We start from the raw sequence: 42,405 nt of genomic DNA on the forward strand, positions 1-42,405 counted from the left end.
GATGAAGAAACGTTGCGACGCGAGGTTGAGGCCAATGTGCGTGAACGCAACGCCAAAGCCATCCCCATCAAGTGGAAGTTCTCCACTCAGGATGCCCGACGTAAGCTTGCTCGTCTTTATCCTCGCGTTTCAACGTGACTGGCTACTAGATTTTTTCGGCCTGACGATCCAGACAGGCTGCACCAGTGTGTTTCCGCGCCGGCGCAATGCCGGAACGTGTCTTGTCCGCCCATGGCTCCCCGGCCTGGGCGGTTTTTTTATGCTTACACGCCCAGCGGCGGGAAGGCCGGCACGCCACCCAGCACATAGGCCGGCCGGGGTGTTCTGGCATCCGGGGCCGGGGCGGCCAGGGTCAGGCGGGCGTGTTCACCCTCGATATGCAGCTCGCGCACATGCCAGCCACTGTCGCCGCCGCCCAGATTGAACAAGCGCAACACCTGGGCACGGGCTGGCGCGCCTGTTGGCAACTCGGCGCGCAGGCGTGCGGTGTCCACCCGATCCAACGTCAGCGTCAGTGTGGGTTGCTGGCTGATCACCCAGTGATCCAGCCGGGAAAACGCCATGCCCTGGCCAAACAGGTAATTGAGGTCAAAATCCGGGTTGACCAGCTTCAGGCTGCTGACTGGCTGCCAGGTGAGGTCCAGCACTTCACGCAGAATTTCACGCGCATACCAGCCCTGACGCGCCTGGGCATCCAGCGCCAGCGGGCGCGGGCGCAGGGCGCATACGCCAGACCAGTCCAGTGTCAGGCTGACCCGGCTGTCGGCTCGCACATAGCGCGAGAGGTCCAGTTCGTGCTGTTCGCCCGCGTGCAGGGTGAGCACATCGGCCACACGCAGACAGAAAGGCATGCCGCTGCCCAGACCAACGGTGACCACCTCGCCAGTAAAATCACTCAGCCGCAGCGGCAGGCTGACTTGCTGGTGGGTGTCGCACAGCTGGGTCCACAGGGTGGCCGGTGGGGTATCCAGCTGATACGCCGGCTGGTGGCCGCCAGCCGCCAGGGCGGCGCCGCCGTTGTCGGCGTTGGCCTGCTGGGTGTGGCTCAGCGCCGCGTCCAGTCGCGCCTGCGCCAGACCACGCCAGCGGCGCAGCGCATAGCTTTCGCCCGCCCGGGCGCGATAGCCGGCCAGTGCGTCGATCAAGGCCGCGTGGCTGTCCGGCAGGGCTTCTGGCGCGCCAAACCGGCGGCAGAGCTGGTCGAACACGGCTTGCAAGGCATCGTCTGCTGGCCAGATGATGGCCGGGCGCAGGCTGGCGCTGGCGGCCAGCACGGCAGATAGCGTATCGCTGGCCTGGCTTTCTTCGCGACGCAGAATGGCGCGGTCTTGTTCGCTCCACACAAAGGCGATGCCGCGCAGAATATGCTGGTACAGCGCAGAAAACCGCTCGCTGGACAAGGTCAGCTGGCTATTGCCGGCCATCGTCAGCAGGCTGTCCAGCGTGCTGAGCCCGCCCTTGCGCCAGCCCCTCGCCTCGGTCAGCGGCATCGGCAGGCCGGCGGGCGCGCTGACCAGACGGAAAGTGCCATGCAGGGTGTCGTGCAGCAGATGGCTGACCCGGCGCTCCAGCTCATGAATGGCGGCTTGCTGGCCTGGGGACAGCGTGCTGGCTGCCAGCAGATGGCTGGTTTCGATCATGATGGCTTGTGTCTGGCAGTGCGGCAGCGCCGGCACGGCCACTTCCGGGCGACTGTGTGACCACTGGGCGTGGGCATGGGCAATGGCTTCGGCGGCACAGGCGGTGACCACGGTTTCGGCATAATCCCAGGCGGGGGCGGTGGTGGCTGGGTGGCGGAGGTAGACGCGAAAAATCGGCATGGGCCAGGTCCTTCAAACAGGCATCCGCGGCAAAACTCGGTGCAAAGTGGACGTTATCAGCCGGGCTTGGACGAAAACGCCCGGCTTTTACAGGGGGAATGGACGAAAACGTCCATTTTTTGCCAGTTTTGACGCCAGCGTCAGTGTATATTGCGCAAAGCATGCCAGCCTGATTCAGCTGGGCAATTTTACCTTGGTGTAAGTCAGCCGGCCGGGGCGCAGGCCCATGCGGGTCAGCGCCAGTAAAAAGCCAAAACCGGCCTGATTGGGGTCGATGACCGGCACATACACGCCCAGGATGTCTTCCAGCAGTTCGCTGACGCGCCGCGCTACCTGAATCAGCCCGGTGTGGCCCAGCACGATGGCTTCGGCGCCATCCTCTTTGACCGCGCGCAGAGCCTGTTCCAGCGCCTTGTTGACCACCAGTTCGGTGTGGTTCAGGTCGTCCGGGCTGCAATTGAGCTGGCGCACCGAGGCCAGCGCGCCATCCACGCCATAGGCGCGGGCATGGCTGCGCTGCATGGCCACTGTGCTTTGCGACAGGGTGAGGATGGAAAACCGCCCGCTCAGGCCCAAGGCGGTGAACACCGCCGGCACAAAACCGCCAGCTACGGGTATATCGACCACCTCGCGGGCGGCCTCGACGCCACACATGTCAAAGTCTGCCACCCACAGGCCATCGTAGCCTTCCTCGGCCAGCTCGCGCGCCAGCCGCACCACGGCCATGCCGTTTTCTTGCCAGTCGGTGCGGTTTTCCACGCACGGGCTGCCTTCGCGGATATGCCGGATATCGACCAGTACATCAGGCGGCGTCACGGGCCGCAGCGCCTCCAGCAGCGGAGGGGTATCGGTGCGTGAATGGGCGGGGGCGATGACGCAAATGCGGATCGGGGGCATGCTCATGAATCGGGGCTCCGGTAAAAAGGCAGCAAGAGTCCGGACGGGTGTTGTCCCGGGCGCAGACAAGGTACGCCGGGCCAGCTGGCCGGTAACGGTTTTGGCTATTGCAACTCGCGTGCCATTTGCATACAGGCTTGTTTTGCAACAGATTGGCCTGTCCGGCAAGTCATGCCTGTGGACGAAAGCGCCCATTTATCCGCCGGCATGCTGGACGATTTCGTCCGCCGCGATACCAGGATGGCCATGGCCGAGATATGGTTTCTGCCTTTGCTTGATCTGGGAATCAGTATTCGGCCAGCAAAGCCTGTTGCAGGGCCTGCACCCGCGCCAGCACGGGCGCTCCGCCGTCGGCCTCTACGCCGCGCAGCGCCCGCGCCAGGGCCTCTTGTGCCAGCGTGAACTGACCACGCTCACGCAGCAGCAGCGCCAGTTGGTGGGCGGCGGCCAGCCGCGCCGGGGTGGAGCCCAGCGCCATGGCGGTGGAAATCACCCCGCGCAGTTCTTGTTCGGCCACATCCGGCTCGCCCAGCGCCCACAGCGCACGGGCACGCACCACCAGAAGCTCGCCCAGATAGGCTCGCTCCTGGTGCTCCAGCGCCAGATCAATCGCCTGGCCAATCAGGTTCAGGCACTGGCGCGCCTGCCCGGCGCGCAGCAGGATATCGCCGCGTTGCCAGGCCTGGAACGAGTGGAACAGCACGCCACCGTCACGCTGGATATGCTGTTCATAGCCCAGACGGATGTCGGTCTCGCCGCCTTCGCTGTCGCCTTGGGCGGCGCGGGCACAGCCGGCCAGGATGCGGCCGATGCCCTGATAAAAATCCAGTTCCTGGCTATGTGCCAGCGTGTGTAGCGCCTCGCCCAGTTCGGCCAACTGGTTTGTGGCTTCAAACAGGGCGGCCAGCCAGCCCGCACCCTGCAAGGCCATCACCCGGTTGAACGCGGTGTGATGCTGGGCGCTGGCGCGCTGGTGCAAAATATCCATGGCGGTGCGCGCCTGGGCAAAGCGTCCGCATTGAAACGCGGCCAATCCTTCCAGAGTCAGCGCCAGGGTGCTGAGGTCAAAGCCCTGCATATCGGCGCCGCCGGGGCGTGCCCCGCCCAGGAGATCTCCGCGGGCGAGGCACGCCAAGGTTTCTTCGCCGTCTCCCAGCCAGAACAGGGTGTTGGCCATGGCGACATGGGCTTCCATGCGTGCCATCGGCAGGTGCTGGGCGCGTTGCAGCATGTCCTGGGCGGTGGCGCGCGCCTGGCCCAGGCTCAGCGTCATCAGTTGGCTGGCCCACAGGCCAAATTGCAAAGTGGACAGGGCTTGCGGGTCAGCATGATCGCGTCCGGCCTCAAACGCGGCCTGATAGCAGGCTTGTGCTTGCGGACACAGCCAGCCATTGACGCTGCGCAGGCTGATGCCCAGCAGACGCAGTGCTTCAAAGCGGTTAAGAGGATCTTGTGCCAGCTCGCTGGCACGGCGCAGCAGCGGAATGGCGCTGCGAAATTCGCCGGTTTCCACGGCCTGACGGCCACGTGCCAGTTGGGCGTCCAGCTCCAGCGCCTGTGCTTCGCGTGCCTTCAGCCGGCGTTCCACCGTCTTGCGGCTGACGCCTAGCAGCTGGGCTGCGGCGGATTTGTTGCCATTACAGCGCGCCAGGGCGCGGTCGGTCAGCCAGTCCTGCACCAGCTCCAGTTTGTCGCCGCCTGGCAATTTCAGCACGGCGTCAGCCAGCTCGTCGCCCAGGTCGGTGTGTTCGGGTTGGCCGGGCAGAAAATGCGCCAGCGTGGCCAGGTCGATGCGGCTGTCTTCGGCCAGCACGCTGAGCTGGTCGATCAGATTGCGCAGCTGGCGCACATTGCCTGGCCAGTCCTGGCGATACAGCCGTTGCATGGCTTCGGGGGTAAAACTCAGCGCCCGGCTTTGCTGGCCGGCAAAGTGACGCACCAGCGCGGGGATGTCTTCCTTGCGCTGGTCCAGGCCAGGCAGCTCCACCACAAACACCGCCAGCCGGTAATACAGATCTTCACGAAACTGGCCGTCGCGCACCATCTGTGCCAAGTCCCGGTGGGTGGCGGCCACGATGCGACCATGAAACGGCAGCGCATCCGTGCTGCCTACCGGGCGGAACTCACGGGTTTCCAGCACGCGCAGCAGCTTGGGTTGCAGCGCCAGCGGCAGTTCGCCGATTTCATCCAGAAACAGCGTGCCCGGCCCCACCTGCTGGAAAAAACCGGCGCGATAATTGGACGCACCAGTAAATGCCCCACGGGCATGGCCAAACAGCTCGGATTCCACCAGGTTTTCCGGAATCGCCGCGCAGTTGACGTCCACAAACGGAGCTTCTGGCTGGATGCCCAGCCGGTGTACTCGGCGCGCCACCACCTCTTTGCCGGCGCCGGTTGGGCCACGAATCAGCAAGGGGCGGTCAGTCGGGGCCATGCGCTCGATCAGCTGACGCACACGCTGGCAGGCCAGTGATTCACCAATCAGGTCCGCCCCTGCGCCCAGGCGGGCGCTGCCGGATGGGCGGCTCATGCGGGCAGACATGGCAACAACACGGAAAAGGCAAGGGGGCGCATCGACAACAGCATGGCCAGGGTCTCCTGAAGCAAGCACATCGCCACCGCCAGGTGGGCGACAGCAGGCCGGGGCGCGGCGCGCCCCGGCGGCCGAGAATCATACGTCAGCCGTGCCTGATCTGGAATGACAGGTGATAACAGCCCGGCACTGCCGGGCGGCAGCCGGTTTTGGACTTGGCTGGCGTGGTCTGGCGGCGCAGGCCGGGCAAGCGCAACTCACAGATACGCCCGCCAGAAGAAATACCCGCTCATCACCAGGCCAAAACCCACCACGCCGGCGCGCAGCCAGTGTTGCGGCAGGTGGTTCATCACCCGCCCGCCGGCGTAGCCGCCCAGTACATAACCCAGCGCCAGCGGCGGGATGTGTTCCCACACCGCCAGGCCAGCGGCCAGCAGCACGATCACCGAGGCGGTGTTGAGCACCAGCGACAGAAAGATTTTCAGGGCGTTCTGGGTGAATAGTGAGGGAATCCCACACAGGCTGAACAGCGTCATCATCATCACGCCCATGCCGCCGCCAAAAAAACCGCCATACACGCTGACCAGCCAGCTGCCCACCGCCAGCCAGCGGCGGTTGACGGCGTGGTGGTCGCGGCCCAGCCAGGCCAGCAGCGCGCGGCCCTGCCAGAACAACAGCGTGGCCAGCAACAACAGCCAGGGCACCAGATAACTGAACACTTGCGCCGACATCACCTTGAGCAGCGCCGCGCCAGTGACGCCGCCGGCCACGCCAGTGATCAGCAGCAGGCGCAGCCCGCCGGCGTGGGCCAGCTCGCGGCGCATGGCGAATGCCGCCGAGGCGTAGCCCGGCCAGGAGGCGATATTGGCGGTGGCGTTGGCCGCCACTGGCGGCACGCCCAGCGCCACCAGCGCCGGAAAGGTAAACAACAGGCCGCCGCCGGCTAAGGCGTTGACCACGCCGGCCAGCAGGGCGGCGGCAAACAGGGCCAGGGCAAGCAGCATGGCGGGCTCCGCAGTCAGGCCGGGCGGACCGATTCCGCCGTGGCTGGCGCAGAATTATACCGTGTAGTGGCCCAGGGTATCGCGTTGCTGGCTGGTCAGTTTTTCCAGCGAGTCGGCGGCTTGCGCGGCGTTGCCGGCGGCGCCGCTGGCGGTTTGCGCCATGCGGGCGATGCGCTCGACCTGTTCGGCGATGCTGGAGCTGGCCTGGCTTTGTTCGCGGATGGCCGCCGAGATTTCGTTGACCATGGTCACCGTGTTGGCCGAAGCCTCGCCGATTTCGCGGATGGCGTGGTCGGCATGGTCGGCGCGGTCCACGCCGGTGGTGGCCAGTTGCTCGGCCGACTGGATAAATTCAGATGCCTGACGCGAGCATTGGCTCATGCTGTCGACAATCACGCTGATTTCCTGGGTGGAACTGGTGGTGCGCTCGGCCAGCTTGCGCACTTCGTCGGCCACCACAGCAAAGCCGCGGCCTTGTTCGCCAGCGCGGGCGGCTTCGATGGCGGCGTTCAGCGCCAGCAGATTGGTCTGGTCGGCCACGTCGCGGATCATCTGCACCACATCGCCCACCTTGGCGCTGTGAGTGGTCAGCTCGTGAATGCTGGTCGAGACGGTGTTGACCGCCTGCGAGATGTCGCGGATATCCTGAATGGTTTCGCCAATCACCCGCGAGCCGTCGCGCGCCAGCTGGCCGGAGCGGTTGGCCAGGCTCAGTGTTTCATTGGCGCGGTCGGCCACATGGTTGATGCTGACGGTGAGTTCTTCCACGGCAGCAGCCACTTGCGAGGAGGCGTCGCTTTGCATGCTGGCCGAGTCGGACAATTGCTCGGCGCTGTCGGCAATCTGGCTGGCAGCCTGCGAGACTTCGCTGGCGCCGTGCTTGAGCGTGCGCAGATTGGTTTGCAGGCGCTCCAGCAGGCTATTGAACGCCGTGCCGGTCTGGCCCATTTCGTCCATGCGCAAGATGGCGGCGCGGCGGGTGAAGTTGAGGCTCTCGGCCACTTCGCTGGAGGTGTCGCGGATGCCGCGCACGCCTTGGCCGACGGCGCGTTGCAGCGAAACGGCGAGCCATAGGTTGAGCGCCAGCGCCGCCGCCATCACCCCGGCCGCCAGCCATTGCGCACGCGCGGTGGCGGCATCGCCTTGTTGGCCCAGCTGCTGGGCCAGTTGCTGGTTGTATTTCATCAATTTATCCAGCGCCGCGTCGGCCAAGGCGCCATGTCCGCCGTGCAGCACTTGTTCGGCGGCGGCGTCGCGCTGGCCGCTTTTGAGCTGGGCCAGCGCCTGATTGGCCATGTCCAGATAGGCATTGGCGGTGCGTCGGGCTTCGCCGTGCAACTGACGATCGGTGTCGTCAGAAATCATGCTTTTTTCGTATTCATCCAGCGCGGCTTTCATTTCCGCGGCGGCTTTGTGCTCTTCAGCTTCCAGCGTCGTCAACTTGGCTGTGTGGGTTTCCAGCATGGCCTTGTGCAGCACGATGCGCTGTTCGTCCAGTGCGCGCTGGCTGCGATTGATCACGCTCAGGCTGGGCATGGTGTTGTCCAGCAAGTAGTTGAAACGGTCGTGTGAACTGTTGAGTTGCAGCAAGCCGCCGCCGCCAATCACCAACAGCGAGATCAGCACCACAATTTGAGAAAACACCAAACGTTGCATGATGGACATGCGCCACACTCCTTAAAAGAGGTTATTGGCGCGTGGGGGGCGCCGTTGCAGAGTTGTCAGATCTCAGGATGGCAAACATTCAGAACGTGTCAGCGGCATGGGTGGCGATGAGGTCCGGGGGGCTCTCGGGATGGGCTGACGACGCCCGAAAATGGCTGCATCCGGGTAGAATATCGGATTGTGCCCGACTTTGATTTGACATAATCCATGGCTGACGAAAAAAAACCCGAAGACAAGAAAGATCCCTGGCTGAATTATCTGGCGCTGACCACGGTAATCTTTGCCGTATGCGCCACGCTGTCCACCTTCAAGGGCGGCGGTTATTCCACCCGCAGCGTGATCAGTCAGGCGCAGGCCTCGGATCAGTGGGCCTACTATCAGGCCAAGAGCATCAAGGCCAATCTGTACCAAATCCAGCGCGAACGCCTGCAACTCGAGTTCGACACCCTGCCGGCCGACGCCCCAGCAAGTAAACGCGCCGCCTATCAGGCCAAGCTGGACGACTACAGCGCCAAGATCAAGAAATACGACGCCGAAAAAGAAGACATCCAGCGCACCGCCCACGAGCTGGAAGCCAAGCGTGACGACGCCCAGCGTCATGGTCAGCCAATGGGGCTGGCGGTGATTTTTTTGCAAATCGCCATCTTGCTGTCGTCGGTGGCCGGCCTGTTCAAGCGCCGTGAGCTGTGGCTGTGCGCGCTGCCGCTGGGGCTGCTTGGCCTGGTGTTGTTCGCCAACGGCTTTTTGCTGTTCCTGCCGCCCTTGCTGTAGCCGCAGCGGCGGTTTACAGTGTTCGTTTGCCTGCTGGCGGCGTCAGTGCACGCCCCATAGCCAGTAGGCGGCCACAAACAGCGCCGAGCTGATGAGCAGCGCCTGCGCCAGCGTGGTGATCCACTCGCGCAGGCCGTGGCGCTGTTGGCGCGAAAACAGCAAGCGCACCAGCAACACCAAGACGGTGGCCAGCAAAAAGAATTTGAACAATCGTCCGAACATGATCCACCCAGTCAACACAGCGGTGTCGATTATGGGCATGCCGACTGCGCCGGGCAACTTGGTGCGGCGCGCACGCCACGCCATCGGCATGCCATGCTCAAAAATATTCCATTTGCTTGAGCCATCGCCCCGGACGTGCTATTTAACTGACTTGTCTCCCGTGAGCCTAACCAGACCTGATACGCCAGATGACCCCAGACCCGCATTCCGTCGGCCTTGTCACGCCGCAGACCGCCCTCTTCGACACGCCGCTGACCCTGGCCAGCGGCGCCACGCTTGAGCACTATCAACTGGTGTTTGAAACCTATGGCGAGCTGAACGCCGACGCCAGCAACGCCATCCTGATCTGCCACGCGTTGTCTGGCCACCATCATGTCGCCGGCCGCCATCACCCGGACGATAAAGCCGCCGGCTGGTGGGACAATATGATCGGCCCCGGCAAGCCCATCGACACCTCGCGCTTTTTTGTGGTGGGCCTGAACAATCTGGGCGGCTGCCACGGCAGCACCGGGCCATCCAGCATCAACCCGGCCACCGGCCAGCCCTGGGGGGCGAGTTTTCCGGTGGTCACCGTGCCGGACTGGGTGCACGCGCAGGCGCGGTTGGCCGACCGGCTGGGCATCGAGCGCTGGGCGGCGGTGATTGGCGGCAGCCTGGGCGGCATGCAGGCGCTGCAATGGACGCTCACCTACCCTGATCGGGTGGCGCACGCGCTGGTGATTGCCTCGGCGCCCAAGCTCACCGCGCAGAACATCGCCTTTAACGACGTCGCCCGCCAGGCCATCCTCACCGACCCGGATTTTCATGGCGGCGATTATTACGCGCATGGCACCGTGCCGCGCCGTGGCCTGCGCCTGGCGCGCATGCTGGGCCACATCACCTATCTGAGCGACGACGGCATGGGCGCCAAATTTGGCCGCATGCTGAAAAGCGGCGAATACCGCTATGGCTACGATGTGGAATTCGAAATCGAATCCTATCTGCGCTATCAGGGCGACAAGTTCTCTGATTATTTTGACGCCAACACCTATTTGCTGATGACCAAGGCGCTGGATTACTTCGACCCGGCTCAGGCGTTTGCCGGCAATCTGGCCGCGGCGCTGGGCCAGGCCAAGGCGCAGTTTCTGGTGGCCTCGTTCACCACCGACTGGCGCTTCTCGCCCGCGCGCTCGAAAGAAATCGTCAAGGCGCTGATCGACGCCAAGCGCCGGGTGTCTTACGCCGAAATCGAATCCACCCACGGCCACGACGCCTTTTTGATGACCGACGCCCCGTATGTGCGCCTGATGCGCGCCTACCTGAACAATGTAGCCAAGGAGGTGGGCGCATGAGCCTGCGCAGCGACCTGCAAAAAATCGCCAACGACATTCCCCCCGGCGCCCATGTGCTGGATCTGGGCTGCGGCGACGGCGAGCTTCTGGCCTATCTGGCCGCACGCGGCGTGTCGGGTTACGGCGTGGAAATCGACGTGGACAATGTGATTGCCTGCGTCGAGCGCGGCGTGGACGTGATCCAGGGCGACCTGGAAGCCGGCCTGGCCGGCTTTGCCGACCAGTCGTTTGACGTGGTGGTGTTGTCGCAGACCATTCAGGCGATGAAACAGACCGAGCAAATCCTGCTGGACATGCTGCGCGTCGGCCGCGAGGCGATTGTCACCTTCCCCAACTTCGGCTACTGGCAAAACCGCCTGCAAATCCTGCTGCACGGCCGCATGCCGGTGTCGGAAACCATCCCCTACGCCTGGTACGACACCCCCAACCTGCACCTGTGCATGCTGGGCGACTTTGAAGCACTGTGCGCCAAAAACGGCATCCGCGTGGTCGAGCGGGTGGTGATGGACGGCGAGCAGGAAATCACCTTCCTGCCCAATCTGCTGGGCAGCCTGGCGCTGTATCGGGTGAGTCGCTGAACACGAAGCGCCCTAGAGTGGTTGCACAACCTTGCTGTGCTTCTCGTAGGGTTTCTTGCGCGGCTGAGCTGCTTTAGGCTTGGCGCGGCGTCAAATGCTGCGCTGAGTCAGCCGCCCAGCCCCACGCCAAACACATGGCCTATGGCAAAGGTCACGCTTGCTGCCGCCAAACCAATCAACAATTGCCGGGCGCCTGATAGCAGTGGATGTTTGCCTGTAAAAATGGCAATGGCGGCGCCCAAAGCAAACAGCCCCAGCGCCGAACAGACGGCGCTGGCGGTCACGATTGCGGAAGACGGCGCCAAAAACATAGGTAACGCCGGAATCATCGCCCCCAGCAAAAACACCAGAAACGACGCAGTGGCCGCCCCCATGGCTGAGCCACCCAAATCATCCGGGTTGATGCCCAGCTCCTCCCGCGCCAGAGTGTCCAGCGCCGAGGCCGGATCGTGAATCACGCGCTGGGCAATCTGCTGGGCTTCATCTTGGGTAAAGCCTTTGGCTTGATAAATCAGGCTTAATTCTTCTTGTTCTTCTGCTGGTGAGGCGGCCAATTCTTCCGCCTCGCTGGCGATTTGCTTTTCTTGGAGTTCGCGCGCACTTTGCACCGAAATCCATTCCCCCATCGCCATTGAGCAGGCGCCCGCCAAAGAGCCGGCTACCGCCGTGGCCAGTAAAGTGTGTGGATTGACGGCGGCCCCGGCTACCCCCATCAGCAAACAAAATGTCGATACCAGTCCATCGTTGGCGCCCAGCACCATGGCGCGCAGATTATTCGCGGCGCCAGCGCCATGACGGCCCTCCAGCCGCGAGTACGCTGGGCCATCCCAACCACGGTGAGAGGGTGAAGCCAGCATGGACAATATGCGCGCATGGGAACGTTCTTGCCGCGCCATGTCAACGCCTGCCTCTTGTTGGTGGTCATATATCGTTCGGTTGCGCGCCTCATCGCTGGCCACCAACGGCAACACCGCCTGTGCGCCAAACCGGCGCGTGGCCCACAGCAAAATGCGCGTGCGCCACCCCAGCCGGATGGGGGGCTGGCCGCCGGCCGTCACAATGCGGCGACGCCAGAACTCGGCATGGGTTTCTTCTACGCGGGCCAGTCGCACATACAGCTCGGCCATCTCGGCATGGGGCTCATGCGCGGCCATTTCTCGATATAAGGCAGCGCCCTCGCGCTCGCTTTGATAATTGGCGATAAAGCGCGCTAGTGTGGTGTTGTCTGTGGTCATGAGGGGCTCTCGGCAGGTGGCTTTGCTATTACACCAAAAAAAACCCGACCGGGGGAACGGTCGGGTAAAACTCCGCTGGCGGAGAGAGAGTCGTTGACGGACGTCGATCAGTGATTGGAGGCCGCAGCGGCGCCGATGCCGGTTTGCGAGCGCACGTACTGGTCGTCGAAGGCGTCGATTTCGTTTTTGGCGCGGGCGCTCTTGTCGGTCACCGAGAACAGCCAGGTGAAGAAGAAGGCCAGCGGCATGGAGAACAGCGCCGGTTGTTCGTACGGGAAGATCGGCGCCGGGTTGTTCAGCACCACCACCCACACCGCCTTGGACAGCACCACGAAGGTCACTGCCGACACCAGGCCGACAATGCCGCCGATCAGCGCGCCGCGCGTGGTCAGGCCTTTCCAGTACATCGACAGGATCAGGATCGGGAAGTTGGTCGAGGCGGCGATGCCGAAGGTCAGGCCCACCAGGAAAGCCACGTTCTGCTTTTCGAAGGCGATGCCCAGCACCACGGCGACCACGCCCAGGCCCAGCGAGGCCCAGCGCGACACGCGCATTTCTTCGGCTTCGGTGGCTTTGCCGCCGCGCATCACCCGAGCGTAGATGTCGTGGGCGATGGCGGAGGCGCCAGCCAGCGCCAGGCCAGACACCACGGCCAGGATGGTGGCGAAGGCCACGGCCGACATAAAGCCCAGATACAGATTGCCGCCCACGGCGTTGGCCAGGTGCATCACCGGCATATTGCCGCCGCCGATCAGCTTGCCGCCCACCTTGCCGCCTTCAAAGAACTGCGGGTCGCCGCCGACGATGGAAATCGCCGCCAGGCCCAGAGTGCACACCACCAGGAAGAACAGGCCGATAAAGCCGCTGGCGACAAACACCGACTTACGCGCTTCCACGGCGTTGGGCACGGTAAAGAAGCGCATCAGGATGTGCGGCAGGCCAGCGGTGCCAAACACCAGGCCCAGCGACATCGACACGGCAGACACCGGATCAGCCAGCAGCGAGCCGGGGCCGACAATCTTCATGCCGTCCTTGTGGGTGGCCACGGCTTTGGCGGCCATGGTTTCCAGGCTGAAGCCAAATTGGCTCATGGTCATGATCAGCAGCACAATGCCGCCGGCCAGCAGCAGGCAGGCCTTGATGATCTGCACCCAGGTGGTGGCGATCATGCCGCCGAAGGTGACGTACACCACCATCAGCACGCCCACCACGATCACGGCGGTGGCATAGTCCAGGCCAAACAGCAGCTTGATCAGCTGGCCGGCGCCGACCATTTGCACGATCAGGTAGAAGCACACCACGGTGAGCGAACCCATGGCGGCAAAGGTGCGGATCTTGCCTTGGTCCAGACGGTAGCTGGCGATGTCGGCAAAGGTGAAGCGGCCCAGATTGCGCAGGCGCTCGGCCATCATGAACAAAATCACCGGCCAGCCGACAAAGAAGCCCACGGCAAAGATAAAGCCGTCCAGGCCTTTGGCGAACACCATGCTGGACAGGCCCAGCAGGGTGGCGGCGGACATGTAGTCACCGGCAATGGCCAGGCCATTCTGGAAACCGGAAATCCCGCCGCCGGCGGTGTAGAAGTCCGAGGTGGACTTGGTGCGGCGCGCCGCCCAGTAGGTAATGCCCAGGGTGCCCAGCACGAACACAAAGAACATGCCGATGGCGGTGAGGTTAAGCGGTTGCTTCTGCGCTTCTTCCACCGCGCCAGGACCGGCCCAGGCCAGGCTGGCGGCAGCGGCAAACAACAGGGGAGTCAGACGGGCGAACATCAGCTCACCTCCTTGACCAGCTCGTGGCTGATGCGGTCAAAATCCTTGTTGGCCTTGCTGACGTAATAGCCAGTCAGCAGCCACGAACCAATGATCAGCGCGGCGCCGATCGGCACGCCGATGGTCAGCATGCCGCCTTGGTGCAGCGGAATGCGCAAAACGTCGGGGGCGAAGGCCACCAGCATCACGAAGGCGTAGTAGCTGCCCAGCACGATGAACGACAGCAACGCGCCCAGGCGGCCGCGTCGGGTGACCAGTTCGGTGAATTTGGGGTTTTGGCGAACCCGTTGATAAATGTCGCTTTGGCGAGACATTGTTCCTCCTCTTTGTTTCCGGGGTTTTCTGGCTTTGTAGCGTGATCGGGCGGCTCTTTATGGTCGCCTCATGTATTGCCGGACGTGTGGCGGCGTCCGGCTCCGTGCCCCCTGGCCTCGTCACCGGCTGGCGATCGGGTTGGGGTGGGCACTGGGTTTCCCTGCGATAGCTCACGCCATTCGCATCCCCGCCGGCGTGGTGCGCCAGCGGGATTCACCGCTTGTGGCGGTAAATTCGTCCCCGCGCGCCAGGGTGAGTGGCGCGTGGGCAAGTGTTATGTTTTGGGGTAAATCACATATTCGGGTAGTTCGGCCCACCCCCACCTTCCGGCGTGGTCCAGACAATGTTTTGCGTCGGGTCCTTGATGTCGCAGGTTTTGCAGTGCAGGCAGTTCTGCGAGTTGATCTGCAAACGCGGCGCAGCCTCGCCCTCGCGCACAATCTCGTACACCCCGGCCGGGCAATAACGCTGCTCGGGCGCGTCGAACTGGGCCAGGTTCACCCGGATCGGCACCGATTCGTCTTTCAGCCGCAAATGACAGGGCTGGTCTTCGGCGTGGTTGGTGTTGGAGATGAACACGCTGGAGAGCTTGTCAAAGCTCACCTTGCCATCCGGCTTCGGATACTGGATCTTGGGCATCTCGGCCGCTGGCTTGAGGTAGGCGTGGTCCGGCTTGCCGTGCGAGAAGGTCCACGGCAGCTTGACGCCCAGGCAGTGCAGCCACATGTCCAGGCCGCCGTACAAGGTGCCGCCCACCATGCCAAAGCGGGTCAGCGCCGGCTTGACGTTGCGCACCTTGAACAAATCGTCGTACACCCAGGATTGCTCCAGCGCGCGCGGATAGTCGTCCAGCACATCGCTGTGGCGCTCGGCGCCCAGCGCGGCAAAGGCGGCGTCGGCGGCCAGCATGCCGGTTTTCATGGCGTTGTGGCTGCCCTTGATGCGCGGCACATTGACAAAACCCGCCGAGCAGCCAATCAGCGCGCCGCCGGGGAACACCAGCTTGGGGATGGACTGCAAGCCACCTTCGTTGATGGCGCGCGCGCCATAGGCAATGCGCTTGCCGCCTTCAAAGAAGGTGCGGATAGCCGGGTGGGTCTTGAAGCGCTGGAATTCGTCATACGGGCTCAGGTGCGGGTTGTCGTAATTCAGATGCACGACAAAACCGACCATCACCTGATTGTTTTCCAGGTGATACAAAAACGAACCGCCGCCAGTGTGGCTGCCCAGCGGCCAGCCCTGCGAGTGCATCACCAGGCCAGGCTGATGCTTGGCCGGGTCGATTTCCCACAGTTCTTTCATGCCGATGCCGTACTTTTGCGGGTCGATGCCCTCGCGCAGCTGGAAGCGTTCGTCCAGCTCGCGGCTCAGGCTGCCGCGCACGCCTTCGGCAATCAGCGTGTAGTGCGCGTGCAGCTCCATGCCCGGCGCGTAGTCGGCCTTGGGCTCGCCATCGCGGCCCACGCCCATATCGCCCGTGGCCACGCCCTTCACCGAACCGTCTTCGTGATACAGCACTTCGGCAGCGGCAAAGCCGGGGTAGATTTCCACACCCAGCGCCTCGGCCTGCGTCGCCAGCCAGCGGCACAGATTGCCCAGGCTGATGATGTAGTTGCCGTGGTTGTTGAGCAGCGGCGGCATCAGTTTTTCCGGAAACTGCGTCGCTTCGGTTTCGGTAAGGAACAAAAAGCGGTCTTCACTCACCGGGGTGTTGAGCGGCGCGCCTTGTTCTTTCCAGTCCGGGATCAGCTCATTGAGCGCAATCGGGTCGATCACCGCGCCAGACAGAATATGCGCGCCGACTTCCGAGCCTTTTTCCAGCAGGCAGACGCTGACTTCGCGCCCCTGCTGTTCGGCCAGTTGCTTGAGGCGAATCGCCGCCGACAGCCCGGCCGGGCCGCCGCCAACGATCACCACGTCGTATTGCATGGAATCGCGTTCGCTCATTGCGCACCTCCCACGCGGGCAAGCCGGGCTGACATCAGAAACCCTCCTCGTCCAGCGCCAGCGCCGAGGCGGCGCCCTGGGTGATTTGCGCGGCGTACAGCGCGGCTTCCGGCAGCACCTGGTCGGCGTAGTAGCGGGCGGTGGCCAGCTTGGCGTTCAGGAACACCGTGTCGCTGTCGCCATCGGCCAGCAACTGGGTAGCCACTTGCGCGGCGCGCGCCATCATCCAGCCCCCGGCCACCACGCCAGTCAGCTTGAGGAAGGCCACCGCGCCGGCAGCGGCTTGCGCCGGCTGGCTGGCGTAGTGCGCCAGCAGCCAGTCGCGGGCTTCGGCCAGCGCGCCAGCGCCGCGCGCCAGCGCCGCGCCAATGGCGCTCAGCTGGGCGTTGCCGCTGGCCAGCAGTTGTTCGCGGGTGGCGTCGATGTCGGCCAGCAGCACTGCGAGCGAGCTGCCGCCTTCGCGCGCCACTTTGCGGCCGATCAGGTCATTGGCCTGAATGGCCGTGGTGCCTTCGTAAATGGTGGTGATGCGGGCGTCGCGGAAATGCTGGGCGGCGCCGGTTTCTTCGATAAAGCCCATGCCGCCGTGCACCTGAATGCCGGTGGAGGTGACATTGATCGAGGTTTCCGTGCACCAGCCCTTCACCACCGGGGTGAGCAGCTCAACGCGGGCCTGATGCTCGCGGCGCACGGCTTCGTCCGGGTGATGGTGGGCGTAGTCCATGTGCGCGGCGGTCTGGTAGGCCAGCGCGCGCATGGCTTCGATGCGCGACTTCATGTCCATCAGCATGCGGCGCACGTCCGGGTGGTACAGAATCGGCCGGGTCTGGCCGCTGCTGTCGCCCATCGGCTTGCCCTGCACGCGATCCTTGGCGTAGGCCAGCGCCTGCTGGAAAGCGCGCTCGGAAATCGCCACGCCTTCCATGCCCACGTTCAGGCGGGCGTGGTTCATCATGGTGAACATATACGCCAGGCCCTTGTGCGGCTCGCCCACCAGATAGCCGATGGCGCCGTCGTTCTCGCCAAACACCATCACCGCGGTGGGGCTGGCGTGAATGCCCAGCTTGTGTTCGATCGAGGCGCACACCAGATCATTGCGCGCGCCCAGCGAGCCGTCGGCGTTGACCAGGTATTTCGGCACGATAAACAGCGAAATGCCCTTCACCCCTTCCGGCGCGTCCGGCAGACGGGCCAGCACCAGATGGACGATGTTCTCGGCCATGTCGTGCTCACCCCAGGTGATGAAAATCTTGGTGCCGCTGATGCGGTAGCTGCCGTCGCCAGCCGGCACGGCGCGGCTGCGCACGGCGGCCAGATCAGAGCCGGCGTTGGGTTCGGTCAGGTTCATGGTGCCGGTCCACTCGCCGGACACCATCTTGGGCAGATACACCGCCTTGAGTTCGTCGCTGGCGTGTTCGGCAATGGCGTTCACCGCGCCCAGCGTCAGCATCGGGCACAGGGCAAAGGCCATATTGGCCGACTTCCACATTTCTTGCACGGCGGACGACACCAGCGAGGGCAAGCCCTGGCCGCCAAACTCTGGCTGCGCCGGCATGGCGTTCCAGCCGGTTTCACAGAAGCTGGCGTAGGCGTCGGCAAAGCCGTCGGCCGGGGTGACCACGCCGTTGTCCCAGCGACAGCCCTGAAGGTCGCCGCTGGCGTTGATCGGCGCCAGCACGCCAGCGGCAAACTTGGCCGCTTCGTCCAGAATGGCCGCGGCCATGTCCGGGGTGGCGTCTTCCAGGCCCGGCAATTGCGAGACGGCTTCCAGGCCGGCCAGGTGGTTGAGGACAAACAGCATGTCGCGCTGCGGCGCGGTGTAACTCGTCATCATGGGTGTGTGCTCTCGGAAGCCGCCCCGGTGGACGGGGCGGCGTGTCAGGCAAGATAGGCGTTAGGGTGCAGACGGCTTAGCCGATGGCCGAGGCCGACTTCATCTGCTGGCGCAGCAGGTATTTCTGCAACTTGCCGGTGGAGGTTTTCGGCAGCGGGCCAAAGATCACTTTCTTGGGCACCTTGAAGCGGGCCAGATGCTCGCGGCAGTATTCAATCACCGCTTCTTCGGTGGTCTCGGCGCCATCTTTCAGCTCCAGGAAGGCGCACGGCACTTCGCCCCATTTCGGGTCGGGCATGGCGATCACCGCCGCCGCCGACACCGCCGGGTGGCGATACAGCACGTCTTCGACTTCCAGCGAGGAGATGTTTTCGCCGCCGGAGATGATCACGTCCTTGGAGCGGTCTTTGATCTTGATGTAGCCATCCGGCTGCATCACCGCCAGGTCGCCGGTGTGGAACCAGCCGCCGGCAAACGCCTCGGCGCTGGCCACGTCGTTCTTCAGGTAACCCTTCATCACCAGATTGCCACGGAACATCACCTCGCCCATGGTTTCGCCATCGGCCGGCACCGCTTCCAGGGTGATCGGGTCGCGCACCGACACCGCTTCTTGCATGTGGTAGCGCACGCCCTGGCGGCCGTTCATCTCGGCGCGCTGTTCAATCGGCAGGCTGTCCCATTCCGGGTGCTTGGCGCACACCGAGGCCGGGCCATAGGTTTCGGTCAGGCCGTAAACGTGGGTGATGTTAAAGCCGATGCGCTCCATGCCTTCGATAATGGCAGCGGGCGGCGCAGCGCCGGCAATCAGGGCGTTCACCGGGTGATCGATGCCGGTGCGCGCGGCTTCCGGCGCATTGATCAGCATGCCGTGCACAATCGGCGCACCGCAGAAATGGGTGACTTTCAGCGTGCGGATCAATTCAAAGATGCGGTTCACGTCCACGCGGCGCAGGCAGACATTGATGCCGGCGTTGGCAGCCATGGTCCACGGGAAGCACCAGCCATTGCAGTGGAACATCGGCAGCGTCCACAGGTACACCGCATGCGGCTGCATGCCCCAGGACACGATATTGCTCACCGCGTTCAGGTAGGCGCCGCGATGGTGGTACACCACGCCCTTGGGGTTGCCGGTGGTGCCGGAGGTGTAGTTCAGCGCGATGGCGTCCCACTCATTGCCCGGCAGATTCCAGACAAAATCAGCGTCGCCGCCGGCAATAAAATCTTCGTATTCTTGCTGACCCAGGCGATAGTCCGGGCCGGCATAGGTGGCGTCAGCCACGTCCACCACGCGCGGACGCTCTTCCGGCGCCATCATTTCCAGCGCATTGCCGACGATATCGGCGTATTCCGGGTCGGTCAGCAGCACCTTGGCTTCGCCGTGGCGCAGCATGAAGGCCACCGATTCGGAGTCAATGCGGGTGTTCAGGGTGTTCAGCACCGCGCCAGACATCGGGATGCCAAAGTGCGCTTCGTACATCGCCGGCACATTGGGCAGCATGGTGGCCACCGTGTCGCCCGGCTTGACGCCAGCCTTCACCAGCGCCGAGGCCAGACGGCGGCAACGCTCGTAGGTTTGCGCCCAGGTGAACTGGCGGTCGTTGTACACCACCGACAGGCGGGTGGGGTACACATAGGCGGCGCGTTCGAGATAGGTCAGCGGGGACAGCGGGACATAGTTGGCCGGATTTTGGTCCAGACCTTGACGATAGGCTTCTTGAGACACGACTTCTCCTCTCCTTGGGTCGGCCAACAAAACCGGGGCGGAATTGCGCAGCCAGGCCGTACGCATGTGCTGCGTTTTGTTGACGGCTCTTATTCTATGACACCGGGTACACCCCGGCCGACGGGGAGTGCGGCCGGGGAGGAAACAGGTGTACCGTCACAGGGGACGCTTGTGACACTGGGAGATTCGCAGGAGAAGGTGTCGGAACTATTGTGCAAATGTAACGAATGTTTGCAGCGGGTAAGTGACTGGTGTTGCTGAATTTTTGGTTAGGAAAGTGGTGGTTGACGATGATGACGCGAGGGGTATCGCAGTGTTTACGTTCAGTGGCATCTGTTAGTCTGAGATGGATCTTGGCCAAAAAAATAATAGCATCTTCAGCTCACTGGCTAAGAGCCAAAAACATCGCGCTGAAGATATGTAAAATTCAAGCAAATACATAAAGCATTGGGCTGAGTGATTTTTCTCAAATCTCCATTTTTATGCTTGGAGTGGGCTTGGTTTTGTTTCGGGGAATTAATTTAAATTGGGTGGGTTTTGTGTAAATTATTTCTGTGAAAATTTTGTGTGGTGGCCTTGGTGGCTATGTCATGTAATGGTTTTTTTAAATATAGAGGATTGTGATATGCCGATTCCAGATTTTCAGTCGCTGATGTTGCCTGTCTTAAACTTTGCTCGTGATCATCAGCAACTTACATTGCGAGAGGTGAGAGAGTTCCTTGCTCACAAATTTTCTCTGACTAATGAAGAGATTGAAGAGGTTCTTCCTAGTGGAAGGCAGCGCCGATTTGATAATCGTGTGGCATGGGCTAAGGTTTATCTCGAGCGTGCAGGTCTTTTATTTTCACCAAAAAGGGGTTGCTTTTGCATCACTCAAGAAGGGCTGGATTTTCTTTCTCGAAATCCCCAGTCGATTTCTATTTCTGTTCTTCATCAATTTGAGAAATTCAGAGCCTTTCGAGAAACGCCAAAAGAGTCTCCTAAAACAGTCAAGTCTGAGAAGTCATTGGCCGCTGTACCGGTCTCTTCACTGCAAGATGAGGTAGAAACACCTGAGGAGTCTCTGGAGCAGGCTTTTCAAAGCATTCAAGGTGAGCTGGCCTCTTCATTGCTTGAGCAAGTCAAGTCGTGTTCTCCTCATTTTTTTGAAGTGCTTGTCGTTGATCTTTTACTAAAGATGGGTTATGGCCGTAGTCGGTCGGAAGCGGGAAGGGCTATTGGTAGGTCTGGTGATGAAGGAATTGATGGGGTAATTAGTGAGGACCGCTTGGGTTTGGAGTCTATTTATATTCAGGCTAAACGTTGGGCTGGGACAGTTGGTCGCCCTGAAATTCAAAAATTTGTAGGAGCACTGCATGGTCAACGGGCAAGAAAGGGCGTTTTTATTACTACGGGCACATTTTCTGCAGATGAAAAGAACTATGTTCTATCAATTGACCCAAAAATTGTTCTTATTGACGGGGTTCAGCTGGTTGATTATATGATTGAGCATGATTTAGGTGTTGTGCTGAAGGCAGTCTACGAGGTCAAGAAAATTGATTTAGAATATTTTAATGAGGAGTAATTAAGGCTGGCAATCTATTTTGATTGCTATGTCTTCTGTGCGCGAGAGGTTGGAGGGGAATGTATGATTATTACTGGCTTTTATGGCCCAGGTTTCAATTAGGACTTGCTGTGTTTTTCCATCCCGCCTCTTAGATTTTTGGTGAGTTTGATGGTAATTAAAGCACCATGTTTCGTATGAAAAAGCCTCTCCTTGTCGCTGCCCTGACCCTCTGGCTATCCGTCGCCACCCTGACCGGCACGCGCCTGTGGTTTGTCTATCCGGATTTCACCCCGCCGTTTCCGCCAGCGTTCGGCGTCTGGCTGGTGACGGTGCTGCATTGGCCAAAGGGCGATGTCGAGCTGGCGCTGGCCTTGTGCTGTTCATTCGTGGCCACACTGAGCCTCACCCTGCTGGCCTGGGCGCTGTGGCGGATGTGGTGTCGGCGTTAGCCATGCCGCCCCCAATCCGCGCTATCATCCCCGCGTAGTCACCAGCCACATGCCTGAGTCTGGCCGATTTTCATCTGCTGATGTCTCTTTTTTCCTTGACAAGCCAGGCTTCGCTTGATCCTGATGGGCGAGTTATACACACCAGCGTCAGGCGGCAAAAGTGGGGTTCAACGTGACTGTCACGAGCAGCTGTATTTATATAAATTATTGTTTTATAAGCAAGAATTTCTCTGATGATTTTTTGGTCAATCCAACAGAAGCCTTGCCCGTCGGGCATCCGTCCGGTTTGTCCGCCGATTGTCCACATCGTTATCCACAGCTTGTGTGAATAGTTCCGCCAAGCCCTTGCCGCACAAGGCTTCTTTGCCTGCGTCGGCGACCGATGTCAGCGCGACGCCACGGGTGATCGTGCAGGTGGCGTTTGATGTGCCGCTGGACCGGGTGTTCGACTATCTGGCCCCGCGCCCGCTGCCGGCGGGCGTGCGCGTGCTGGCGCAGTTTGGCCCGCGCAAACTGGTGGGGGTGGTGGTTGGGCAGGCAGCGGCGTCGCCGCATCAGTTGCGCCCCTTGCTGGCGGTGCTGGACGAGCTGCCGCCGCTGCCGGACGACTGGCTGGCGCTCACCCGCTTTGCCGCCCGCTACTACCATTATCCGCTGGGGCAAACCCTGTTCACCGCGCTGCCCACCGCGCTGCGCAACCCGCCGCGCCGCACGCTGGCCTTGCCGCCCGTGTATGCGCTGAGCGAAGCCGGCGCCGCCTGGCAGCCGCCAGCGCGGGCGGCGCGCCAATTGGCGCTGTGGGCGCGGCTGCGGCAAGGGCCGCTGGCGCTGGATGACGAGGCGCGCGCGCTGCATCCGCAGGCCGGCAAGCTGCTGCGCGAATGGCTGGCCGCCGGCTGGCTGGCGCAGGTGACGCCAGCGCAGGCGGCCATGACGGTGAGCCCCGGCCCGGCGCTGACCGACGAGCAGCGCGAGGTGGTGGACGGGCTGAGCTGGGCGGGGTTTTCCGCCACCTTGCTGGACGGCATCACCGGCAGCGGCAAAACCGAAGTGTATTTGCAGTGGATTGCCCAGGCGCTGGCCGCCGGCCGCCAGGCGCTGGTGCTGGTGCCGGAAATCAACCTCACCCCGCAGCTGGAGGCGCGCTTTCGCGCGCGTTTTCCGCACACGCCGACGGTTTGCCTGCACAGCAATCTGGCCGACGGCGCGCGCGCGCAAGCCTGGCTGGCCGCCTGGGAAGGCCGCGCCCGGCTGGTGATTGGCACCCGGCTGGCGGTGTTCACCCCGCTGCCTGAGCTGGGGCTGATTGTGGTGGACGAAGAGCACGATGGCTCGTTCAAGCAGCAAGACGGCCTGCGCTACCACGCCCGCGATCTGGCGGTGTGGCGCGCGCAACAGGCCGGCGCGCCGGTGGTGCTGGGCTCGGCCACGCCCTCGCTGGAAAGCGTGGCGGCGGTGCAGGCCGGCCGCTATCGCCACGCCCGGCTGACCCGCCGCGCCAGCGCCGCCGCGCTGCCGCAGATTCATTTGCTGGATATTCGCCGCCAGTTGCTGGACGAAGGCTTGAGCGCCGCCGCCTGGCAAGCGCTGGCCGACGGCCTGGCCGCAGGCGAAACCAGCCTGGTGTTCATCAACCGGCGCGGCTGGGCGCCGGTGCTGGCCTGTGTGGACTGCGGCTGGCTATCGTCCTGCCCGCATTGCGCGGCGCGGCTGGTGCTGCACTGGCACGATCGCCGCCTGCAATGTCACCACTGCGGCCACCACGAAGCCATCCCGCACGCCTGCCCCAGCTGCGGCAACCCCGATCTGAAACCGCTGGGGCAAGGCACCCAGCGCATCGAAGCCGCTTTGCGCCGGCAGTTTCCGCAGGCGCGCATTGCCCGCATCGACCGCGACACCGTCAGCCGGCGCGACGCCTGGGCCGAGATCGACCGCCAGGTGCGCGCGGGCGAGCTGGATATCCTGGTCGGTACACAAATGCTGGCCAAGGGCCATGATTTTCCCAGTCTGTCGCGGGTGGTGGCGCTGAACGCCGACGGCGGGCTGTATAGCGCGGATTTTCGGGCGGAAGAACGCCTGTTTGCCCTGCTCACGCAGGTGGCCGGCCGCGCCGGCCGTGGCGCGCTGCCCGGCCAGGTGTGGGTGCAGACACAGTTTCCTGATCACCCGCTGTATCTGGCCCTGCGCGAACACGATGTGGCCGGCTTTGCCCAGCGTCTGCTGGAAGAACGCGCCAGCGCCGGCTATCCGCCTGCGGTATTTCAGGCGCTGTTGCGCGCCGACGCGCCCGAGCTGGACACCGCCATGGCATTTTTGCGCGAGGTGCGCCAATATGCCGCGTGTCATGGCGATGTGCTCAGCCTGGGCCCGGCGCCAGCCAGCATGGCGCGGCTGGCCGGGCGCGAGCGCGCGCAACTGCTGTTGCAGGCCGAGCGCCGCGCGCCGCTGCACGCCGCGCTGTCGGCGCTGTGCAGCGGCCTGGACGACTGGGCGCGGCCGTTTGGCTCGGCGCTGCGCTGGTCGCTGGATGTGGATCCACAAGAGCTATGAGGCGCACCGCCTGATTTTTACCCACTTGGAGTGGCTCACGAAACCCGCCTGGCGTCGTTGCCCGACCTTGCCGTACTGCGTGTACTGTTTGCGCTCACACGCCTGGCCAGGTCCGCTGCGCGGGGTTTTGTGAGCGACGCTTAAACCTGCCCTGACTTATGATGCTCCGTCCCCTGCTTGCTGCCTGTTGCCTGCTCTTGCCCAGCCTGGCCCACGCCCTCAACCTGGGTGCCATCCGCCCTGACGAAGTCGCCATCTGGATGGCCCCGCAAGATGGCGGGCCGGCGATTGTCCAGCATCGCGCTGATGTGCCGATGAACCCGGCCTCCACCATGAAGCTGCTGACTACGCTGTCGGCGCTGGAGCTGCTGGCCCCCGACTACCGCTGGCGCACCGAACTGCTGGCCGACGCCCGCCCGCGCGGCGACACCCTGGACGGCCCCTTGTACTGGAAAGGCGGCGGCGACCCGCACTTTGACCGCAACGACCTGGCGGCGCTGGCGCGCGATCTGCGCGGGCGCGGCATCCGCCATCTGGCCGGCGACGTGGTGCTGGATAAACAGCGCTTTGCCCGCACCGGCAGCGCCGACGACTTTGCCAGCGACAGCGACAAAGCCTTTGCCGTGCCGCCGGATGCGCTGTTGGCGCACCTGAAAGTGGTGTGGACCACGCTGTTTGTGCAGCCGGATGGCGTGCGAGTGGCGCTGGATCCGCCGCTGGACGGGCTGAAAGTGGACAACCGGCTGACCGTCAGCCAGCAGGCCAATTGCGAAGGCGGCGTCAAACGCTACGCCAGCCTGAGCGCACAAGGCGACACCCTGCGGCTGGAAGGCGCGCTGCCGGCCGGCTGCGACGGCGGCAAGCTGTTTGCCCCGGTGTGGGAGCACGACGCCTATCAGGCGGCGATGTTTGCCGCGCTGTGGCGCGAGGCCGGCGGCAGCCTGGCCGGCCAGGTGCGCCGGGGCCTCACCCCGGCCAATGCGGTGACGCTGGCCAGCGTCAGCTCGCCCACCCTGGCCGAAGTGGTGCGCGACATCAACAAATACAGCAATAACACCATGGCCCGGCAGCTGTTTCTCACCCTGGGCGCCGAGTTTGCCCAAGAAGGCGATGTGCTGCGCGACGGCGAAGCCGCCGTGCGCCGCTGGGCCACCCAGCGCAAGCTGGCCCTGCCCGGCTTGCAGCTGGAAAACGGCTCGGGCCTGTCGCGGCGCGAGCGCATCAGCGCCGCTGGCCTGGGCGCGCTGCTGCAAGCCGGCGCCAACTCACCCTATGCGCCAGAATTCATGGCCTCGCTGCCGATTGCCGCCCGCGACGGCACCCTGCGCCGGCGCTTTGTTGGCCAGCCGGTGGAAGCCCGATTCAAAACCGGCTCGTTGAACGATGTGCGCGCGCTGGCCGGCTATGTCAAAGCCGTCGATGGCCGCCGCTATGCCTTGGTGGTGCTGATCAACAGCCCGCGCGCCAGCGAGCTGACCCCGGCCATGGATGCGCTGGTGGCCGGGCTGATCCGCCACCCCGGCCGGCTGGAGGCCGAGCCATGAGCCGGCTGGTCGCCCTGTTAATCCTCAGCCTGGCGCTGGCTGCGCCAGCGGGGGCAAGCACGCCCGTGCCCAGCGCGCCCACCCAGCGGCTGAACTGGCAAATCCAGCCCGGCCGCAGCCTGGCGCTGATTGCGCTGGACAGCAGCGAAGCCAGCCTGATCGAGCGCTTTGGCGCATTTAATGTGCAGCCCGCCCAGATCAAGCTCGACGCTGGCGAGCCCTACCCGGCCAGCGTGCTGTTTCCGCGCGACGCCAATAAACGCATCGCCCTGGTCTGGCGCGACAGCGTCAAGCGCAGCGGCGTGGCGGTGGCGGTGGTGCGCGGCGAGCGCTCGTTCTGGACGCTGCCCGGCGGCCTGGGCCTGGGCAGCACGGTGGCCGAGCTGGAAAAACGCAACGGCCGCCCGCTGCTGCTCACCGGCCTGGGGCCGGCACGCACCGGTCAGGTGCTGGGCTGGAACAACGGCGCACTGGCCAGCAGCCTGGCGCGGGTGAGCCTGCTGCTGGGCGACTACGATTACGCCCTGCTCAGCGCCCCGGCCCGCCAGCAAGTATTGGTTGGGCCGTATCTGTCCTCATTGCGCGCCGTGCAGCTGCTGAACCCGGCAGTGGTGGAGTTTCGTGTGCAGTTTGGCGATCCGGGCGCGCTGTAGCGCAGCTTCGCCCACTCCGTGTTGCGCGCCTGGCCAGGCGCGCAACCGTAGACAGAACGAAACGCCAGAGGATTTGGTGAGCGGCTCTTGGCCTCAATAGCGGCTGACATTGGCGTACAAAGCCAGCCAGCTTTTCACCTTGTTGTGCAGCGCTTTGCCGCTGTCGGCAGCGCCGGGCTGAGTGGGCGTGGCGGGGGCGGAATCCGCCGGGGTGGGGGCAAAATCAATCAGTGTCAGCCGCACATTGTCAGCGGCCAGTTCTTGAATCGACACCATTTTCCAGCGGGCGGAGCCCTGGCCTTCGCTGACCGCTGCCAGCACGCTGTTGGCCGGGCTGCGCAAATGCCGATAGTCCGGCGCGGCGGGTACGGCCAATGGCGATTCTTGTTTGAGCCGCGCCAGGTCGCGCTGCACGCTCTCCAGCGTGCCCCAACCGCGCCAGGCGCGCTCGGTTTCGGTCATTTCTTCCAGCTGAGTGGCTTGCGCCTGCGTCTGCGTCAGCTGTTGCCAGAACGCCGAATGGCTTTTGTCGCGGCGAGTCAGCGACTCCTGCTGCGCCTTGACCGCCTTGGTGAAGTCTTCTTCACGGGCCTGAATTTCTTGATGGGCGGCGCTGCGCTCGGCGCTGGTGAATGTGCCGGAATCATCAAAGGCAATGCGCGACAGGCTTTTGCGCCCCAGTTCGGCAAATGGGTTTTGGCTGGATTGTTCGGCGTAAGCAGAGGGTTGCCCCACCTTGCTCAGCACAAAATTCACCGCTTGGTGGGCCAGCGCCAGCCGGGCCGGATCGGCACTTTCTGGCAGTTCCGCCAGCATTGGCGCCGCCTTGCCCTGTGCGTGTATTTGCTCGCCAAAACGGGCCAGAAAATCGTTAAAACCGGCGGCGCTGCTGGCGTTGACTTCATCAGGCTTGTTTTGCAGCAAAGCCTGAATGGCACGCGCTTCTACCGACAGCGTGACGGTGGCGCTGTCTCTGGAAGCCACCGTGGGGGCGCCCAATGCACTGGCCGGCGTGCTGGTGGCCTGGCTGATTTTGTCATACAGCCGTTGGCTGCTGCTGGCATAGGGGGAGATCAACATCGGGGAGTCCTGTGCAGAGAATATGTCGTCTGGCCAAGCGTTGGCCAAATTAGGCCTATTATCGCTGTTGCTGAACGCGCTCACAATCCGTGGAAATACCGCCCGGCGTGGTCATGCCAGGCGCTCACGGCCAGCCGCTTTGCCACCAGTGCGGCCGCGCAGTACGAAACCCTTCTGGCTGGATATCCGCCGCCGCGCCCAGGGTGAGGCGCAGTGCGCCGTCGCGGTCGGTGCGCCAGCGGCGGGCGCCGGCGTCGGCCAGCCGCGTCCACACCGCCGGGTGAGGGTGGTGATAGCGGTTGCGGTAGCCGGCGCTGATTACCGCGTCGCGCGGGCGCACCGCCTGTAAAAACGCCTGGCCGGACGAGGTGCGGCTGCCGTGGTGGCCCACCACCAGCACATCGGCGGCCAGGGCGTCGGGCTGCCAGTGCGCCAGCATGGCGTCTTCGTCGGCCAATTCGGCGTCGCCAGTCAGCAGCAGGGCTTGCCCCTGCGCCCACACCCGCAGCACGCAGCTGGCGTGGTTGTCGCTTGCGCCGCCGTGTATCGGGTAGAGCACATCAAAGCGCACGCCGTCCCATTGCCAGTGCTGACCAGCGCGGCAGGGCTGCGGGGCGGCGGGCGGGCGTTCTTTGCTCAGCCGCTCCGGCTCGCCGGCCAGCAGCCAGCCAGGGGCAAAGCGCCCCCACAGCGAGGCGGCGCCGCCAGCGTGGTCCATATCGCTGTGCGACACCACCAGGCCATCCAGCCGCGCCACGCCTTCGCCGGCCAAAAACGGCGCAATCACCCGCGCACCCATATCGCTGGCGCCGACTCGCGCGCCAGTGTCGTACACCAGGGTGCGCTGTGCGGTGCGCACCACCACCGCCAGGCCCTGGCCGACGTCCAGCACGGTGATCTGCGCCTGGCCAGTCGGCGGCGCACGTTCGGGCGGGCAAAACAATGGCAGGCACAGCGCCAACCCCAGCGCGCGCCCGGCCACCCCGGCCGGCAGGCTGAGCACCGCCACGCCTAAGCTCGCCAGCACAATGGCCAGCGTGGTGGGCGCGGCCTGCGCCCACATCGGCGCGTCGGCCAGGTGCTCCAGCGGCCACATCGCCCAGTCCAGCGCCTGCGCCACCCAGGCCACGCCCAGATCAGTGGGCAGCGCGCTGGCCAGCAGCGCTGCCGGGGTGAGCACGCTGCCAATCAGCGGAATGGCGTAGAGATTGCTCAGCGGCGACAGCCAGGGCAGTTCGCCAAAGCTGGCCAATAGCGGCACGGCCATGGCCAGGCTGGCCGCCCACTGCGCGCGGCCCCATTGTCGCCACCACGGCAACGCGCCCACCCGCCCGGCGCCCACCCAGATCATCAGCCCCACGGCGAAAAACGACAGCCAGAAGCCCAGCGACAAGGCGGCAAAAGGGTCCAGCGTCAACACCGCGCACAGCGCCAGCGCCCAGGCGCGGCCAACCCCCAGCGGATAGCGGCCGCACAAGGCCAAGGCCAGCGCCCACAGCATGTATACGCTGCGCTGGGTGGGCAGCGACCAGCCGGCCAGCAGACCATAGGCGCTGGCGGCCAATAGCCCGGCCACCGCGCCGGCCAGCCGGGGCGGCGCGCGCCAGCGGGTTTGCCGCCGCCACAGCCAGATGGTGACGCTGGCCACCAGCCCGGCCAGCAAGGTCAGATGCACGCCGGAGACGCTGACCAGATGGGTCAGCCCGGTCTGGGCGAACAAGCGCCAGTGTTCGGGCGGGATATAGCCCTGCTCGCCGGTAATCAGCGCGGTGAGCACGCCGCTGTAAGTGTGCTCGCCCGCCGCGCGCGTCACCCGCGCCACCGCTGCTGCCCGCCAGCGGTCCAGCCAGGCTTGCGGGTGCTGGCTGTCGGCCAAGCGCTGCGCGCCGGGGCGCACACTGCCCGAGGCCAGCCGGCCTTGCTCCATCAGCCAGGCTTCGGCGGCAAAAGTGTGCGGATTGCTGGTGGCGCGCCAGCGGCGCAGGGTGAGCTGGGCGCGCCAGCGGCTGCCGGCCGGCCAGTCGCCGCGTTGATAGTCGGACACGCCCACCCGCGCCGGCCAGTTGGCCAGCGGCGGCGACAGTTCCACGTGTTCCAGCACGGCGTCCAGCCGGGTGGCCATGGCGTCCTGGCGCGGCAGGCCCACCACGCGCAGGGTGACCATCACCGGCCGGCCCTCCCACTGCGCCGGCCAGGCGCTGGCCAGGCGTTGCTCGATGCGCCAGGCCGACCAGGCAAACCCCACAATCAGCGCCAGCAGCCACACGCCATGCCGCCGCCACGGCCCGCAGCCCAGCAACACCGCGCACGCCAGCGCCGCCATCCACGAGGGCGGAGCCAAGCAGCATTGCGCCAGCGTCACGCCAGCGGCAAACAACAATAAATAGGGCATGAGGCAGTGTAGAAACACTGGCCAGCCATGACAATGCGCTGAACTACCTAACAGCCGCTCACAAAACCCGCTTGGCGTGGTTGCCCGACTACCCGTACTGTCTGCGGTCGGGTGCCTGGCCAGGCGCGCTGCGCTGGGTTTTGTGAGCAACTCTCACGGCGACTGAGAAAGCCCGCCTGGCGTGATTGCCCAACCTTGCCGCACTACCCACGCACGCCGCGCCAGAACCGCTGCGCGGGGTTTTGGCCGCAGTTCTCAAATCCCCGCCGCGCCGCCGTGCTGGCTTGTCCGCCTGCGCCCCATGCCGTATCGTCGCGCTTTTGCTTGTCGCCGAGAGTGTTCATGCCGCCTGCCACCGGCCTGTTTTGCGCCGCCCCCGACCGCCTGCCCGACGCCCAGGCGCTGGCCGCGCGTTTTGCCCTGCCCTTATTGTCCGCCCGCCCCACCGCCGGCTACTGGCTGGAGCTGGACGAGGTGCGCTTGAGCCTGCTGAACCCGGACAAACACGGGCCGGTGTACGCCGAATTTGTCGAGGGCGCGGCGGCGCATCGCCGGCAGTTTGGCGGCGGGCGCGGCCAGCCGGTCGCCAAAGCCATCGGCATGAAGGGGCAGGCCAGCCGGGACGTGGTGGACGCCACCGCCGGCCTGGGCCGCGACGCCTTTGTGCTGGCCAGCCTGGGCTGCGCCGTGCGCCTGGTCGAGCGCTCGCCAGTGGCCGCCGCGCTGCTGGCCGACGCGCTGGCGCGCGCGCATGCCCACCCGGACACCGCCGACATTGCCGCGCGCATGACGGTGATTCACGCCGACGCCAGCGACTGGCTGGCCAGCCTGGCGCCCGAAGCGCGCCCGCAGGTGGTGTTTGTGGACCCGATGTTCCCCGACACCGGCAATAAGGCCGCCGCCAAAAAAGACATGCAGGCGTTTCAGGAGGTGATTGGCGGCGATGACGACAGCCCGCGCCTGCTGGCCGCCGCGCTGGCCGCCGCGCGCGAGCGGGTGGTGGTCAAACGCCCGCGTCTGGGCGCCGATGTGGCCGGCCCGCCGCCCACCAGCCGGCAGGTGGGCAAGAGCACGCGCTTTGATGTGTATAGCGTCAAGGCCATGCCTGCTGGCCCGCGCTAACGCGCGCATGTCTTGGATGACGTTCTACTTGCCGCTACACTGACTGCTTTTGCCACGCGGGCCATGCCAATGCCCGCCCCGACAGGATATTGCAATGAAACCCGTCACTTTGTATGGCACCGGCGTGTGCCCGTACTGCGACATGGCCGAGCGCCTGCTGGCGCGCAAGGGCGTCACCCCCGATAAAATCCGTGTGGACCTTGAGCCAGAACAGCGCGAGCACATGATGCGCATCACCGGCCGGCGCACCGTGCCGCAGATTTTCATCGGCGAGCTGCACGTGGGCGGCTACGACGACCTCTCGGCGCTGGACCGCGCCGGCAAGCTGGACGCCCTGCTGGCCGACTGAGCCCGCGCACGCTGTCAGCGTTGGCGCGGCGCGCGGCTTCGTGCGATGATGCCTGACTTTACCGACCCTTCTTTTGAATTGAGAGCGCGATGAGCGAACAAGACCTGCAACCGGTGTTTTCCATCGAAAAAATCTACGTCAAGGACCTGTCGCTGGAAATCCCGCACGCTCCGCAAATCTTCCTGGAGCGTGAGCAGCCGGAAATCGACATGCAGCTGGCCACCGAAGGCAAGCAGCTGGAAGACGGCGTGTTTGAAGCCGTGATCACCGTTACTGTCACCGCCAAGCTGGGCGAAAAAGTGATGTTCCTGGTCGAAGCCGCCCAGGCAGGCATCTTCCAGATCCGTGGCGTGCCGGAAGACGAAATCAGCGGTGTGCTGGCCGTGGCCTGCCCGAACATCCTGTTCCCGTACGTGCGCGAAACCGTGTCCGACGTGGTCAACCGCGCCGGCTTCCCGCCGGTGTTGCTGTCGCCGATCAATTTCGAGGCGCTGTATGCCCAGCAAATGGCCGAGCAATCCGGCAATGCGCACTAAGCTCGTCTTCGTCCTGGGCCTGCTGCTGGCCGCCGCCAGCGCGCAGGCGCTGGAATTCCGCTCGGTGAAGTCGCACGGCGCCATCATGCACGAGGCGCCGTGGGCCAGCTCGAAAAAGCTCTACGTGCTCAGCCAGGGCTATCCGGTGGAAGTCATCGGCAGCCAGCCGGACTGGGTGCGCGTGCGCGACGCCGCTGGCGGCGTGGCCTGGATGTCCACCGCCAGCCTGAGCAATCAGCGCACCGTGGTGGCCACCGCCAACCGCACCGAGCTGCGCCGCAGCCCGGACGCCAAGGCGACCCTGGCCTTCTCGGTGGATAAAGACGTGGTGCTGCAGATGGTCGAGCCGCCGAAAAACGGCTGGGTCAAGCTGCGCCACGCCGATGGCAGCAGTGGCTATGGCCAGATTTCGGCGTTCTGGGGGCTGTAAGCAGTCATGAAGCTGTCCATTTTCGGCGCTGGCGCCTGGGGCACCGCCCTGGCGGTGGCCTTGGCGCGTGAGCACGAGGTCACCCTGTGGGCGCGCGACGCCGCTCTGATCGAGGCGCTGGCCGCCAGCCGGCGCAATACCCGCTACCTGCCCGAAGCCGAACTGCCGGCCAATCTGGCGCTGACCGCCGATTTTGCCGCCGCCGCGCACGCGGGCGAGCTGGCGCTGGTGGTGACGCCGATTGCCGGCCTGCGCGCCACGCTGCGCCGCTTGCACGAGGTGTGCGGCCAGGCCTTGCCGCCCGTGCTGTGGGCGTGCAAGGGCTTTGAGGCCGGCAGCGGCCTGCTGCCGCACGAAGTGGCCGCGCAAGAATTGCCGGCCGATGCGGTGTGCGGCGCGCTGTCGGGCCCCAGCTTTGCCCAGGAAGTGGCCGCCGGCCTGCCCTCGGCCATTGCCCTGGCGCTGAATCACGGCGGCGAGGCGCGCCGGCTGGCGCGCGCGCTGCACACCCGCTGCCTGCGCATTTACGCCAATCAGGATTTGGTGGGCGTGGAAGTCGGCGGCGCGGTGAAAAACGTCATGGCCATCGCCGCTGGCGTAGCCGACGGCCTGCACTGCGGCCACAATGCCCGCGCCGCGCTGCTGACCCGTGGCCTGGCGGAAATCAGCCGGCTGGCGCAGGCGCTGGGCGGCCAGGCCGCCACGCTGATGGGTTTGTCCGGCCTGGGCGATTTAATCCTCACCTGCACCGGCAATCTGTCGCGCAACCGCCGCGTTGGCATGCTGCTGGCCGAAGGCCGTTCGCTGGACGACGTGCTGGCCTCGCTGGGCCATGTCGCCGAAGGCGTGCCCACCGCGCGGGAAACCCTGGCCCGCGCCCGCGCGCTGGGGGTGGACATGCCGATTACCGCTGGCGTGTGCGCCATGCTGTTCGAGCAAGCCAGCCCGCAACAGGTGCTGGACGCGCTGCTGGAGCGTGCGCCCAAAGCTGAAGATGGCAGCGAGTTGGGGTAAAGCTGCTTCCCCGCTGATGGCGTCTGCCCATAAAAAAACTCCCGCTGACGCAGAAGCGCAGCGGGAGTTTTTTTATGGGCAGCGCCCGATAGCCTGGATTCAGGCCGCCGACACGGCGCACTCCAGCGAATCCGTACACAGCGCCGACACCCCCAGCGCCCACAGTGGCGCGGCCTGCGCCGGGTCGTTCACCGTCCAGCTCAAGAGCCACAGCCCGGCCGCGCGCACCGCCGCCGCCCGCTCGGCGTTCAGCTCGTGGTGGGGAAGATCCAGCGCGCACACGCCCAGCGCCTGCGCCTGGGCAATCAGGCCATCGTCCCACTGGCGCACGCTCCAGGCGCGCGGCAGGGTGGGCGCGGCCTCGCCAGCGGCGGCCAGCGCCACGGTAGAAAACGAGGTCAGCAAGGGCGGCGGCGTCTGGCCGGCAAATAACTTGGCGCAATCCGCCGCCACCCGCGCGCCGGTTTCCGCCTCGCGGCCCGGGCCGGGTTTGATCTCGACATTGGCGCACAAGCCATGGTCGTTGAGCAATTGCGCGGCGTCGGCCAGGCTGGGCAGCGGCTCTTCGGCAAAACGCGGCGAAAACCACGCGCCGGCATCCAGCCGGGACAACGCCTTCCACGGCAGCGCATCGGCCGGGCCATGGCCGTTGGTGGTGCGCTCCAGCGTGTCGTCGTGCAGCAAAAACGGCACGCCATCCGCCGACAGGCGCACGTCGAACTCCACCATCTTGGCGCCAGCAAACGCCGCCAGCAGCATGCCGGCCAGGGTGTTCTCCGGCGCGGCGTCACCGCCGCCACGGTGAACAATCCAGCGCGGCCAGGGGAAAGCAGCAGGGTTCATCGACATTTCACTCCACATTGAAAAATACAGCGCCTCACAACACCTTGCCCGGATTCATCAGCCCCAGCGGGTCCAGCGCCTGTTTGACTGCGCGCATGGCGGCCAGGTTAGCTGGCGGCAGGTAGCGGCGCAGCCAGTCGCGCTTGAGCTGGCCGATGCCGTGCTCAGCTGACAGCGTGCCGCCGTGGGCGTACACCAGGTCGTACACCAGGGCGTTGACGGCGGGTTCGTCGTCAAACAGATCGACATTGCCCGGCCGGGTGTACGACACGTTGTAATGCAGATTGCCGTCGCCCACATGGCCAAAGCACACCACCCGGCAAGCGGGGAAGGCCTGTTGCAGGGCGGCGTCGGCGCGCTCAATAAAACCGGCCAGTTGCGACAGCGGCACGGCAATGTCGTGCTTGATGCTGGGGCCATCGCGTTTTTGCGCTTCGGAAATCTGCTCGCGCAAAGTCCACAACTGGGCGCGTTCGCGGGCGTGGCGGGCCAGCACGGCGTCGGCCTGCGGGCGCAGCGCGCATAACGCTTCGGCCAGCGCCTGGTTCAGCACCGCTTCGCTGCCGCCGTCGTTCAGCTCCAGCAGCACGCACCACGGCGGCATGAACGGCGGACGGGCGTCGGGCAGGTGGCGGGCCAGCAGTTGCAGGCACAGCCCGGAGATCAGCTCAAAGGCGGTCAGCCGGTCGCCAAAGCGCGCTTGCAGCGCGTGCAGCAGCGCCAGCGCGTCGGCTGGGTTGCTCACTTCCACCAGGGCGGTGGCGGTGGCTTCCGGGGCGGGGAATAGCTTGAGGGTGGCGGCGGTGATGATGCCCAGCGTGCCTTCGGCGCCAATCAGCAGCTGTTTGAGGTCGTAGCCGGTGTTGTTCTTGCGCAGGCCAGACAGGCTATCCAGCACGCTGCCATCGGGCAGCACCGCCTCCAGGCCCAGGGTCAGCTCGCGCATCGGCCCATAGCGCAGCACCGCCACGCCGCCGGCATTGGTGGCCAGATTGCCGCCGATCTGGCAACTGCCCTCCGAGGCCAGCGACAGCGGAAACAGTCGGCCCACCCCGGCGGCGGCGTCCTGCACCTGCGCCAGCGTGCAGCCGGCTTCGGCGGTCAGGGTGTTGTTGTCGGCGTCCACCGCGCGCAGCGCCTGCATGCGGTGCAGCTGGATAATCAGCGCGCGGCCGCTGTCGTCCGGGGTGGCGGCGCCGCAGTGCGAAGTATTGCCGCCCTGCGGCACGATTGGCGCGCCAGCGGCCACGCAGGCGCGCACCAGCGCCGCCACTTCGGCGGTGCTGCCGGGGCGGGCGATGGCCTGGGCGCGGCCACGGTAGCGTCCGCGCCAATCCAGACAGGCAGCGGCCAGGGTGTCGGGGTCGGTGATCAGATGGCGGGGACCGACAATCCCCGCCACGGTGTCTAGCCAAGTGGTCATGGCCGGATTATCGCCCAGAACGCGCGGCCAGGCCCATCCTCAGCATCGCCAAGGCTCGCCGCCCATAGCCTCGACCAGTGTCGCCACCCGGAGGTGGCTTTGGCACACTTTTTTGCGCTTCTTACAGCCGGAACTGCAACACCGCGCCGTGCATATCGCTGGCCAGCGCGTGCAGCTGGTCGGCGGCCTGGCGGGCGCGGGCGATGGCTTGGTGAGTGTCCTGGTTTTGGCTGGCGACATGCTCGATTTCGTCGCGCACATACTGGCTGGCTTGCGATTGCTCTTGCACGGCGTGGGCGATGTGCTCGAACGATTCCACCGTATCCAGTGATTTTTCGGCGATCTCGCCCACCACCTGCCGCGCCTGGCCGGCCAGCTCGATGCCGGTTTGCACCTGGCTGATTTGCGATTCCATCAGCGTGGTGGCTTCGCGGGTGTGGCGGGTGATGTCCTGAATCATGCGCTGGATTTCCAGCGTCGAGCCCGAGGTGCGCTCGGCCAGTTTGCGCACTTCGTCGGCCACCACGGCAAAGCCCCGGCCGGATTCGCCGGCGCGGGCGGCCTCGATGGCGGCGTTCAGCGCCAAGAGATTGGTCTGCTCGGCGATCTCGTCGATGATGCTGACCATCGAGCCGATTTGCGCCGACATGGCATCCAGCTCGCCCACCGCGCGCGACGATTGGCTGGCGATGCCGGACACCTTGCCCACTTCTTCGTGCAGGGCGTCGATCACTTGCAGGCTGGCGCTGGCTTGCTGGCCAAAGGCGCTGGACAGATCAATCATGCCGCTGGCGCGCTCGGAAATCTGGCCAATGCTGCCGGAGAGTTTGTCCATCGACTGCGCCATGGATTGGCTGGACTGGCTCTGGCTGGCGGCCGAGGCGCCAATATCGTGGGTGGCGCCAGACAGCGAGGCGCTGGCCGTTTGCAAATCGGTGGCCTTGCTCTGGATCAGCGCCACCATCTGGCGCAAGGACTGGCGCATGGCTTCAACGTGGGCCAGCAGGCTGCCGGTGGGCGCGCGCTGATCGGCGTCGCTCAGGTCGCCGGCGGCAATGCCGCGCACCCGCGCCGCCACCTGCGCCGGCTCGCCACCCAGCAAGGACAGCAAATATCGGTACACCCCCCACAAGGCCGCCACCAGCGCCAGCAGGTTCAGCGCCGCCATGGCCTGGGCAAAACGGCGGGCGCGGGTTTCTTCGGTTTGAGCGGTTTCGATGGCGTGTTGGGTGCGCTGGTCCATCAGCAGATAAAAATCATCCACCGGCTTCATGATTTTGGCTTTTTCCCGATGGTAGGCGGCGTCGTGCATCAGCTTGCGCGCCAGCTCGAAATCCGGCGGCGCTTCACGGCTAAAGCCGCCCTGGCCATCGGCAAAACGGCCTTTCACCGCGTTCATCGCCACCGTTTCGGTGTTCACCAGCCCATCGGAATTGGCCTTGGCTTCGTTCAGCTTGGCGAATTCCGCCTCGCTGAAACCGGCTTGCTTCATCAGCTCCAGCAGCGGCGCCTTGACGCCATCCGGGCGCGGCTTGTCCTGGCCGGCGGCGACAAAATCCCAGTAAATGCGGTGATACGCCTCGGGCATGGGTTTTTCGCCATTGCGGATGGCGAGGATGTCCCAGTATTGCTGCTCGTAGCGCGCCTCGCCGGTCACCACATAGGTGCGCGCCAGCCGGGTGAGGTCGTCCGAGCTTTGCCGCAGCATGTCGGCCAGCAGATAGGATTGATAGCGCTGGCGCTCGGCCTGCGCCACGTGGTCGCTGGCTTGGCCCAGCCAGTAAATGGCCAGCGCCAGCAGCGCCGCCAATAATGCAGACGCCAGCGCCATGGCCCAGAACAGGGCCTTGATGGTCAGTTGCTTCATGAGTCCCGCCTCATTGCTGAAGATGTCGATGCATCGTCGGCGCAGGGCGGGCCACCACCCGGCCGGACGACAAGAAAATGTCGCCCACGGCCGGATCTGAGTCCGTTGATGCGGTGAGCGCACAGTGTGCGCCGATAAAAAATCATCGGCACAAGCTGTGCGCTGTGCAATTCTCATGCCACATAACAGAGGAAAGCGCGGGTTTGCCGTTGTTTGGCATACGCTGCGCGGTGCTGCTGTCCAGACGCGCGGGCCACAGGCTGTGCGGCGGGCATGTCAAAGGTCACGCCGCCATGCCAGCAAGGTGTGGCGCACGGCGTTTAGCTGGCTTTCAGCTCGGCCATGGCCTTTTGCACCGCCGTCACCTCCTGCCGCGTCAGCACCACCGGCAACCGCGCCGGGCGCTTGGCCCTGACCACCTGATCCAGCCACGGCAGATTGATCTCCAGCACCTCGCGATAGAGAAACAACAGGGCTGACAAGGCTTGATTCTGCGTCGCCGCAGCCACCTTGCCCTCGACCGCCAGATGCGTCAAAAACGCCTCTACCTCCGCTGCTCCCATCTCAACGGGGTGACGCTTGTCATGGAACAGAATAAATCTACGCACCCACTGGACATACTGCTGCTAGGTTCGTATGCTGTAGTGCTTGAGTTGAGGCGTAGCCGCTCACGAATCTGATCAAGCAGTTTGGGTAGTTTTGCCGGAGTTGTTTGCATAATACAAATCCGTTCATCACTATATTCAATGAGTGGCACCAAAGAGATGTTTGTTATACACCTTTTTGAAAATGAGTATGCGCCGCGTGCGGTGTATGCTGGACGTTGGGCCTTTCTCACAGGAGTCGATTCATGTCAAAGCCTAGAATTAGTGTCAATAAACTTGGTGAGTATCTAACTGCAACGCCTTCCAGGCGAAAAAGAATCATCGAAGATCAGCAGCAGCCAAAGACATTTATCGCAGCCAGGTACTCTGATGCTAGAGAAGAAATAGTTGAATACCTCTCAACTGGCATGAATGACGACTCAAAAATTCTATCCGCTGCGACAGAACTTAGAATCCCAAATGGTGGAAGTGAATTCGTAGAACAGGATCGGCAAGCTTCCGCCTCGGCAATTGAGGATTTCTTGGAGGCCTCAGGGGATTTGGATTTGAAAGGCCTCGTTGTTGAATCGGGGGAATCTACATCATCCAATACTATGGAAGTCGCTGGGGTTGATATAAGTATGAGGCCGGACGCCGTTCTTAAAGATCCAGAATCTGGGCAAGTCGTCGGTTGCGTAAAACTCCATTTCCCTAAGACAACTCCATTAACGCCTCAGGCGGCCGAATATGTGGCTACGGCCATGAGGGTATATTTGGAAAGTGCCGAAGAAAACTCAGCAATCGATCATTCAAAATGTTATGTGATTGATGTTCCAACTCAGCGGGTTGTTAGTGCGCCGAAGGCCTTCAAACGAAAAATGAACGACATCGAAGCGGCTTGTGAGGAAATTGATGCGCGATGGAAAAATAAGGGCTAACTCGGCGGTGCAGGAGACGCTGCGCGATAAAGCCGCGCAGCGTCCCTGACCTTGAACGTTAGGCATCGGCATCCATTTGGTCGTCGCTGTACAGCAGCACCAATATTCCAATAAGGAAAGAAGGCAATGGCATCTGAGAAGAAGGGCTATGCAAAGCCGCCAGTCAATCCGCACAACGAACCATTCGTGGATGAGCTCAACAGCATGCTCGGGTCGCTGCATGAGCACGACGACAGAAGCATGATCCTAACCATGGCTGCCTTCGCCGAGGACACACTTGAGTTGCTTTTGCTTGCCTATTTGCGTGAAGCGCGGCAAGCGAAAGACCTGGTTAATGGCTTTAACGCTCCGCTAGGTACCTTCTCTGCGAGGATCAAGGCAGCGTTCGTCCTAGGTCTGATACACAAAGACGGATATCAGACGCTTGAGATATTGAGGAAAATTCGAAACGAATTCGCCCATAACTGGGCCGGCGTCTCTCTCGACCGAGAGGACATCAATAGCCTAGTGGCTCAGCTTTCACGCTCCCGCATCGAAGAGCTTGTGATCGATCAGTCCGAGACAGTCCGATCTTCTGGTCGCGAACGATTGCTTCTAAAGATCTCAGATATTCTGATAGATATCCGAATGCTAGCCAAATCCTTGCGCAAGGATGGAATAAAGGCCCCGATGATCATGGGGAACACCAAACCGGTTCGTGTCCAGTTTATAGAAGTTGAGGAGTTCGGAGAAGCGTTGAACTCGAAGACTTGAGACTAGAAGCCAAGCATTCAATTCCCCCTTCTGAGCCACCCCATTGCACACATCTTTTTTTATTTTAAATCAATGCTTTGCGCAATGTTTCCAGAGGGGTGGTTCAAGTTTAAGCACTGTGCCCTGCCTCCAGAAGTGAGCCGAGCATGGCAAAAAGAGCCAAAAAACGGTGAAAAATGGCTATTTTTTTACCATCTTGAAGGCCGTTTTGCTTCCCAGACGTGAGTGCGGAAGAGATGTGTGTAATGGGATGCTTCTGAGTACGCGCACTGATGCCTAACCCCTCATCCCACCGGACCTGTCGCGGCAAGCCGCGTCAGGCCGGTGAATTCAAACGTTATGCTTTAACCAGATCCTTGCAATGAGCGCTAGTGAGTACAACAGAATTCGACGAATATTGTTTTGCACGATTCATGATCCTGCAAAAGGCTTTAATTGCGCCTTTGAGTATCTTGATGGCTACAAACGAACTCTTGGTGTCCACGGATATACAGGTCTCAAGGCCGAATTGAACTTTTACCAGAAGCATGGGCGAGAGTTTGGGCTGACGGTAGCTGGAGATATGGGTGAGCATGCGGACTTTGCCGGGAGTTACGGCTCTCAATTGGCAAGGTTTGATGTAACTACAAACATCAACTTCAAACAGTTTCAAGACTACGAGCCTTACATGGGTTCAGGCCCAAGATACAAAATTGCCCTGCTAGATCAAGGCAATTTTGAAGTAATCGATGTCCTTGATCTTGCCTTCCCAAGATGTAGCTGTGGTGGGTACTTAATTCCCTCTGTAATCCTCCTTGGTCAAAACTACAACCGCCATGGCGAGTCCACTTGGACTAACGACCAACTCTTGGTTGACGTATGTACAGGGTGTCACGAGTACTTCGAAAGAAATAGATTTACTCACCATGGATTATTAAGCCCTCAGGAGTATTTCGACGGTTTCGACAGCCAAGAAGAATATGACTTGGCAATTCAAGCAACTGAACAGCACCTCGTGGACGCATATAAGTACTTCCGCCGAGAGCACTCTGACTATCTTATGGCTGTAGGCCAGCACGACTACATCGTTACAGAACCAGATGGTGGAGGTTATTGGGCAATCAACCTGAGTTTCGTAAACCAAGCCGTTGCACAAGATATGCCTGATGAAATTGAGTGTTCTCATGAAATTTAGGCATAACCCATCATTCCACCGGACCTTGCGCATAAAGCCGCGCAGGCCGGTGAATTCAGACGTTTAGGCGCTTTCACAGGAGCTTCTCAATGGGTCTCTACGTACACGCCCTCAGCCGCCTTCCGCTGGGCCTCGAACGTGACTACTACGTATATGTTCTCGACTACGGTTGGGACGAACCGCTTGGCCAAGCGCTACATACGAACTTCCGAAGAATGGCCGACCTTGCCGCAAAGAACAAAGCCGTAGTCATCGCAGGAACCGACTCACGTGCGTTCGCCGAAGAGATACTCTCCGTCCACGTAGACGATCCAGACTTCTCTTGGAGCAAAGTGAATGGCGAAGACGGTGAAGAGGTTCTTCCCGCACTCATGATCTCAACCATTCATCCCCAGCGATTTCGGGAAGAAGCTCCAGGCTACCGATTCAGCAAGGTAGCGAAAGGCTCAGCCGACGAGAAGCTCATCCTCATTCCTTTGCGTGGCCTGTGTAAAGACTCCACGGAGGTAGTTGCTCTCATCGAACGGATATTCCGTGACATCGCGGCTCAGAAGCCGCTCATAGACTTCGCAATCGCGAAGGAAATCAAAGCTGGCAAGGGTGCAGCTTTCTCGGATGCATTCATTCTCAAGCCAGCCCTTTGGGGAGTTGGTATTGACCTCAAAGAACTCGCAAAGACCTGGCGTGCCAAAAGCGCCTAACCCTTCCTTCAAGCGGACTGGCCTACGGCCAGCCGCTTAAGTCAAACGTTATGCATAGGTGGCGACCAAAAAATGGCTGAGATGAAAGTTATTCATTGCAAAAAACAAGGTTTCTTTGCTGTCCTAATAATAAATCTCGGCCCCTTGCTTTTTATTTTAACGCCATTGCTAATTGAGATTTGCTGGAAAATAACTCATATTTGGCGGTCATTGTTTTTCATTTTTTTATATTTTTATTTGCACGACTATCTGGCGGCCAGATCTATAGAAGAGTGCAGGAGAGTTGGCGGAGGAACCGCTTCTGACCAGATTCTACGGGTGGCTTTAATCATAGGCGAAGCCGTAGATTTTATAGTTAGAATCGCGAAATTCGCCTTAGCATATATAGTCATCCCAGTGGTTGCATATTTAGCGCATTCAGCATTCTATAGAGAAATACACCCTGCGCTCATATCCTTGATCTTGCTTTGCATTTTTACAATATCACTGGACGTGGCGAGGATAGTTAAAATCATAAAAAGATTGCTTTTTGACAAAGAAGAGGAATATGCAAACACATTCGAGGCAATTACGTTCTCATATCTATCATTGATAATATCCTATTCTATTTTGTACATGTCTATGCATCGCATTGGGAACGGTTATTTTTCGGGAAATCTTGGGGCCTGGAGTTGCATTGATTTTATTTATTTCAACACAATAACATTTACCACACTAGAGCCTGTTCTGAACTATCCCATAGCGGTAAAATCCAAGCCCCATGGAAAACCGCAAACCTTACCCATCCGATGTCAGCGACGAAGAATGGGC

General features: G+C 62.9%; 35 protein-coding genes and 1 pseudogene. 18 read left to right on the forward strand and 18 right to left on the reverse strand.

Annotated elements, in window-relative coordinates; all coding sequences use genetic code 11:
- Positions 1 to 263 precede the first annotated feature (263 nt).
- From DFR34_RS14965 to DFR34_RS14985, 5 genes are all read right to left on the reverse strand, one after another.
- The gene (locus tag DFR34_RS14965) at positions 264 to 1,820 is read right to left on the reverse strand and encodes a hypothetical protein (RefSeq protein WP_110391966.1); all 1,557 of its coding nucleotides are present in this window, start codon (positions 1,818 to 1,820) and stop codon (positions 264 to 266) included.
- Between the two features lie 174 nt (positions 1,821 to 1,994).
- Entirely contained in the window at positions 1,995 to 2,723 is a 729-nt protein-coding gene (locus DFR34_RS14970) for an aspartate/glutamate racemase family protein (RefSeq protein ID WP_245906911.1), read from the reverse strand.
- A 280-nt stretch (positions 2,724 to 3,003) separates the two neighbouring features.
- A complete protein-coding gene (locus tag DFR34_RS14975; protein ID WP_211309444.1) occupies positions 3,004 to 5,247 on the reverse strand; it encodes a sigma-54-dependent transcriptional regulator in 2,244 nt (747 codons plus the stop codon).
- A gap of 260 nt (positions 5,248 to 5,507) precedes the next feature.
- Entirely contained in the window at positions 5,508 to 6,254 is a 747-nt protein-coding gene (locus DFR34_RS14980; protein WP_110391968.1) for a sulfite exporter TauE/SafE family protein, read from the reverse strand.
- A gap of 54 nt (positions 6,255 to 6,308) precedes the next feature.
- Positions 6,309 to 7,919 (reverse strand): methyl-accepting chemotaxis protein, encoded by a 1,611-nt coding sequence (locus DFR34_RS14985; protein ID WP_110391969.1) that lies wholly within the window; start codon positions 7,917 to 7,919, stop codon positions 6,309 to 6,311.
- A gap of 207 nt (positions 7,920 to 8,126) precedes the next feature.
- Between DFR34_RS14985 and DFR34_RS14990 the strand changes: the two genes are divergently transcribed.
- The gene (locus DFR34_RS14990; protein ID WP_110391970.1) at positions 8,127 to 8,690 is read left to right on the forward strand and encodes a DUF4337 domain-containing protein; all 564 of its coding nucleotides are present in this window, start codon (positions 8,127 to 8,129) and stop codon (positions 8,688 to 8,690) included.
- 42 nt (positions 8,691 to 8,732) lie between these two features.
- Here the strand turns inward: DFR34_RS14990 and DFR34_RS14995 are convergent, their stop codons facing one another.
- The gene (locus DFR34_RS14995) at positions 8,733 to 8,912 is read right to left on the reverse strand and encodes a protein MIGRI (protein WP_110391994.1); all 180 of its coding nucleotides are present in this window, start codon (positions 8,910 to 8,912) and stop codon (positions 8,733 to 8,735) included.
- A 188-nt stretch (positions 8,913 to 9,100) separates the two neighbouring features.
- Here DFR34_RS14995 and metX point away from each other — a divergent pair, with 188 nt between their 5' ends.
- Together metX and metW are read left to right on the forward strand one after the other, a co-directional pair.
- The gene (gene metX, locus DFR34_RS15000; RefSeq protein ID WP_110391971.1) at positions 9,101 to 10,243 is read left to right on the forward strand and encodes a homoserine O-succinyltransferase MetX; all 1,143 of its coding nucleotides are present in this window, start codon (positions 9,101 to 9,103) and stop codon (positions 10,241 to 10,243) included.
- On the forward strand, positions 10,240 to 10,821 hold the full coding sequence (metW, locus tag DFR34_RS15005; RefSeq protein WP_110391972.1) for a methionine biosynthesis protein MetW: 582 nt from the start codon (positions 10,240 to 10,242) through the stop codon (positions 10,819 to 10,821). The genes metX and metW overlap by 4 nt, the downstream gene beginning before the upstream one ends.
- A gap of 107 nt (positions 10,822 to 10,928) precedes the next feature.
- Here the strand turns inward: metW and DFR34_RS15010 are convergent, their stop codons facing one another.
- The 6 genes from DFR34_RS15010 to DFR34_RS15035 form a co-directional block, all read right to left on the reverse strand.
- Complete coding sequence (locus DFR34_RS15010; RefSeq protein ID WP_110391973.1) at positions 10,929 to 12,056, reverse strand: VIT1/CCC1 transporter family protein; 1,128 nt, start codon at positions 12,054 to 12,056, stop codon at positions 10,929 to 10,931.
- 107 nt (positions 12,057 to 12,163) lie between these two features.
- Positions 12,164 to 13,828, reverse strand: coding sequence for a cation acetate symporter (locus tag DFR34_RS15015; protein ID WP_110391974.1), 1,665 nt, complete (start codon positions 13,826 to 13,828; stop codon positions 12,164 to 12,166).
- Positions 13,828 to 14,142 (reverse strand): DUF485 domain-containing protein, encoded by a 315-nt coding sequence (locus tag DFR34_RS15020; protein ID WP_110391975.1) that lies wholly within the window; start codon positions 14,140 to 14,142, stop codon positions 13,828 to 13,830. Before DFR34_RS15020 ends, DFR34_RS15015 begins: the two co-directional genes overlap by 1 nt.
- 292 nt (positions 14,143 to 14,434) lie before the next feature.
- Entirely contained in the window at positions 14,435 to 16,090 is a 1,656-nt protein-coding gene (locus DFR34_RS15025) for an electron transfer flavoprotein-ubiquinone oxidoreductase (protein WP_245906912.1), read from the reverse strand.
- A gap of 34 nt (positions 16,091 to 16,124) precedes the next feature.
- Positions 16,125 to 17,921 (reverse strand): acyl-CoA dehydrogenase, encoded by a 1,797-nt coding sequence (locus DFR34_RS15030; protein WP_110391996.1) that lies wholly within the window; start codon positions 17,919 to 17,921, stop codon positions 16,125 to 16,127.
- 79 nt (positions 17,922 to 18,000) lie between these two features.
- Positions 18,001 to 19,647, reverse strand: coding sequence for an acyl-CoA synthetase (locus DFR34_RS15035; RefSeq protein ID WP_245906913.1), 1,647 nt, complete (start codon positions 19,645 to 19,647; stop codon positions 18,001 to 18,003).
- Positions 19,648 to 20,272: 625 nt separating this feature from the next.
- Here DFR34_RS15035 and DFR34_RS15040 point away from each other — a divergent pair.
- The 5 genes from DFR34_RS15040 to DFR34_RS15060 all read left to right on the forward strand — a co-directional run bounded on the left by DFR34_RS15040 (position 20,273) and on the right by DFR34_RS15060 (position 26,389).
- A complete protein-coding gene (locus DFR34_RS15040) occupies positions 20,273 to 21,211 on the forward strand; it encodes a restriction endonuclease (protein ID WP_110391977.1) in 939 nt (312 codons plus the stop codon).
- Between the two features lie 176 nt (positions 21,212 to 21,387).
- On the forward strand, positions 21,388 to 21,642 hold the full coding sequence (locus DFR34_RS15045; RefSeq protein ID WP_110391978.1) for a hypothetical protein: 255 nt from the start codon (positions 21,388 to 21,390) through the stop codon (positions 21,640 to 21,642).
- 324 nt (positions 21,643 to 21,966) lie between these two features.
- On the forward strand, positions 21,967 to 24,192 hold the full coding sequence (locus DFR34_RS15050) for a primosomal protein N' (RefSeq protein WP_245906914.1): 2,226 nt from the start codon (positions 21,967 to 21,969) through the stop codon (positions 24,190 to 24,192).
- Positions 24,193 to 24,350: 158 nt separating this feature from the next.
- A complete protein-coding gene (gene dacB / locus DFR34_RS15055) occupies positions 24,351 to 25,736 on the forward strand; it encodes a D-alanyl-D-alanine carboxypeptidase/D-alanyl-D-alanine endopeptidase (RefSeq protein ID WP_110391979.1) in 1,386 nt (461 codons plus the stop codon).
- Positions 25,733 to 26,389, forward strand: a complete 657-nt coding sequence (locus tag DFR34_RS15060) for a hypothetical protein (protein ID WP_110391980.1) — start codon at positions 25,733 to 25,735, stop codon at positions 26,387 to 26,389. The genes dacB and DFR34_RS15060 overlap by 4 nt, the downstream gene beginning before the upstream one ends.
- Positions 26,390 to 26,482: 93 nt before the next feature.
- Here DFR34_RS15060 and DFR34_RS15065 read toward each other — a convergent pair whose 3' ends face one another.
- Both DFR34_RS15065 and DFR34_RS15070 read right to left on the reverse strand, forming a co-directional pair.
- Positions 26,483 to 27,469 (reverse strand): hypothetical protein, encoded by a 987-nt coding sequence (locus DFR34_RS15065; protein WP_110391981.1) that lies wholly within the window; start codon positions 27,467 to 27,469, stop codon positions 26,483 to 26,485.
- 124 nt (positions 27,470 to 27,593) lie between these two features.
- Positions 27,594 to 29,861, reverse strand: coding sequence for a DNA internalization-related competence protein ComEC/Rec2 (locus tag DFR34_RS15070; RefSeq protein ID WP_110391982.1), 2,268 nt, complete (start codon positions 29,859 to 29,861; stop codon positions 27,594 to 27,596).
- 342 nt (positions 29,862 to 30,203) lie between these two features.
- Between DFR34_RS15070 and DFR34_RS15075 the strand changes: the two genes are divergently transcribed.
- The 5 genes from DFR34_RS15075 to DFR34_RS15095 all read left to right on the forward strand — a co-directional run bounded on the left by DFR34_RS15075 (position 30,204) and on the right by DFR34_RS15095 (position 33,312).
- Positions 30,204 to 30,983 carry a class I SAM-dependent methyltransferase gene (locus tag DFR34_RS15075; RefSeq protein ID WP_110391983.1) on the forward strand — a complete coding sequence of 260 codons (780 nt, stop codon included), beginning with the start codon at positions 30,204 to 30,206 and terminating at the stop codon, positions 30,981 to 30,983.
- 94 nt (positions 30,984 to 31,077) lie between these two features.
- The gene (gene grxC, locus DFR34_RS15080; protein WP_110391984.1) at positions 31,078 to 31,332 is read left to right on the forward strand and encodes a glutaredoxin 3; all 255 of its coding nucleotides are present in this window, start codon (positions 31,078 to 31,080) and stop codon (positions 31,330 to 31,332) included.
- Positions 31,333 to 31,421: 89 nt separating this feature from the next.
- A complete protein-coding gene (secB, locus tag DFR34_RS15085) occupies positions 31,422 to 31,868 on the forward strand; it encodes a protein-export chaperone SecB (RefSeq protein ID WP_110391985.1) in 447 nt (148 codons plus the stop codon).
- Positions 31,858 to 32,298: an SH3 domain-containing protein gene (locus DFR34_RS15090; RefSeq protein ID WP_110391986.1), complete on the forward strand. Its 441-nt coding sequence runs from the start codon at positions 31,858 to 31,860 to the stop codon at positions 32,296 to 32,298. The genes secB and DFR34_RS15090 overlap by 11 nt, the downstream gene beginning before the upstream one ends.
- Positions 32,299 to 32,304: 6 nt before the next feature.
- Positions 32,305 to 33,312, forward strand: a complete 1,008-nt coding sequence (locus DFR34_RS15095; protein ID WP_110391987.1) for an NAD(P)H-dependent glycerol-3-phosphate dehydrogenase — start codon at positions 32,305 to 32,307, stop codon at positions 33,310 to 33,312.
- Positions 33,313 to 33,411: 99 nt separating this feature from the next.
- On the opposite strand, the gene ugpQ is transcribed toward DFR34_RS15095, so the two are convergent.
- The 4 genes and pseudogenes from ugpQ to DFR34_RS17670 all read right to left on the reverse strand — a co-directional run.
- Positions 33,412 to 34,155 (reverse strand): glycerophosphodiester phosphodiesterase, encoded by a 744-nt coding sequence (gene ugpQ, locus DFR34_RS15100; protein WP_211309445.1) that lies wholly within the window; start codon positions 34,153 to 34,155, stop codon positions 33,412 to 33,414.
- A 34-nt stretch (positions 34,156 to 34,189) separates the two neighbouring features.
- Positions 34,190 to 35,578: an FAD-binding oxidoreductase gene (locus tag DFR34_RS15105; RefSeq protein ID WP_110391989.1), complete on the reverse strand. Its 1,389-nt coding sequence runs from the start codon at positions 35,576 to 35,578 to the stop codon at positions 34,190 to 34,192.
- A 121-nt stretch (positions 35,579 to 35,699) separates the two neighbouring features.
- Positions 35,700 to 37,445, reverse strand: coding sequence for a methyl-accepting chemotaxis protein (locus DFR34_RS17230; protein ID WP_110391990.1), 1,746 nt, complete (start codon positions 37,443 to 37,445; stop codon positions 35,700 to 35,702).
- 320 nt (positions 37,446 to 37,765) lie between these two features.
- Positions 37,766 to 38,059, reverse strand: a pseudogene (locus tag DFR34_RS17670) (phage integrase N-terminal SAM-like domain-containing protein); the annotation flags it as partial.
- Positions 38,060 to 38,295: 236 nt separating this feature from the next.
- Between DFR34_RS17670 and DFR34_RS16985 the strand changes: the two are divergent.
- The 5 genes from DFR34_RS16985 to DFR34_RS17430 form a co-directional block, all read left to right on the forward strand.
- Complete coding sequence (locus tag DFR34_RS16985; protein WP_146215170.1) at positions 38,296 to 38,967, forward strand: hypothetical protein; 672 nt, start codon at positions 38,296 to 38,298, stop codon at positions 38,965 to 38,967.
- A 126-nt stretch (positions 38,968 to 39,093) separates the two neighbouring features.
- A complete protein-coding gene (locus DFR34_RS17425; protein ID WP_211309446.1) occupies positions 39,094 to 39,720 on the forward strand; it encodes a hypothetical protein in 627 nt (208 codons plus the stop codon).
- 361 nt (positions 39,721 to 40,081) lie between these two features.
- A complete protein-coding gene (locus DFR34_RS16990) occupies positions 40,082 to 40,894 on the forward strand; it encodes a hypothetical protein (RefSeq protein WP_146215171.1) in 813 nt (270 codons plus the stop codon).
- 89 nt (positions 40,895 to 40,983) lie between these two features.
- Positions 40,984 to 41,595 carry a hypothetical protein gene (locus tag DFR34_RS15130; RefSeq protein ID WP_110391992.1) on the forward strand — a complete coding sequence of 204 codons (612 nt, stop codon included), beginning with the start codon at positions 40,984 to 40,986 and terminating at the stop codon, positions 41,593 to 41,595.
- Positions 41,596 to 41,667: 72 nt separating this feature from the next.
- Positions 41,668 to 42,405 (forward strand): hypothetical protein (locus DFR34_RS17430; RefSeq protein ID WP_211309447.1); only part of this gene is annotated, 738 nt, incomplete at its 3' end.

The sequence above is a fragment of the Rivihabitans pingtungensis genome, from assembly GCF_003201855.1.
Lineage (GTDB): Bacteria > Pseudomonadota > Gammaproteobacteria > Burkholderiales > Aquaspirillaceae > Rivihabitans > Rivihabitans pingtungensis.

Excerpts from the sequence above, each read along its gene's own strand:
- DFR34_RS14965 (WP_110391966.1), bottom strand. The coding sequence starts at position 1,820 with ATGCCGATTTTTCGCGTCTACCTCCGCCACCCAGCCACCACCGCCCCC.
- DFR34_RS14970 (WP_245906911.1), bottom strand. The coding sequence starts at position 2,723 with ATGAGCATGCCCCCGATCCGCATTTGCGTCATCGCCCCCGCCCATTCA.
- DFR34_RS14975 (WP_211309444.1), bottom strand. The coding sequence starts at position 5,247 with ATGAGCCGCCCATCCGGCAGCGCCCGCCTGGGCGCAGGGGCGGACCTG.
- DFR34_RS14980 (WP_110391968.1), bottom strand. The coding sequence starts at position 6,254 with ATGCTGCTTGCCCTGGCCCTGTTTGCCGCCGCCCTGCTGGCCGGCGTG.
- DFR34_RS14985 (WP_110391969.1), bottom strand. The coding sequence starts at position 7,919 with ATGTCCATCATGCAACGTTTGGTGTTTTCTCAAATTGTGGTGCTGATC.
- DFR34_RS14990 (WP_110391970.1), top strand. The coding sequence starts at position 8,127 with ATGGCTGACGAAAAAAAACCCGAAGACAAGAAAGATCCCTGGCTGAAT.
- DFR34_RS14995 (WP_110391994.1), bottom strand. The coding sequence starts at position 8,912 with ATGTTCGGACGATTGTTCAAATTCTTTTTGCTGGCCACCGTCTTGGTG.
- metX (WP_110391971.1), top strand. The coding sequence starts at position 9,101 with ATGACCCCAGACCCGCATTCCGTCGGCCTTGTCACGCCGCAGACCGCC.
- metW (WP_110391972.1), top strand. The coding sequence starts at position 10,240 with ATGAGCCTGCGCAGCGACCTGCAAAAAATCGCCAACGACATTCCCCCC.
- DFR34_RS15010 (WP_110391973.1), bottom strand. The coding sequence starts at position 12,056 with ATGACCACAGACAACACCACACTAGCGCGCTTTATCGCCAATTATCAA.
- DFR34_RS15015 (WP_110391974.1), bottom strand. The coding sequence starts at position 13,828 with ATGTTCGCCCGTCTGACTCCCCTGTTGTTTGCCGCTGCCGCCAGCCTG.
- DFR34_RS15020 (WP_110391975.1), bottom strand. The coding sequence starts at position 14,142 with ATGTCTCGCCAAAGCGACATTTATCAACGGGTTCGCCAAAACCCCAAA.
- DFR34_RS15025 (WP_245906912.1), bottom strand. The coding sequence starts at position 16,090 with ATGAGCGAACGCGATTCCATGCAATACGACGTGGTGATCGTTGGCGGC.
- DFR34_RS15030 (WP_110391996.1), bottom strand. The coding sequence starts at position 17,921 with ATGACGAGTTACACCGCGCCGCAGCGCGACATGCTGTTTGTCCTCAAC.
- DFR34_RS15040 (WP_110391977.1), top strand. The coding sequence starts at position 20,273 with ATGCCGATTCCAGATTTTCAGTCGCTGATGTTGCCTGTCTTAAACTTT.
- DFR34_RS15045 (WP_110391978.1), top strand. The coding sequence starts at position 21,388 with ATGAAAAAGCCTCTCCTTGTCGCTGCCCTGACCCTCTGGCTATCCGTC.
- dacB (WP_110391979.1), top strand. The coding sequence starts at position 24,351 with ATGATGCTCCGTCCCCTGCTTGCTGCCTGTTGCCTGCTCTTGCCCAGC.
- DFR34_RS15060 (WP_110391980.1), top strand. The coding sequence starts at position 25,733 with ATGAGCCGGCTGGTCGCCCTGTTAATCCTCAGCCTGGCGCTGGCTGCG.
- DFR34_RS15065 (WP_110391981.1), bottom strand. The coding sequence starts at position 27,469 with ATGTTGATCTCCCCCTATGCCAGCAGCAGCCAACGGCTGTATGACAAA.
- DFR34_RS15070 (WP_110391982.1), bottom strand. The coding sequence starts at position 29,861 with ATGCCCTATTTATTGTTGTTTGCCGCTGGCGTGACGCTGGCGCAATGC.
- DFR34_RS15075 (WP_110391983.1), top strand. The coding sequence starts at position 30,204 with ATGCCGCCTGCCACCGGCCTGTTTTGCGCCGCCCCCGACCGCCTGCCC.
- grxC (WP_110391984.1), top strand. The coding sequence starts at position 31,078 with ATGAAACCCGTCACTTTGTATGGCACCGGCGTGTGCCCGTACTGCGAC.
- secB (WP_110391985.1), top strand. The coding sequence starts at position 31,422 with ATGAGCGAACAAGACCTGCAACCGGTGTTTTCCATCGAAAAAATCTAC.
- DFR34_RS15090 (WP_110391986.1), top strand. The coding sequence starts at position 31,858 with ATGCGCACTAAGCTCGTCTTCGTCCTGGGCCTGCTGCTGGCCGCCGCC.
- DFR34_RS15095 (WP_110391987.1), top strand. The coding sequence starts at position 32,305 with ATGAAGCTGTCCATTTTCGGCGCTGGCGCCTGGGGCACCGCCCTGGCG.
- ugpQ (WP_211309445.1), bottom strand. The coding sequence starts at position 34,155 with ATGAACCCTGCTGCTTTCCCCTGGCCGCGCTGGATTGTTCACCGTGGC.
- DFR34_RS15105 (WP_110391989.1), bottom strand. The coding sequence starts at position 35,578 with ATGACCACTTGGCTAGACACCGTGGCGGGGATTGTCGGTCCCCGCCAT.
- DFR34_RS17230 (WP_110391990.1), bottom strand. The coding sequence starts at position 37,445 with ATGAAGCAACTGACCATCAAGGCCCTGTTCTGGGCCATGGCGCTGGCG.
- DFR34_RS16985 (WP_146215170.1), top strand. The coding sequence starts at position 38,296 with ATGTCAAAGCCTAGAATTAGTGTCAATAAACTTGGTGAGTATCTAACT.
- DFR34_RS17425 (WP_211309446.1), top strand. The coding sequence starts at position 39,094 with ATGGCATCTGAGAAGAAGGGCTATGCAAAGCCGCCAGTCAATCCGCAC.
- DFR34_RS16990 (WP_146215171.1), top strand. The coding sequence starts at position 40,082 with ATGAGCGCTAGTGAGTACAACAGAATTCGACGAATATTGTTTTGCACG.
- DFR34_RS15130 (WP_110391992.1), top strand. The coding sequence starts at position 40,984 with ATGGGTCTCTACGTACACGCCCTCAGCCGCCTTCCGCTGGGCCTCGAA.